General features: G+C 70.3%; 48 protein-coding genes, 1 pseudogene and 1 riboswitch (2 of these 50 running past the window's edge). Of the genes and pseudogenes, 26 read left to right on the top strand and 23 right to left on the bottom strand.

Features of this window, described 5'->3' with window-relative positions:
- The 3 genes from DEW08_RS28530 to DEW08_RS28520 all read left to right on the top strand — a co-directional run.
- Positions 1-462: the 3' portion of a sigma-70 family RNA polymerase sigma factor gene (locus tag DEW08_RS28530; RefSeq protein WP_109333783.1), read on the top strand. 147 nt of this gene lie to the left of the window's left edge; the window shows 462 of its 609 coding nt (coding positions 148-609); its start codon lies off the left edge, out of view; it ends in the stop codon at positions 460-462.
- Positions 459-1,145: a ChrR family anti-sigma-E factor gene (locus DEW08_RS28525; RefSeq protein ID WP_109333781.1), complete on the top strand. Its 687-nt coding sequence runs from the start codon at positions 459-461 to the stop codon at positions 1,143-1,145. Before DEW08_RS28530 ends, DEW08_RS28525 begins: the two co-directional genes overlap by 4 nt.
- A gap of 148 nt (positions 1,146-1,293) precedes the next feature.
- Positions 1,294-2,295 (top strand): bile acid:sodium symporter family protein, encoded by a 1,002-nt coding sequence (locus tag DEW08_RS28520; protein ID WP_109333779.1) that lies wholly within the window; start codon positions 1,294-1,296, stop codon positions 2,293-2,295.
- A 40-nt stretch (positions 2,296-2,335) separates the two neighbouring features.
- On the opposite strand, the gene DEW08_RS28515 is transcribed toward DEW08_RS28520, so the two are convergent.
- Positions 2,336-4,054 carry a uracil-xanthine permease family protein gene (locus DEW08_RS28515; protein ID WP_109333777.1) on the bottom strand — a complete coding sequence of 573 codons (1,719 nt, stop codon included), beginning with the start codon at positions 4,052-4,054 and terminating at the stop codon, positions 2,336-2,338.
- Between the two features lie 271 nt (positions 4,055-4,325).
- Here DEW08_RS28515 and treS point away from each other — a divergent pair, with 271 nt between their 5' ends.
- The 7 genes from treS to DEW08_RS28480 all read left to right on the top strand — a co-directional run bounded on the left by treS (position 4,326) and on the right by DEW08_RS28480 (position 16,978).
- Positions 4,326-7,625 (top strand): maltose alpha-D-glucosyltransferase, encoded by a 3,300-nt coding sequence (gene treS / locus DEW08_RS28510; protein WP_109333775.1) that lies wholly within the window; start codon positions 4,326-4,328, stop codon positions 7,623-7,625.
- A 63-nt stretch (positions 7,626-7,688) separates the two neighbouring features.
- Entirely contained in the window at positions 7,689-9,935 is a 2,247-nt protein-coding gene (glgB, locus tag DEW08_RS28505) for a 1,4-alpha-glucan branching protein GlgB (RefSeq protein WP_109333773.1), read from the top strand.
- Between the two features lie 161 nt (positions 9,936-10,096).
- A complete protein-coding gene (gene glgX, locus DEW08_RS28500; protein WP_109333771.1) occupies positions 10,097-12,244 on the top strand; it encodes a glycogen debranching protein GlgX in 2,148 nt (715 codons plus the stop codon).
- 114 nt (positions 12,245-12,358) lie between these two features.
- A complete protein-coding gene (locus tag DEW08_RS28495; RefSeq protein WP_109333769.1) occupies positions 12,359-13,444 on the top strand; it encodes a response regulator in 1,086 nt (361 codons plus the stop codon).
- Between the two features lie 161 nt (positions 13,445-13,605).
- A complete protein-coding gene (gene malQ, locus DEW08_RS28490) occupies positions 13,606-15,819 on the top strand; it encodes a 4-alpha-glucanotransferase (RefSeq protein ID WP_109333767.1) in 2,214 nt (737 codons plus the stop codon).
- 165 nt (positions 15,820-15,984) lie between these two features.
- Positions 15,985-16,344 (top strand): ArsR/SmtB family transcription factor, encoded by a 360-nt coding sequence (locus DEW08_RS28485; protein ID WP_109333765.1) that lies wholly within the window; start codon positions 15,985-15,987, stop codon positions 16,342-16,344.
- A gap of 82 nt (positions 16,345-16,426) precedes the next feature.
- The gene (locus tag DEW08_RS28480; protein ID WP_109333763.1) at positions 16,427-16,978 is read left to right on the top strand and encodes an SRPBCC family protein; all 552 of its coding nucleotides are present in this window, start codon (positions 16,427-16,429) and stop codon (positions 16,976-16,978) included.
- Positions 16,979-16,991: 13 nt separating this feature from the next.
- Here the strand turns inward: DEW08_RS28480 and DEW08_RS28475 are convergent, their stop codons facing one another.
- On the bottom strand, positions 16,992-20,123 hold the full coding sequence (locus DEW08_RS28475) for an efflux RND transporter permease subunit (protein WP_109333761.1): 3,132 nt from the start codon (positions 20,121-20,123) through the stop codon (positions 16,992-16,994).
- A 161-nt stretch (positions 20,124-20,284) separates the two neighbouring features.
- Between DEW08_RS28475 and DEW08_RS28470 the strand changes: the two genes are divergently transcribed.
- The 3 genes from DEW08_RS28470 (at position 20,285) to DEW08_RS28460 (ending at position 23,727) form a co-directional block, all read left to right on the top strand.
- Positions 20,285-21,490, top strand: coding sequence for a urate hydroxylase PuuD (locus tag DEW08_RS28470; protein WP_109333759.1), 1,206 nt, complete (start codon positions 20,285-20,287; stop codon positions 21,488-21,490).
- Positions 21,491-21,556: 66 nt separating this feature from the next.
- Positions 21,557-22,861 carry a guanine deaminase gene (guaD, locus tag DEW08_RS28465; protein ID WP_109333757.1) on the top strand — a complete coding sequence of 435 codons (1,305 nt, stop codon included), beginning with the start codon at positions 21,557-21,559 and terminating at the stop codon, positions 22,859-22,861.
- Between the two features lie 101 nt (positions 22,862-22,962).
- Positions 22,963-23,078, top strand: a riboswitch (yybP-ykoY riboswitch).
- 91 nt (positions 23,079-23,169) lie between these two features.
- Complete coding sequence (locus tag DEW08_RS28460) at positions 23,170-23,727, top strand: manganese efflux pump MntP (protein WP_109333755.1); 558 nt, start codon at positions 23,170-23,172, stop codon at positions 23,725-23,727.
- Between the two features lie 156 nt (positions 23,728-23,883).
- On the opposite strand, the gene DEW08_RS28455 is transcribed toward DEW08_RS28460, so the two are convergent.
- The 7 genes from DEW08_RS28455 to DEW08_RS28425 form a co-directional block, all read right to left on the bottom strand.
- Positions 23,884-25,608 carry a uracil-xanthine permease family protein gene (locus DEW08_RS28455; RefSeq protein WP_109333753.1) on the bottom strand — a complete coding sequence of 575 codons (1,725 nt, stop codon included), beginning with the start codon at positions 25,606-25,608 and terminating at the stop codon, positions 23,884-23,886.
- 97 nt (positions 25,609-25,705) lie between these two features.
- Entirely contained in the window at positions 25,706-26,491 is a 786-nt protein-coding gene (locus tag DEW08_RS28450; protein WP_109333751.1) for a 3-hydroxybutyrate dehydrogenase, read from the bottom strand.
- The gene (locus DEW08_RS28445) at positions 26,488-27,150 is read right to left on the bottom strand and encodes a 3-oxoacid CoA-transferase subunit B (protein ID WP_109333749.1); all 663 of its coding nucleotides are present in this window, start codon (positions 27,148-27,150) and stop codon (positions 26,488-26,490) included. The genes DEW08_RS28450 and DEW08_RS28445 overlap by 4 nt, the downstream gene beginning before the upstream one ends.
- 19 nt (positions 27,151-27,169) lie before the next feature.
- Positions 27,170-27,841 carry a 3-oxoacid CoA-transferase subunit A gene (locus DEW08_RS28440; protein WP_109333747.1) on the bottom strand — a complete coding sequence of 224 codons (672 nt, stop codon included), beginning with the start codon at positions 27,839-27,841 and terminating at the stop codon, positions 27,170-27,172.
- 217 nt (positions 27,842-28,058) lie between these two features.
- Positions 28,059-29,759: a methyl-accepting chemotaxis protein gene (locus DEW08_RS28435; protein ID WP_109333745.1), complete on the bottom strand. Its 1,701-nt coding sequence runs from the start codon at positions 29,757-29,759 to the stop codon at positions 28,059-28,061.
- Between the two features lie 278 nt (positions 29,760-30,037).
- Positions 30,038-31,234, bottom strand: a complete 1,197-nt coding sequence (locus DEW08_RS28430) for an acyl-CoA dehydrogenase family protein (protein ID WP_109333743.1) — start codon at positions 31,232-31,234, stop codon at positions 30,038-30,040.
- A gap of 41 nt (positions 31,235-31,275) precedes the next feature.
- Entirely contained in the window at positions 31,276-32,061 is a 786-nt protein-coding gene (locus DEW08_RS28425; RefSeq protein ID WP_109333741.1) for a glucose 1-dehydrogenase, read from the bottom strand.
- Positions 32,062-32,469: 408 nt separating this feature from the next.
- Between DEW08_RS28425 and DEW08_RS28420 the strand changes: the two genes are divergently transcribed.
- Positions 32,470-34,236 carry a diguanylate cyclase domain-containing protein gene (locus tag DEW08_RS28420; protein ID WP_168220548.1) on the top strand — a complete coding sequence of 589 codons (1,767 nt, stop codon included), beginning with the start codon at positions 32,470-32,472 and terminating at the stop codon, positions 34,234-34,236.
- A gap of 109 nt (positions 34,237-34,345) precedes the next feature.
- On the opposite strand, the gene DEW08_RS28415 is transcribed toward DEW08_RS28420, so the two are convergent.
- Positions 34,346-34,918 carry a hemerythrin domain-containing protein gene (locus tag DEW08_RS28415; RefSeq protein WP_109333737.1) on the bottom strand — a complete coding sequence of 191 codons (573 nt, stop codon included), beginning with the start codon at positions 34,916-34,918 and terminating at the stop codon, positions 34,346-34,348.
- On the opposite strand from DEW08_RS28415, the gene napE reads away from it, so the two are divergent.
- The 7 genes from napE (at position 34,917) to DEW08_RS28380 (ending at position 41,065) form a co-directional block, all read left to right on the top strand.
- Positions 34,917-35,297, top strand: a complete 381-nt coding sequence (napE, locus tag DEW08_RS33925; protein WP_425429145.1) for a periplasmic nitrate reductase, NapE protein — start codon at positions 34,917-34,919, stop codon at positions 35,295-35,297. The genes DEW08_RS28415 and napE overlap by 2 nt on opposite strands.
- Positions 35,298-35,315: 18 nt before the next feature.
- The gene (gene napF / locus DEW08_RS28405) at positions 35,316-35,846 is read left to right on the top strand and encodes a ferredoxin-type protein NapF (RefSeq protein WP_109333733.1); all 531 of its coding nucleotides are present in this window, start codon (positions 35,316-35,318) and stop codon (positions 35,844-35,846) included.
- Positions 35,843-36,130: a chaperone NapD gene (locus tag DEW08_RS28400; RefSeq protein ID WP_109333731.1), complete on the top strand. Its 288-nt coding sequence runs from the start codon at positions 35,843-35,845 to the stop codon at positions 36,128-36,130. Before napF ends, DEW08_RS28400 begins: the two co-directional genes overlap by 4 nt.
- A 51-nt stretch (positions 36,131-36,181) precedes the next feature.
- Positions 36,182-38,674, top strand: a complete 2,493-nt coding sequence (gene napA / locus DEW08_RS28395; RefSeq protein WP_109333728.1) for a periplasmic nitrate reductase subunit alpha — start codon at positions 36,182-36,184, stop codon at positions 38,672-38,674.
- Positions 38,675-38,690: 16 nt separating this feature from the next.
- Positions 38,691-39,170 carry a nitrate reductase cytochrome c-type subunit gene (locus DEW08_RS28390; protein ID WP_109333726.1) on the top strand — a complete coding sequence of 160 codons (480 nt, stop codon included), beginning with the start codon at positions 38,691-38,693 and terminating at the stop codon, positions 39,168-39,170.
- Complete coding sequence (locus DEW08_RS28385; protein WP_109333724.1) at positions 39,167-39,787, top strand: NapC/NirT family cytochrome c; 621 nt, start codon at positions 39,167-39,169, stop codon at positions 39,785-39,787. Before DEW08_RS28390 ends, DEW08_RS28385 begins: the two co-directional genes overlap by 4 nt.
- Before the next feature lie 132 nt (positions 39,788-39,919).
- Positions 39,920-41,065: an HD-GYP domain-containing protein gene (locus DEW08_RS28380; protein WP_109334154.1), complete on the top strand. Its 1,146-nt coding sequence runs from the start codon at positions 39,920-39,922 to the stop codon at positions 41,063-41,065.
- A 13-nt stretch (positions 41,066-41,078) separates the two neighbouring features.
- Here the strand turns inward: DEW08_RS28380 and DEW08_RS28375 are convergent, their stop codons facing one another.
- On the bottom strand, positions 41,079-41,552 hold the full coding sequence (locus tag DEW08_RS28375) for an Lrp/AsnC family transcriptional regulator (protein WP_245987059.1): 474 nt from the start codon (positions 41,550-41,552) through the stop codon (positions 41,079-41,081).
- A gap of 162 nt (positions 41,553-41,714) precedes the next feature.
- Between DEW08_RS28375 and DEW08_RS28370 the strand changes: the two genes are divergently transcribed.
- Positions 41,715-43,130, top strand: a complete 1,416-nt coding sequence (locus DEW08_RS28370; RefSeq protein WP_109333722.1) for a pyridoxal phosphate-dependent decarboxylase family protein — start codon at positions 41,715-41,717, stop codon at positions 43,128-43,130.
- Positions 43,131-43,242: 112 nt separating this feature from the next.
- Here the strand turns inward: DEW08_RS28370 and rbsK are convergent.
- The 8 genes and pseudogenes from rbsK to DEW08_RS28330 all read right to left on the bottom strand — a co-directional run bounded on the left by rbsK (position 43,243) and on the right by DEW08_RS28330 (position 51,178).
- A pseudogene (rbsK, locus tag DEW08_RS28365) lies at positions 43,243-44,189 on the bottom strand (ribokinase).
- Positions 44,186-45,202, bottom strand: coding sequence for a LacI family DNA-binding transcriptional regulator (locus DEW08_RS28360; RefSeq protein WP_109333720.1), 1,017 nt, complete (start codon positions 45,200-45,202; stop codon positions 44,186-44,188). Before DEW08_RS28360 ends, rbsK begins: the two are co-directional and overlap by 4 nt.
- 74 nt (positions 45,203-45,276) lie before the next feature.
- On the bottom strand, positions 45,277-46,158 hold the full coding sequence (gene rbsB / locus DEW08_RS28355) for a ribose ABC transporter substrate-binding protein RbsB (protein WP_109333718.1): 882 nt from the start codon (positions 46,156-46,158) through the stop codon (positions 45,277-45,279).
- A 117-nt stretch (positions 46,159-46,275) separates the two neighbouring features.
- Positions 46,276-47,217: a ribose ABC transporter permease gene (gene rbsC / locus DEW08_RS28350; RefSeq protein ID WP_109333716.1), complete on the bottom strand. Its 942-nt coding sequence runs from the start codon at positions 47,215-47,217 to the stop codon at positions 46,276-46,278.
- A 20-nt stretch (positions 47,218-47,237) separates the two neighbouring features.
- Entirely contained in the window at positions 47,238-48,749 is a 1,512-nt protein-coding gene (locus DEW08_RS28345) for a sugar ABC transporter ATP-binding protein (RefSeq protein ID WP_109333714.1), read from the bottom strand.
- A 14-nt stretch (positions 48,750-48,763) separates the two neighbouring features.
- A complete protein-coding gene (gene rbsD / locus DEW08_RS28340) occupies positions 48,764-49,183 on the bottom strand; it encodes a D-ribose pyranase (protein ID WP_109333712.1) in 420 nt (139 codons plus the stop codon).
- A gap of 137 nt (positions 49,184-49,320) precedes the next feature.
- Positions 49,321-50,154: a serine O-acetyltransferase gene (gene cysE / locus DEW08_RS28335; protein ID WP_109333710.1), complete on the bottom strand. Its 834-nt coding sequence runs from the start codon at positions 50,152-50,154 to the stop codon at positions 49,321-49,323.
- Positions 50,155-50,221: 67 nt separating this feature from the next.
- Entirely contained in the window at positions 50,222-51,178 is a 957-nt protein-coding gene (locus DEW08_RS28330; protein ID WP_109333707.1) for a helix-turn-helix domain-containing protein, read from the bottom strand.
- 194 nt (positions 51,179-51,372) lie between these two features.
- Here DEW08_RS28330 and pobA point away from each other — a divergent pair, with 194 nt between their 5' ends.
- From pobA to DEW08_RS28310, 4 genes are all read left to right on the top strand, one after another.
- Positions 51,373-52,566, top strand: a complete 1,194-nt coding sequence (gene pobA / locus DEW08_RS28325; protein ID WP_109333705.1) for a 4-hydroxybenzoate 3-monooxygenase — start codon at positions 51,373-51,375, stop codon at positions 52,564-52,566.
- Positions 52,567-52,695: 129 nt separating this feature from the next.
- A complete protein-coding gene (locus DEW08_RS28320; protein WP_109333703.1) occupies positions 52,696-53,118 on the top strand; it encodes a DUF6455 family protein in 423 nt (140 codons plus the stop codon).
- 290 nt (positions 53,119-53,408) lie between these two features.
- Positions 53,409-53,642, top strand: coding sequence for a hypothetical protein (locus DEW08_RS28315; RefSeq protein WP_109333701.1), 234 nt, complete (start codon positions 53,409-53,411; stop codon positions 53,640-53,642).
- A 127-nt stretch (positions 53,643-53,769) separates the two neighbouring features.
- Positions 53,770-54,312 (top strand): hypothetical protein, encoded by a 543-nt coding sequence (locus DEW08_RS28310; RefSeq protein WP_146214782.1) that lies wholly within the window; start codon positions 53,770-53,772, stop codon positions 54,310-54,312.
- A gap of 18 nt (positions 54,313-54,330) precedes the next feature.
- Here DEW08_RS28310 and DEW08_RS28305 read toward each other — a convergent pair whose 3' ends face one another.
- The 4 genes in view from DEW08_RS28305 to DEW08_RS28290 are tightly spaced (each overlapping or abutting the next) and all read right to left on the bottom strand, a layout consistent with a single transcriptional unit that may run on beyond the window.
- On the bottom strand, positions 54,331-55,044 hold the full coding sequence (locus DEW08_RS28305) for an ABC transporter ATP-binding protein (protein ID WP_109333697.1): 714 nt from the start codon (positions 55,042-55,044) through the stop codon (positions 54,331-54,333).
- Positions 55,028-55,789, bottom strand: coding sequence for an ABC transporter ATP-binding protein (locus DEW08_RS28300; RefSeq protein WP_109333695.1), 762 nt, complete (start codon positions 55,787-55,789; stop codon positions 55,028-55,030). The genes DEW08_RS28305 and DEW08_RS28300 overlap by 17 nt, the downstream gene beginning before the upstream one ends.
- Complete coding sequence (locus tag DEW08_RS28295; RefSeq protein WP_109333692.1) at positions 55,786-56,814, bottom strand: branched-chain amino acid ABC transporter permease; 1,029 nt, start codon at positions 56,812-56,814, stop codon at positions 55,786-55,788. Before DEW08_RS28295 ends, DEW08_RS28300 begins: the two co-directional genes overlap by 4 nt.
- Positions 56,811-57,222 carry the final stretch of a branched-chain amino acid ABC transporter permease gene (locus DEW08_RS28290; protein WP_109334149.1) on the bottom strand. It continues 458 nt past the right edge of the window, so the window shows 412 of its 870 coding nt (coding positions 459-870); its start codon lies beyond the right edge, outside the window — the gene reads right to left on this strand; the stop codon is at positions 56,811-56,813. The genes DEW08_RS28295 and DEW08_RS28290 overlap by 4 nt, the downstream gene beginning before the upstream one ends.

Raw genomic sequence — 57,222 nt, 5'->3', positions numbered from 1 at the left:
CCGCGGGTGAAGGCCTACATGCTGAAGCTCGGGATGCCGCAGGCGCGGGCGGAGGATCTGGCGCAGGAGACGATGCTGACGGTGTGGCGCAAGGCCGGGCTCTACGACCCCGCCCGGGCGGAGCCGGCCACCTGGGTCTTCACCATCGCCCGCAACCTGCGCATCGACGCCCTGCGCCGGGAGCGTCACCCGGAGGTGTCGGACGAGCTGCTGGAGCAGCAGGAGGACGACCGGCCGCCGGCCGACGCCCTGCTGGCCGCCGGACAGCGGGCGCGCCGGCTGCGGGCGGCGCTCGCCGGCCTGTCGCCGGAACAGGCGGAGGTGGTGCGGCTGTCCTTCTTCGCCGACCTCGCCCATCCGGCGATCGCCGAACGCCTGAACCTGCCCCTTGGAACCGTGAAGTCGCGCCTGCGCCTTGCCCTCGGCAAGATCCGCAAGGCTCTTGGAGATGAAGACCCATGATGCCGAAACACCATCCGAGCGACGCCCTGCTGGTCGCCTATGGGTCCGGCAGCCTGGGCGAGGCCCTGTCCCTGGCGGTGGCGACCCATCTCGCCCGCTGCCCGCTCTGCCGCGCCGCCGCCGCCGAGATCGACGCGCTGGGCGGCGCCCTGCTGGAGGAGCTTGCGCCGGAGCCGCTGGCGGCGGACGCGCTGTCCTCCCTCTTCGCCCGCATCGACGCGCCGGACGGCTGGATGCGGCGGGATGCCGCCCCGGTCCGCCTCCCCGCACCCAACCCCTGCCGCGCCCTGGACGGCGCGGCGCTGCTGCCGGAGCCGCTGCGCTCCTATGTCGGGCCGGGGATGGATCAGCGGTGGCAGCGCATCGCGCCCGGCGTCCGCCGCATCGAGGTGATGCCGCGCACCGCCCGCGGCGGCACGGCGCATCTGCTGCGCATCGCGCCCGGCACCGCGCTTCCCCACCACGGCCATGGCGGGACGGAACTGACGCTGGTCTTCGCCGGCTCCTATGCCGACGAGCTCGGCCGCTATACCGCGGGCGACATCGCGGAGGCCGACGGCGAGACGCGGCACCAGCCCATCGCCGACAGCCACGAGGACTGCATCTGCCTGATCGCCACCGATGCGCCGCTGCGCTTCACCGGGCTGGTGGGCCGGCTGATGCAGCCCTTCATCGGACTTTAGCCCGGCGAGACCTGCGCCGGCCGCCGGGCTGGGTCCGGATCGCATCGGGTATTTACACTTTGCACGTCAGGCGCCGTGTGCTTATCAACGGACAGGGGGACGCTCCGCTCGGGGCGTCCGCAGACCATCCCTTGCCGAAGATGCCGCGATGTTCCGGATTCCGCGCCTGCCGGTCGACCTCTTCACCCTGCTCCTGGTCGGCACCGTGCTGCTCGCCAGCCTTCTGCCGATCAGCGGACCGCCGGCCGAGGTGGGGCGGCAGATCGCCGACCTGCTGATCGCCTGGCTGTTCTTCCTGCACGGCGCCCGCCTGCCGCGCGAGGCGGTGGTCAGCGGCGTCACGCACTGGCGGCTGCACCTGCTGGTCTTCCTGGTGACCTACGCCATCTTCCCGCTGCTCGGGCTGGCGGTGACCGCGGTGATGCCGGAGCGGCTGCTGTCGCCGACGCTGGCGAGCGGGGTGCTGTTCCTCTGCCTGCTGCCGTCCACCGTGCAGTCGTCGATCGCCTTCACCTCCATCGCGCGGGGCAACGTCGCGGCGGCGGTGTGCAGCTCCACCATCTCCAACATCGTGGGCATCGCGGTGACGCCGCTGCTGGTGGCGGTGCTGATGAAGACCAGCGGCGCCGGCCTGTCGCTGGAATCGCTGGAGGCGATCGCCGCCCAGCTCCTGCTGCCCTTCGTTCTGGGGCAGGTGCTGCACCGCTGGCTGGGAGGCTGGGTGACGCGCAACAGGAGGATCCTGCAGGTGACCGACCGCGGGTCGATCCTGCTGGTGGTCTATCTCTCCTTCAGCGAGGCGGTGACCCGCGGGCTGTGGCACCAGATCCCGCCGGTGTCGCTGCTGACCGTGGCGGTGGTCTGCGCCGTGATCCTGGGCCTGCTGCTGGCGCTGACGACCGTCCTGTCGCGGCGTTTCGGCTTCTCCCGGGAGGACGAGGCGGCGATCGTCTTCTGCGGCTCCAAGAAGTCGCTGGTCAGCGGCGTGCCGATGGCCGGCGTCCTGTTCGCCCCGGCGACGGTGGGCATGGTGCTGCTGCCGGTGATGATCTTCCACCAGATCCAGCTGATGGTCGGCGCCGCCATGTCCCGCCGCTATGCCGCGCGGGCGGAGGCGACGGCGACGGAGGCCGCAGCCCCCGCCGACTGAGCCCCCGCCCACCGAATTCGCTGCGCTCCGCCCGGCCCGCTCAGTGGGCGAAATGCAGGTAGAGCATCGCCTCGCCGTTGCGGTTGGAGGCGGAGACGCGGTCGGCGATGCGGGTGAGCAGGGTGGCCGACACCTGCCGCAGCGCGGTGTCGAGCGCCCCATGGTCGTCGCTGTCGAGCAGCGCCTCCATGTCCAGCGCCGCCGGCTCCAGCACCATCGCCGCGCCCGGGTAGCGCAGGCGCAGGTCCAGCGCCAGCTCGTCGAAGGTCGCCTCCACCGTCACCCTGGCGCCGCGCGGGTTGCTCTGCTGCAGGGTCTCCAGCGCCTCGACCAGCCCCTGGGTGGCGCGCTGCACCACGTCGCGCCGGGCTCCCCAGAGCGAGCCCTGCCGCTCCATGAAGTCGTAGACGGCGCCGAGCGGGGTCGTCCCCGGCTGGAACTCCAGCGTGGCGCGCCTGGCGATGCCGATGCGGAACAGCAGGTTCAGCACCAGCGCCACCACGGCGCCCACCGTCAGCTCCGAATGGACCAGCGGCTCGAACCAGGCGGGCAGGCTCTTGTAGAGGCCGGGGACCGACTGGACCGACAGGCCGAGGATCATCGACAGGCCGATCACCAGCATGCGCCGGTCGTTCAGCATGCGCGACATGATCAGCTCCATCCCGGCGGTGATCAGGCAGGCGGCGGTGAACACCAGCACGGCGCCGATCACCGGCTCCGGCATATGGATCAGCAGGGTGGTCAGCTTCGGCACGAAGGCGGCGGCGATCAGCAGGATGCCGGCGGCCATCCCGACCACGCGCGCCGTGACGCCGCTGGCGAAGGACAGGCCGATGTTGGCCGAGGACAGCCCGACGCCGAAGGTGCCGGCGGCGCCGGCCAGCGTGTTGGCCAGCCCCTCGGCGAAGACGCCGCGGCTCAGCACCTTCATGTCGGTGCGCGCCCAGTGCGCCTTGTTCATCTTGTCCATGGTGATGAAGCAGCCGACGGAATCGGTGACCGTCAGCAGGATCGCGATGAACAGCGGGGTCAGCAGGTCGAAGCTGAAGGACAGCGCCGGGATGTGCGGCACCGGCAGCCCGAGGAGCGGCGCGTCGGCCACCGCCGTCCAGGCCTCCGGCCCCAGCTTGCCGAGCGCCGCCGCCGCCCCGTAGCCGAGCACGCAGCCGGCGAGCATGGCGTAGAGCCGGAGCTGCCCCTTCGACCACACCGACAGCGCGGCGATGGTGCCGAAGGTGGCGAAGCCGACCGCCAGCGAGCCGCCGCTGACCGTCATGGTCTGCGGGTCGAAGCCGCTGAAGCGCCGGACGCCGCCGCCGATCATCGACACGCCGAGCATGGTGACCGCCACGCCGCAGACCTCCGGCGGGAACAGCACGCGCAGCCGCGGCAGCATGCGCGCCAGCCCCATCTGCATCAGGCCGCACACCGCCAGCGTGCCGCAGGCCGCCCCCAGCCCGCCGGCGCGCGCCGCGCCGACGAAGACCGGCAGCACCAGCGGGTTCGGCAGGGCCACGGCGAGGAAGCCGCTGCCGATCGGCGAGGCCTGCAGGATGGTGGCGAAGCCGACGGCCAGCGTCGCCGTCGTCACCAGCGCCTGCCGCGCCGCCGCGTCCAGTCCGATCTCGCCCGCCGCGATGACCGGATACATCATGAACATCAGGCCCAGCACCATGTGCTGCATGGCCATCACGCCCAGGACGCGGGGCGGCGGCCGCTCGTCCACGGCGTAGAGCAGGTTCTGCGGGCGATCGTTCATCTTCCGGTCCCGGCGGAAAGGTCATGCGGAAGAAGGATTTGTGAACGAAGCACCCCGAGCCTGTCCAGCGACCATTGACCGGACGGATTAACTCCGACGTCCGCTTCGCCGCCGGACGGGTCCGGCCCCCTACCCGAGTTGGGGGGTGGCGGCGACGCCGCCGGAGATTGCAACCTTCAGCCCGGCAAGCCTGTTTAAGGCTCCGTGTCTGCGCGAGGACGGCGCGTCGCGACGCGTCGCGTAACAACTGGCCCGGGGAAGCGCTCCACCGATGATCGACAGGACCGACCGGCTTTGGTACAAGGACGCCGTCATCTATCAGCTTCACGTCAAGGCGTTCTACGACGCCGACAATGACGGGATCGGCGACTTCGCCGGTCTGACCCAGAAGCTGGATTACATCCAGGAACTGGGGGTGACGGCGATCTGGCTGCTGCCCTTCTACCCCTCGCCGCTGCGCGACGACGGGTACGACATCGCCGACTACACCTCGGTCAACCCGTCCTATGGCAACCTGAAGGACTTCAAGCGCTTCCTGAAGGAATGCCACGACCGCGGCCTGCGCGTGATCACCGAGCTGGTCATCAACCACACCTCCGACCAGCATCCGTGGTTCCAGCGCGCCCGGCAGGCCAGGCCCGGCTCGAACCACCGCAACTTCTACGTCTGGTCCGACACCGACCAGAAGTACCAGGGCACCCGCATCATCTTCTGCGACACCGAGAAGTCCAACTGGACCTGGGATCCGGTCGCCGGCGCCTATTACTGGCACCGCTTCTACTCGCACCAGCCCGACCTGAACTTCGACAATCCGGCGGTGCTGGCGGAGGTGCTGAAGGTCATGCGCTTCTGGCTGGACCTGGGGGTGGACGGGCTGCGCCTCGACGCCATCCCCTACCTGAAGGAGCGCGAGGGCACCAACAACGAGAATCTGCCGGAGACCCACGACGTCCTGAAGGCGATCCGCGCCGAGCTGGACAAGCATTACGAAGACCGCATGCTGCTGGCCGAGGCCAACCAGTGGCCGGAGGACGTGCTGCCCTATTTCGGCGATCCGGAGAAGGGCGGCGACGAATGCCACATGGCCTTCCACTTCCCGCTGATGCCGCGGATCTACATGGCCGTCGCCATGGAGGACCGCCACCCCATCGCCGACATCATGCGCCAGACGCCGGAGATCCCGTCCCTCAGCCAGTGGGCGATCTTCCTGCGCAACCATGACGAGCTGACGCTGGAAATGGTGACCGACAAGGAGCGGGACTATCTCTGGAACTTCTACGCCGCCGACCGGCGGATGCGCATCAACCTCGGCATCCGCCGCCGCCTCGCCGCCCTGCTGGAGAACGACCGGCGCAAGATCGAGCTGCTGAACAGCCTGCTGATGTCGATGCCCGGCACGCCGGTGCTCTATTACGGCGACGAGATCGGCATGGGCGACAACATCTATCTCGGCGACCGCGACGGCGTGCGCACCCCGATGCAATGGTCGATCGACCGCAACGGCGGCTTCTCGCGCGCCGACCCGGCCCGTCTCTACCTGCCGGCGGTCCTCGACCCGATCTACGGCTATCAGGCGGTCAACGTCGAGGCGCAGACCCGCAACCCGTCCTCGCTGCTGAACTGGATGAAGCGGCTGGTGGCGGTGCGCCAGCAGCGTCAGGTGTTCGGCCGCGGCAGCTTCCGCCTGCTCTATCCCGGCAACCGCAAGGTGCTGGCCTATGTCCGCTGCAGGGAGGGCGAACAGGGCGAGGAGATCGTCCTGTGCGTCGCCAACCTGTCGCGCTCGGCCCAGGCGGTCGAACTCGACCTCAAGCAGTTCAAGGGCCGCATCCCGGTGGAGATGCTGGGCCGGACGGTCTTCCCGCCGGTCGGCGACCTGCCCTACCTGCTGACCCTGCCGGCCTACGGCTTCTACTGGTTCGTGCTGGCGGTGGAGGCCGAGTTGCCCGCCTGGCACGAGACGATGCCGGAGCCGGTGCCCGACCTGCTGACCGTCGTGATGCGCGCCGGCTGGCACGGCATCACCACCGGCCGCGCCGCGCAGGAGCTGGCGCGCGACATCCTGCAGGCCTTCCTGCCCAAGCAGCGCTGGTTCGCCGCCAAGGACCGCCGGGTGGAGGCCGCCCAGGTGTCGCTGGCCGCCGAGCTTCCCGGCCCCGGCGACGGCTTCCTGATGACGCGGGTGGAGATCGCGCTCGACGACGGCGGCAGCCAGTCCTATCTGGTGCCGCTGGCGATGAGCTGGGAGGATGCCGCCGGCACCGCGAGCTGGCCGCTGATGCCCTACACGCTCGCCAAGGTCCGCCGCGGGCCGAGGACGGGCGCCATCTACGACGCGGTGCAGGCCGACAGCTTCGTGCTGTCGCTGGTGGCGGCGCTGCGCGAGGGGCGGACGCAGACCACCCCCTACGGCACCATCCGCTTCGCCCCGACCGAGCGCCTGGCCGAGGTCGAGCTGCCGCCGGAGGCCGGGGTGCGCCGGCTGGGGGTGGAGCAGTCCAACAGCTCCGTCCTGGTCGACGACAGCATGGTGGTGAAGATCTTCCGCCGCCTGACCGCCGGCGCCCATCCGGAGCTGGAGATGGGCCGCTTCCTGACGGAGGTCGTCGGCTTCGCCAACACCCCGGCGCTGCTGGGCGCGGTGGAGCATATCGACGACAACGGCACGCCGACCGCGCTCGCCGTCGTGCAGAGCTTCGTCCGCAACCAGGGCGACGGCTGGGCCAGCACCGTCGAGTCGCTGGAGCGCGAACTGGAGGACATCCGGCTCGGCGTCGCCCGCACCACCGAGGATGCGGCGGAAGGGGGCGAGCCCTATTCCATCCACCTGACCATGGTGGAGACGCTGGGCCGGCGCACGGCGGAGCTGCATGCCGCCCTCGCCACCGTCACGGGCGACCCTTCCTTCGATCCGGAGCCGGTCACCCGCGACGACCTCGCCGCCTGGGCCGCCGCGGTGCGGACGCAGGCCGACGCCGCCTTCACCGCGCTGTCCGGCGCGGCGGAGCGGCTGAGCGGACCGGTGCGCGAGGACGTCGACCGGCTGCTCGCCGACCGCAAGGCCGTCGAGCGGCGCCTGGCCGAGCTGACGGCGCTGGATCCCGCCTGCATGAAGACGCGCATCCACGGCGACTACCATCTGGGCCAGGTGCTGCGGGCGCAGAACGACTGGTACATCATCGACTTCGAAGGCGAGCCGGTGAAGACGTTGGAGGAACGGCGTGCCAAGCACAGCCCGCTGCGCGACGTGGCGGGGATGCTGCGCTCCTTCAACTATGCGGCCTGGGCGGCGCTGTTCCGGCTGGACGGCGGGGGCGAGCTGCCGCAGCCGGTGGTGGACGCCGCCCTCGACTGGGAGCGGCGGAGCGTCGCAGCCTTCCTCGACGGCTACCGGGCGGCCATCGCCGACAGCCCGAGCTGGCCGCGGGAGGAGGACGCGGCGACGGGGCTGCTGACCCTGTTCCTGCTGGAGAAGGCCTTCTACGAGATCGCCTACGAGGCGGCCAACCGGCCGAACTGGATCGGCATTCCGGTCAAAGGGGTGCTCGGCCTGTTGGACGAAGCGTCTTGAATGGTGTGACGATATCGCCGGCGGTATGTTCACGCCACGAGTGGTTCCAGGGGAGTCCAGCCGATGCCGAATGAAGTCCGCACGGGAATCCGCGCCGAGGAGCAGCGTCTCGCATCGCTGCGCGGCGGGGTGGAGGCGGTGGTCCGTGCCGATCACGGCGATCCCTTCGCCATCCTCGGCATGCACCAGGGCGGGGAAGGGGAGCCGGTCGAGGTCCGCAGCTTCCTCCCCGGCGCGCTGCGCGTCTGGGTGATCGACAGCACCACCGGCGAGGTGGCCGGCGAGGCGGAGCGCGTCCATGAGGACGGCTTCTTCATCGCCGTGCTGGCCGACCGCACGCAGCGCTTCCGCTATCGCCTGCGGGTGGAGTTCCCGCTGACGACGACGGAGTTCGAGGATGCCTACCGCTTCGGCCCGGTGCTGGGCGAGCTGGACATCCATCTGCTGGGCGAGGGCACCCATCTGCGCGCCTACGAGCGGCTGGGCGCCCACCCGCGCGAGGTGGACGGCGTGCCCGGCGTCGCCTTCGCCGTCTGGGCGCCGAGCGCCCGGCGGGTCAGCGTGGTCGGCGACTTCTGCGACTGGGACGGTCGCCGCCTGCCGATGCGCAAGCGCGTGGAGGTCGGCGTCTGGGAGATCTTCGTGCCGCACGCCGGCGTCGGCCAGCGCTACAAGTTCGAGATCAAGGGACCGGGCGGCAACCTGCTGCCGCTGAAGGCCGACCCCTACGCCTTCCAGGCGGAGATGCGGCCGCTGACCGCCTCCGTCGTCCACGGCCTGCCGCACTACCAGTGGCAGGACGAGGAGTGGATGCGCAGCCGCGCCTCCACCGCCGACCGCAAGGCGCCGGTCTCGATCTACGAGGTGCATCTCGGCTCCTGGATGCGGGCGCCCGACGAGGACAACCGCTTCCTGACCTATGCCGAGCTGGCGGAGCGGCTGATCCCCTACGTCACCGACATGGGCTTCACCCATATCGAGCTGCTGCCGATCACCGAGCACCCGTTCGACGGCTCCTGGGGCTACCAGCCGATCGGGCTCTACGCCCCGACCAGCCGCCACGGCACGCCGGAGGATTTCAAGGCCTTCGTCGACGCCTGCCACCGGGCGGGAATCGGCATCCTGCTGGACTGGGTGCCCGGCCATTTCCCGACCGACCAGCACGGGCTCGGCCTGTTCGACGGAACCCATCTCTATGAGCATGCCGACCCGCGCCAGGGCTACCACCAGGACTGGAACACGCTGATCTACAATTTCGGGCGGACGGAGGTGTCGAACTTCCTGCTCGACAACGCGCTGTTCTGGCTCGACCACTACCGGCTGGACGGGCTGCGCGTCGATGCCGTCGCCTCGATGCTCTACCTCGACTACAGCCGCAAGGAGGGGGAGTGGATCCCCAACCGCTTCGGCGGGCGGGAGAACCTGGAGGCCATCGCCTTCCTCAAGCGGATGAACGAACTGGCCTACGGCAACAATGCCGGTGCCATGACGGTGGCGGAGGAATCGACCTCCTGGCCGATGGTGTCGAAGCCGACGTATCTCGGCGGGCTCGGCTTCGGCTACAAGTGGAACATGGGGTGGATGCACGACACGCTGAACTACATGTCGAAGGATCCGATCCACCGCCGCTACCATCACCACGACATGACCTTCGGGCTGATCTATCAGTTCTCGGAGAATTTCGTCCTGCCGCTCAGCCATGACGAGGTGGTGCACGGCAAGGGCTCGCTGATCGCCAAGATGCCGGGCGACGACTGGCAGAAGTTCGCCAACCTGCGCGCCTATTACGGCTTCATGTTCGCCCATCCCGGCAAGAAGCTGCTGTTCATGGGCGGCGAGTTCGCGCAGTGGCGGGAGTGGAACTACAACCAGAGCCTGGACTGGCACCTGCTGGAGGAGGCGCCGCACAAGGGCATCCAGAGCCTGATCCGCGACCTGAACCGCATCTACCGGACGCAGCCGGCGCTCCACCGCACCGACTGCGACCCGTCGGGCTTCGAGTGGATCGAATCGAACGACAACGAGAACTCGGTCTACAGCTTCCTGCGCAAGGCCGACGATCCGGAGCATGTGCTGGTCGTGGTGTGCAACTTCACCCCGGTTCCGCGCCAGGGCTACCGCGTCGGCGTGCCGCTGCCCGGCCGCTATGCCGAGGTGATGAACACCGACGCGCCGGAGTATGGCGGCAGCGGAGTCGGCAACGCCGGCGGCCTCGACGCCGAGGAGACGAGCTGGCACGGCCGCCCCTACTCGCTGGATCTGACGATTCCGCCGCTGGGGACGCTGATTCTGGAGCGCAGGCCAACCTGATATATCACCCGGCGCTTGACGGGGGAGTGGGGAGGCTTTCTTATCGAAGATCTTGCCTCCTCAACGTCCCCCGAAGCGCCTCCTGCCATGATGACCACCCACCTCCGGCCTCCTGGCGTCGCCTCCTTTCTCCCTCAGGGGAGAGAGGGGATGGAGGCCTGATGCCCCCTGCTCCCCTGCGCACCGCCGTCTGGCCCGGCAAGCCCTATCCGCTGGGCGCCACCTGGGACGGGTTCGGGGTCAATTTCGCGCTGTTCTCCGCCCATGCCGAGAAGGTGGAGCTGTGCCTGTTCGACAAGACCGGCCAGCGGGAGATCGAGCGGATCGCCCTGCCGGAGCATACCGACGAGGTCTGGCACGGCTATCTGCCGGACGCCCGGCCGGGGCTGCTCTACGGCTACCGCGTCCACGGCCCCTACGAGCCGGGGGCGGGGCACCGCTTCAATCCCAACAAGCTGCTGATCGATCCCTATGCGAAGGCGCTGTTCGGCGGCTTCAAGTGGTCGGACGCCCATTACGGCTACCGGGTCGGCTCGACGCGGGAGGATCTGTCCTTCGACCGGCGGGACAACGCCCGCGGCATGCCGAAATGCCGGGTGGTCGACCGCGCCTTCACCTGGGGCAGCGACCGCCATCCCGCCACCCCCTGGCCCGACACCATCGTCTACGAGACGCATGTCCGCGGCTTCACCATGCGCCATCCGGAGGTGCCGGCCCCGCTGCGCGGCACCTTCGCCGGCCTCTCCACCCATGCCGTGGTCGATTACCTGAAGGCGCTGGGCATCACCTCGGTCGAGCTTCTGCCGGTCCATGCGGTGGCGGACGAGCAGCACCTCGTCTCCCGCGGGATGACCAACTACTGGGGCTACAACAGCATCGGCTTCTTCGCGCCGGAGCCGCGCTACATGACCACCGGCGTGCTGTCGGAGTTCAAGACCATGGTCGCCCGCCTGCACGAGGCGGGGATCGAGGTCATCCTGGACGTGGTCTACAACCACACCGCCGAGGGCAACCACCTGGGCCCGACGCTGAGCTTCAAGGGCATCGACAACCTCAGCTACTACCGGCTGCTGCCGGACAACCCGCGCTTCTACATCAACGACACCGGGACCGGGAACACGCTGAACTTCGCCCATCCGCGCGTCGTGCAGATGGCGATGGACAGCCTGCGCTACTGGGTCACCGACATGCATGTCGACGGCTTCCGCTTCGACCTCGGCACCGTGCTGGCGCGCGAGCCTTATGGCTACGACCCCGGGTCGGGCTTCCTCGACGCGGTGCGCCAGGACCCGGTGCTGGCCGAGGTGAAGCTGATCGCCGAGCCCTGGGACGTCGGCCCCGGCGGCTATCAGGTCGGCAACTTCCCGCCGGGCTGGGCGGAGTGGAACGACCGCTTCCGCGACACGGTGCGGCGCTACTGGCGCGGCGACCAGGGGATGCTGCCGGAGCTGGCCGGCCGCATCGCCGGCTCGGCCGACCTGTTCGAGAAGCGCGGGCGCCGCCCCTGGGCGAGCGTCAACTTCGTCACCGCCCATGACGGCTTCACCCTGCACGACCTCGTCTCCTACAGCGAGAAGCACAACTGGGCCAACGGGGAGGAGAACCGCGACGGCCATTCCGCCAACCACTCCGCCAACTATGGCGTGGAGGGGGAGACGGCGGACCCCGCCATCCTCGCGGTGCGGGCGCGGCAGAAACGCAACCTGCTGGCCACGCTGATGCTGTCGCAGGGCACCCCGATGATGCTGGCGGGCGACGAGCTGAACCACAGCCAGAAGGGCAACAACAACGCCTATTGCCAGGACAACGACCTGACCTGGCTGGACTGGGCGCGCGGGTTGAAGGACGGGGCGCCGCTGCTGGCCTTCGTCAGGCGCCTGATCGCGCTGCGCAAGGCCCATCCGGTGCTGCGCCGGCCGCTGTTCCTGCACGGGCGCGAGGTGGCGGCCAACGGGCTGAAGGACATCGTCTGGTACAATCCGCAGGGGCAGGAGAAGACGGCCGAGCACTGGCGCAACGTCGAGGCGCGCTGCATCAGCCTGCTGCTGAACGGCCGCGCCGGCCGCCACGCCGGGCCGGACGGCCAGCCGCTGGAGGACGGCGTCCTGCTGATCGTGCTGAACGCGCATGCGGAGCTGATGTCGGTCCTGCTGCCGGAGGTGCCGGGCGGGCGCGGCTGGCGCTGCGTGCTCGACACCCGCAGCGCGGACGGGGCGGGGGACGAGCGCATCTACCTGTCCGGCCGGCCGCTGATGGTGGACGCGCGCAGCACGCTCGTCTTCACCCTTGTCGAGCAGCCGGGCTACTGACCCGGCCGCGGACTTCGTGCCGCAGCAGCGCTTTGCCTGCGTTACGTGTACGCCCGGTCCGTGCTACTGTTGCGCCCGCGGCGGGAGCTCCGCCGCGGGCGTCCGGGTAGGGCCATGGCCGAGTATGATTTTTCCCAGGTCGATGCCGCGATCATCGACACGCAGCACAATCCCGCGCGCGTCCTGCGCGAGGTTCTGGCGCGGCTGGGGTTCCGCCGGGTCGAGATCTTCGATTCGGCGCGGACGGCGGCCGGCCTGCTCGGCAGCGGCACGCCCGACCTGATGCTGATCGACGCCGATTCGGAGGAGGCGGAGACCCTGCGCTTCATCCGCGCCGTCCGCCACGAGCTGACCACCGCCAACCCCTACGCCTGCGTCATCGTGACCACCTGGCAGCCGACCTCGACCCTGCTGATGCGGGTGAAGAATGCCGGCGCCGACGACCTGCTGATGAAGCCGGTGTCGCCCAAGCAGGTGCAGGACCGGATCGCCAGCCTGATCGAGGCGCGCAAGGGCTTCGTCGTCACCGCCGACTACACCGGCCCCGACCGCCGCAAGGCTCCGCGCGAAGGCACCCAGATCCCGGTGCTGGAGGCGCCGAACACCCTGCGGCTGAAGGCGACCGGCCGCTTCACCCAGGCCGCCGCGCGCTCGCTGCTGACCGAGGCCAACCGCTTCGTCACCGAACAGAAGCGGCTGCGCATCGGCATCCAGATCGCCTTCCTGATCGAATTCGCGCTGATCGGCTTGGCCCAGCCGGTGCCCGAGCGCATGGCGGTGGAGCATCTCGCCCGCGTCCCCGGCTTCATCGACGAGCTGCTGCGCCGCCTCGACCAGGAGGAGGGCGACCATGCGGCGGTGGAGGCGGTCGGCCGCTCGCTGCGCGCCATGGCCGAGGCGGTGCGCGGCCAGGCGGAAAGCGGTCCGGTGAACGCCCGTGACCTCACCGAGCTGCAGCTCACCACCAACACGCTGCTGCACGCCGTCGACCCGTCCCGCCCGCTGGAGGCGATGGCCGCCGAGGTCTCCACCGCCGTCATCGGCTACCGCACCCGGCTCGAACAGATGGCCCAGGCCAAGGCGGCCGCGGCGCAGCCTCCGGCGCCGCCCCCCGATCCGCCCCCCGATCCGGCGGCCGATCCGGTGGGGGAGACGGCGCCTGCTGACCCCGCCGGCGCGGCCACCGCTGCGACGGGTTGACGCGGCCGGGCGCAGCAACCGCGCCGCCGGCCTGTTGTCCCGATGGTCCGGGCTGGACGGCGCGGGCCGGCTCGGGCGATGTTCGGGGCACTGTTTCGACTGGCGCCTTTCCCCGTCCCGCGGCGGGGCGGCGCCGCGGGCACACTGTTCGGGGATACGGCATGAGCGTTCTGGACCGGCTGGCCGGCTTGGCGGGGATCGAACCCTTCTACCACGACATCTGGGGCAACCGGCGGGAGACCTCCGACGCGACGAAGCGGGCGCTGCTGCGCGCGATGGGGCTGGCGGCCGGGACGGATGACGAGGCCCAGGCCAGCCTGCGCCGCCTGGACGAGGCGGGGTGGCGCCGGCTGCTGCCCCCCGTCCTGGTGGTGGAGGAGGGGGAACTGCCGGACCTCGCCGTGGCGCTGCCCGCGGGGATGGACGATGCCGAGCTCGCCTGGTGGCTGACCGAGGAATCGGGCTTCGCCCACAGCGGCCATGCCCGCGTCGGCGAGCTGCCGCAATCCGGGACCGCCGTGCTGGAGGGATTGGCCTTCGAGCGGCGCACGCTGGCGGCCCGGCTGCCGGTGCGGCTGCCGCTGGGATACCACCGGCTGACGGTGACGGTGCGCCTGCCGGGCGTGGGCGGGACGCTGGAGGGCACCACCACCCTGATCCTGACCCCCGCCCGCTGCATGACGGTGGACGAGGCGGTGCCGGGCGGCCGGACCTGGGGCATCGGCGTCCAGCTCTACTCGCTGCGCAGCGACGAGGATTGGGGCGTCGGCGATTTCTCGGTGCTCGGCCGCTTCGCCGAGGTGGCGGCCCGGCAGGGGGCGGGGCTGGTCGGGCTGAACCCGCTGCATGCGCTGTTCCCCGCCGACCCCAACCACATCGGCCCCTATTCGCCGTCGAGCCGCAGCTTCCTCAACATCCTCTACATCGACCCCGCCGCGGTGCCGGAGCTGGACTCGACTCCCGGCGCGCAGGAGCAGATCGCCTCTCCCGCCTTCCGGCAACGGCTGGCCGCCGCCCGCACGGCGGCGCTGGTCGACTACCCGCTGGCCGCCGGCCTGAAGCTGCCGGTGCTGGAGGCGCTGCACGCCACCTTCCGGTCGCTGCCCGCCGACCATCCGCGCCGCCAGTCCTTCGAGGCCTTCCGGCAGGTGATGGGCGAGCCGCTGCGCCGGCAGGCGGTGTTCGAGGCGCTGCACGAGCATTTCTTCCGCCAGGACGCCACCAGGTGGATGTGGCGGAGCTGGCCGCCGGCCTACCACAACCCGGCGAGCCCGGAAGTCGAGGCCTTCGCCGCCGGGAAGGCCGACCGCGTCGCCTTCTACGAATATCTGCAGTGGGAGGCGGACCGGCAGCTCGGCACGGCGGCGGAGCGGGGCAGGGCGGCCGGGCTTTCGGTCGGCTTCTACCGCGACCTCGCGGTGGCGGTGCATCCCGGTGGCGGTGCCGCCTGGGCCGACCAGGGCATCCTGGTGCAGGGCGCCAATGTCGGGGCGCCGCCCGACCAGTTCAACCTGAAGGGCCAGAACTGGGGCCTCGCGCCCCTGTCGCCGATCGGCCTGCGCGAGGCGGCCTACGGCCCCTTCGTGGCGCTGCTGCGCTCCAACATGCGCCATGCCGGGGCGCTGCGCATCGACCATGTCATGGCGCTGCAGCACCTGTTCTGGATCCCGGAGGACGGCAGCGACGGCGCCTACGTCGAATATCCCTTCCGCGACCTGCTGCGCATCGTGGCGCTGGAGAGCCGGCGCAACCGCTGCATCGTCATCGGCGAGGATCTCGGCACGGTGCCGGAGGGATTCCGGCCGGCGCTGGAGCGGGCGGGCATCCTCAGCTACCGCGTGCTGTATTTCGAGCGGTCGGCCGATGGCGGCTTCAAGGCTCCGGCGGAGTATCCGCAGGGTGCGCTCGCCAGCGTCAGCACCCATGACCTCGCCGCCTTCAAGGGCTTCTGGACCGGCCACGACCTCGACTGGCGCCGCCGGCTCGACCTCTATCCGACCGAGGCCGCCCGCGACCGCGACGCCTGGGACCGCGGCGTCGACCGCTGGCGCCTGCTGCAGGCGCTCGGCCGGGAAGGGCTGCGCCCGGCCAGCTACCCGACCGACGAGGGCGACCAGCCCTACCGTCCGGAGCTGGCCGCCGCCGTCCACGCCTACATGGCCCGCACCCCCTCGCAGATCGTCATGGCGCAGATCGAGGACGCCCTGCAGGAGGTCGAACAGGCCAACCTGCCCGGCACGGTCGACGAGCACCCCAACTGGCGCCGCCGCCTGTCGGTGACGGTGGAGCAGCTTGCCGAGGATCCGGAGGTGCAGCGCATCCTGGCCCCGCTGAAGGACCCGGCCGCCGGCCGCGGCGGCACGCCGACGGGCTGAGACGGGCCGCGGGGGCGGGACACTGCCGGCGCCCCGCGCCCTCCCCGGGGTCGGCCGGCCACCCGACCCGCGCCAGCCCGGCCCCCGCCGCGCTCCGGCAAGAACCGGGCGAAATGCTCAACTATATGGTTGACTAAACGGCGCACCGCCCCTATTCTCAACCATATGGTTGATAATCAAGCGATGATCCTGGATGGCGTCTTCCATGCCCTGTCCGATCCGACGCGGCGCGCAATGCTGCGCTCGCTGGCGGAGGGGGAGCGGAACATCGGGGAGCTTGCGGCCCCCTTCGCCATGTCCCTCGCGGCGGCCTCCAAGCATGTGAAGGTGCTGGAGCAAGCGGGGCTGGTCCGGCGCCGGGTGGTGGGACGGACCCATCTCTGCCGAATCGACCCGTCACCGCTCGCCGCGGCGGAGGACTGGCTGCGCTTCTACGAGCGGTTCTGGACCGGTCGTCTCGACCGGCTGGAAGCGCTGCTCGACCAGGACGAAACGGACAAGAGCCGGTCCGGCGGCGGGAGGTAACCACCGCTCCGGCCCCCTCCACGACCCGTCCGGCACCGGACGGGCGGCCCTGCCTTTCACCATCAACAGCGGAGATTCGGAGATGAACGGGTTCGCGGAGCGTCTGTCTTCCGATGCGGTGCGGTTCGAGCGGCTGTTGCCCGGCCCGATCGGGCGCGTCTGGTCCTATCTGGTCGAGTCCGACAAGCGCAGCCAATGGCTCGCCGCCGGCGAGATGGAACCGCGCGCCGGTGTGTCGTTCGAGCTGCTTTTCAACAACGGCCGGCTGTCTCCGGGGGCACCGGCGCCGGAGCGGTTCCGCCATTTCGACAAGCCGATGGCCACCGGCCATAGGGTTCTGCGCTGCGATCCGCCGAGGCTGCTCGCCTTCAGTTGGGGCGGCCGGGCGGAGGCTCCCTCGGAGGTGACCATCGAACTGAGCGAGGAGGGCGACAAGGTCCGGCTGGTCCTGACCCACCGGCGGCTTCCCGCCGATGGCTCCCTTCTCACCGTGTCGGGCGGCTGGCACACCCACCTCGCCATCCTCGCCGACCGGCTGGCCGGGCGCGAACCACCGGCCCTCTGGCCGCTGTTCGACGAGATGCACCGGGCCTATTCGGAGCGCTTCGGCGCCGAACCGGCCGTCACGGGATAAGGTCGCCGCGTCCTCACTCCGCCGGCATCCCCGGCGCCTCGGCGTCGGGGTCCTTGTGGGCGAAGCGGCGCTTCAGGCGGGTGGAGAGGCCGTCGAGGTACGTCAGGATCACCGGCACCACCACCAGCGTCAGCAGGGTGGAGCTGATGAGGCCGCCGATCACCGCGTGCGCCATGGGGGCGCGCTGCTGCGCCCCCTCTCCCAGGCCGAGCGCCAGCGGGATCATGCCGAAGATCATCGCCATGGTCGTCATGATGATCGGGCGCAGGCGGATGATGCCGGCCTCCACCACCGCGTCGCGCAGGTCGGCACCGCGGGCGCGGGCCTGGTTGGCGAAATCGACCAGCAGGATGGCGTTCTTGGTCACCAGCCCCATCAGCATGATGAAGCCGATGGCGCTGAAGATGTTCAGCGTGCTGCCCGCCGCCAGCAGGCCGAGGAACACGCCGACCAGCGACAGCGGCAGCGACGCCATGATGGCGACCGGCTGGAGGAAGCTGCCGAACTGCGAGGCGAGGATCAGGTAGATCAGGATGACGGCCAGCGCCAGCGCCTGGGCGGCATAGCCGGTCGTCTCGGCGATGTCCTTGGTGGAGCCGCCATAGACGATGCGGTAGCCCGGCGGCAGCTCGATCGCCGCCAGCGCCGCCTGCAGTTCCCGGCCGGCGTCGCCGACGGCGCGGCCCTGCACGTTGGCCTGCACGTTCACCTCGCGCTGCAGGTCGCGGCGGTTGATCTGCGAGGCGCCCAGCGTCGTCTCCACATGGCTGACCTGGGACAGCGGCACCATGCGCGGCGTGCCGTTGGCATCGGCGCTGCCGGTCAGGTAGATGCGGTCGAGGTCGGCGCGGCCCGTCCGGCTGGTCTCCGGCAGACGGACCAGCACGTCGTAGCTCTCGCCGTCCGGCGCCTTCCAGCTCGACACCTTGTCGCCGGCGAACAGCGGGCGCAGCGTCTCGGCCACCTGGCCGGTGCCGATGCCGAGGTCGCTGGCGATCTCGCGGTCGAGCCGCACCGACAGGGTCGGCTTGGCCGCCTTCAGCGTCGTGTCGAGATCGACGAATCCGGCGATCCCGCGCATCGCCTCCACCACCCGGCGGGAGATGCGGTCGAGCTCGGCGATGTCGCGGCCCTGGACCGACACCTGGATCTGCTTCTGGGTGCCGCCGACGCCGGGAATGCCGACGCCGGCCGTGATGCCGGGAATGGCCGACAGCCGGTCGCGGAGCAGCGGGGCGAGGTCGTTGGGCGAGCGCCGGCGCTGCTCGATCGGCTTGTAGCGGATGTAGACGCTGCCGCGGTTCTTGCCGACCGACACGCCGGTGTTGACCGTGGTGTAGGTGTAGGCGATCTCCGGAAACTCGCGGATCGCCGCCTCCACCTGCCGCATCTTGGCCGCGGTGTAGTCGAGGGAGGAGCCCACCGGCGTCTCCACGTCGATCACCTGTTCGCCGAGGTCGGCGGCCGGCACGAACTCCACGCCGATGCGCGGGACGAGCGCGAAGCTGCCGAAGAAGATCAGCCCCGCCGCCAGCAGCACCAGCCAGCGCCGGCGCAGCGCCAGCCGCAGCATCCGGCCATAGCCGTGGGCGATGCGCTCGAACCCCCGCTCGAAGGCGGCGGCGAAGCGGCCGAAGGGGCCGCGGCCGTGGCGCCCGTGGGCCGCCGGGTCGTACCACAGGCTGGACAGCATGGGGTCGAGCGTGAAGGAGACGAACAGCGAGATCAGCACGGCAGCCGAGACGGTGACGCCGAACTGGAAGAAGAAGCGCCCGATGATGCCGCCCATGAAGGCGACCGGCAGGAAGACCGCGACGATGGTCAGCGTGGTGGCCAGCACGGCCAGCCCGATCTCCGCCGTGCCGTCCAGCGCCGCCTGCCGGTGGGTCTGGCCGCGGCCGAGATGGCGCATGATGTTCTCGCGCACCACGATGGCGTCGTCGATCAGGATGCCGATGGCGAGCGACAGCGCCATCAGCGTCATGACGTTCAGCGTGAAGCCGAAGGCGGCCAGCACCCCGAAGGTGCCGAGCACCGCCACCGGCAGGGTCAGCGAGGTGATGACGGTGCTGCGCCAGGAGCCCAGGAAGATCATCACGATCAGCACGGTCAGCGCGCCGCCTTCCACCAGGGTGCGCTGCACGTTGGTCAGCGAGTTGGTGATCCCGCGGGAGCTGTCGCGCACCACCTCCAGCGTCACGTCGGAGGGCAGCGAGCCGGCCGCCTTCAGCTCGTCGATGGCGCGGTAGAGGCCGCGGGCGACCTCCACCGTGTTGGAACCCTGGATCTTCACGATGTCGACGGCGAGCGCCGGCACCCCGTTGAAGAGGGCCGCCGAGTCCTGCTCCTCCTGCCCGTCCAGCACCTCCGCCACCTGGCCGAGCCGCACCGGGGCGCCGCCGCGGCGCGCCACGATCAGGTCGAGCATCTGGCGCGGCTCCGCCACCCGGCCGTCCACCTGCACCACCCGCTCCGCCCCGTTGCCGGAGACGGTGCCGGCCGGCACGTCCTGGTTCTCGCTGCGGATGGTGCGGATCACCTCGTCCACGCCGATGTGCAGCGCCTCCAGCCGTTCGGGCTTCAGGCGCACCAGGATCTGGCGCTTCACGCCGCCGGCGATGGTCGCCTTGCCGACGCCGCGGGCGTTCTGCAGCCGCTTCACGATGATCTGGTCGGTCAGGGTGGTGAGGTCGCGCAGGCCGCGGATGTCCGACTTCACCGCGATCGACAGGATGGGCTGGTCGTCGGGGTTGAAGCGGGTGATCTGCGGGTCCTTCACCTCGTCGCGGAAGGCGGCGCGGATGGCCGAGACCTTCTCGCGCACGTCCTGCAGCGCCTGGGCCGAGGCGGTCTTCAGGTCGAACTCGGCGATCACCACCGACTGCCCCTCGTAGGAGCGGGAGGTCAGCGTCTTGATGCCGGCGATGGTGTTGACCGCATCCTCCACCGGGCGGGTCACGTCGGTCTCGACCGATTCCGGGCTGGCGCCGGGATACTGGGTCGAGACCACCACCACCGGGAAATCGACGTCGGGGAACTGGTCGACCCCCAGCCGCTGGTAGGAGAACAGGCCCAGCACCATCAGGGCCACCATCATCATGGTGGCGAAGACGGGGTTATCGACACTGATGCGGGTAATCGGCATGACCGGCCCTCGTCACGAACGGCCCCGGTGATAGCACAGGCCGCCGGGACGACCCTTCACGATTCTTTGAAGCAGTTCGCGCGGCTGCCGCGCTTCCGCCCCGCGCCCGTCCGGCCTTACAGTTGTCCCGGTCATGGTGCGGCGCGAAGGAGGCGGGCGGGATGGATCCGATCATCTGGGAGTGGGTCAACCTGTTGGGCCGGTGGCTGCACGTCGTCACCGCGGTCGCCTGGATCGGATCGTCCTTCTATTTCATCCATCTCGACGCCTCGCTGAGGCGGCGCGACCACCTGCCGGCCGGCACGGCGGGGGAGGCCTGGCAGATCCACGGCGGCGGCTTCTACCACATGCAGAAGTATCTGGTCGCCCCGCCGCGGCTGCCCGACGAGCTGACCTGGTTCAAGTGGGAGGCCTACACCACCTGGATCAGCGGCTTCTTCCTGATGTGCGTCCTCTATTACCGCGGCGCCGACCTGTTCCTGATCGACGCGGAGGTGCTGGCGCTGCAGCCCTGGCAGGCGGTGGCGATCAGCGTCGCGGCGCTCGCCGCCGGCTGGCTCGCCTATGACGGGCTGTGCCGGTCGCCGCTGGGGCGCAACGACGCGGCCCTCGCCGCCGCGGGGTTCGTGCTGCTGGTGGCGACGGCCTGGGCGATGACCCGGCTGTTCAGCGGACGCGGCGCCATGCTGCAGATGGGCGCCCTGATGGGCACCATGATGGCGGCGAACGTCTTCCTGGTCATCATGCCGAACCAGCGCAGGACCATCGCCGCCATGCTGCGCGGCGAGACGCCGGATCCGGCCCTGGGGAAGAAGGCGAAGCAGCGGTCGCTGCACAACAACTACCTGACGCTGCCGGTCATCTTCCTGATGATCGGCAACCACTATCCGCTGGCGACCTCCACCCGCTTCAACTGGGTGATCGTCGCCATCGTGCTGGTGGCCGGCGCGGCGATCCGCCATTTCTTCAACTCGCGCCACGCCGGCAAGCCGACGCCCTGGTGGACCTGGGGCGTGGCCGCCGCCGGCATGCTGGCGGCGGTCTGGCTGAGCGGCTTCGGCCCCGCCCTTCCGGCCGGCGACAGCGCCGCCACCCGGCCGGCCGGCCCACGAGCCAGGGTCGGCCTCGCCGAGGTGGAGGAGATCGTCTCCACCCGCTGCACCATGTGCCATGCCGCCCAGCCGGTGTGGGAGGGCATCGTCACCGCGCCGCGCGGCGTCACGCTCGACAGCCCGGCGGCCATCCTGCGCCATGCCGGGGCGATCCGCGTGCAGGCCGGGCTCAGCCGTGCTATGCCGCCCGCCAACGTGACCGGCCTGACCGCCGGGGAGCGCGCCGTGCTGGCCGCCTGGACCGGGCGAGAGTGACGGCCGGGCGGCACCACGAAGAACGGCCGGCAAACGGCGGCCGAAAGGGACGAACGGGACAGGACAATGGTTGAGACCACCGCCATCCGCGGCCGCCTGCTGAGCTTCCGGCAGGCTCCCGCCGGCCCCGGCGACAGCGCGAGCTACCGCTATATCGAGGACGGCCTGCTGCTGGCCGAGGACGGCCGCATCGCCGCCGTCGGCCCCCATGCCGAACTGGCCGGCCGCCTGCCCGCCGGGGTGGCGGTGGCGCACCATCCCGACGCCCTGATCCTGCCGGGCTTCATCGACACCCACATCCACCTGCCGCAGACCCAGGTCATCGCCTCCTACGGCGCGCGGCTGCTCGACTGGCTGGAGACCTACACCTTCCCGGAGGAGCAGAGATACGCCGACCCGGAACACGCCGCCCGCAACGCCCGCTTCTTCCTGGAGGAGCTGTTCCGCAACGGCACCACCACCGCCGTCGCCTACGGCTCCGTCCATCCCGCATCGGTGGAGGCGCTGTTCGCGGAGGCCGAGCGCGCCGGCGCCGGCATGATCGCCGGCAAGGTGATGATGGACCGCAACGCACCGGCCGCCCTGACCGACAGCGCCGGGCGCGGCTATGAGGAGAGCAAGGCGCTGATCCGCCGCTGGCACGGACGCGGGCGGCAGCGCTATGCCGTCACCCCGCGCTTCGCCATCACCTCGACCGAGGCGCAGCTGGAGGCGGCGGGCGCGCTGCTGCGCGAGCATGGCGACGTCTTCCTGCAGACCCACCTGTCGGAGAACGCGGAGGAGATCGCCACCGTCCGCCGGCTGTTCCCCGCGGCCCGCGACTATACCGATGTCTACGACCGCTACGGGCTGCTGGGGCCGCGCTCGCTCTTCGGCCATTGCATCCACCTGAGCGAGGAGGAGCAGCGCCGCCTGTCGGAGAGCGGCTCGGTCGCGGTCTTCTGCCCGACCTCCAACCTGTTCATCGGCAGCGGCCTGTTCGACCTCGCCTCGCTGCGCCGGCCGGAGCGGCCGGTGCGGGTGGCGCTCGCCACCGACGTCGGCGGTGGGACCAGCTTTTCGATGCTGCGCACCGCGGCGGAGGCCTACAAGGTGCTGCAGCTCGGCCGGCAGAACCTGCCGGCGCTCGCCGCCTTCGACCTGATGACGCGCGGCAACGCGGCGGCGCTGGGAATGGAGGGGGAGATCGGCATGATGGAGCCCGGCCGCTGGGCCGACCTCGTCGTGCTCGACCCCCGCGCCACCGCCGCGATGGAACACCGCATGGAGACGGTGGCCGGCGACCTGGAGGAGGAGCTGTTCATCCTGATGACGCTGGGCGACGACCGGGCGGTGCGCCAGACCTATGTGCGGGGCCGCCCGGTCCTGTGACGGAGGCTCTGAAACGGGGCCTTGGAACAGGGGCGGCGGGCGGCCGATCGCCGCAGGCGGTGCCGCCGGCGTTGACGCAAGCCCCTACTTCCTGTAGGAACTCGCCCGTCATTGGGGAGTAGCCACCCGCCGGTTCCGGGCGGGGCGCGCGTCAACAGACTTGGATGGTCCCGCTTGCGGAGACCGCCATGGCGCGGGCAGTGGCCGTCAGGCGACCAGGCGAGACCAGTGGAGCGGAGACCTCCGGAGGCCAGCCGGAGTCGGTCCGCATCCACTGTCGTTCCGTCTGGCCGGAGACGCGTAGCAGAATGATCGGCACCTCCCTGGCGCTTGCCTTCAGCCTCTCCATGGATTCCTTCGCCGCCGCCCTCGGCCGTGGCGCCGTCCTGCGCCGTCCGGGCTTCCCGGAGGCGATGCGGGTCGGTGCCGCCTTCGGCATCTGCCAATGCGCCATGCCGCTGCTCGGCTGGGCGGTGGGCATCGCCTTCGCCAGCCTCGTGGAGGCGGTGGACCACTGGATCGCCTTCGGCCTGCTGCTGGCGGTCGGCGGCGCGATGATCCGCAACTTCCTGGCGGGCGAAGAGGATGAGGAGGCGGACAGCCGCAGCGGCTGGATGGCCCTGCTGACCACCGCCGTCGCCACCAGCATCGACGCCGCGGCGGTCGGGGCCGGGCTGGCCCTGGTCGACATCGACATGGTCACCACCGCCATGCTGATCGGTGCCGTCACCTTCGCGGTCGCCTTCGGCGGCGTGCTGATCGGCCGGGCGGCGGGCGACCGGCTCGGCCGCTGGGCGGAGCTGTTCGGCGGCATCATCCTGATCGGCATCGGCCTGAACATCCTGATCGAGCACACGCTGGGCTGACGGAGATCGACGACGAGACGGGGATTGAGCGAAGGCCGCCCCCTGCGGGGGTTCCCCGCGATGGCGGCCTTACCCCGTTCTCCCTGGCCCCCGGACCATCAGCGGACGACTGCGCCGGGCCTGATCCGGCCGGGTGCCGTGCCGTTGAGCGCCGCCTCAGGCGGTGAAGGCCAGGGTCAGCTCGCACCGGCCGTTGCGCAGGCCGGTGCGGACCTGGTTCGCGACCCGCCCGATCAGGAAGGAGGCGAGGCGGCGGGCACCGTCCTCGGACTCCAGAATCTCGTCCTCGGTCGGGCGGGCCGTCGTCACGGTCAGCGGAATCCCGGCATAGGCGACGGTCACGGTGAAGGTGAACTCGTCGAAGCGAGTCTGGAGGTCGACATAGCGGCTGCCGCCGGCCTCCTCCAGCACCATGTCGTGCTGGATCAGCAGTTCGAACACCTCCTGCAGGGCGAAGCGGACACGGTAGATGGTCTCCGGCTCCGCCGCCCAGATCTGGCCCTGCTCGGTCAGCACCTCGGACAGCCGCTCCGGCGCGAGCTGCGACAGGTCGAGGCGCACCCGGCTGCGCTTGGCGGTGCCGATGCGCAGGACGCCGTTCAGCGCCACCACCAGCACCACCGCCACGGTCAGCGGCGACCCGACCCAGGGCTGCATCCAGCGCGGCAGCAGGTTGAAGAACTGCGGATCGACCAGCCGGGCCAGCCCGAAGGCCAGCGCGATCCCCAGCACGAAGATCTTCCGCGAATCGAGCATGCGGGAGCTGATGACCTGCACGCCGTTCATCACCAGGAAGCAGCCGCTGGTCATCAGCGCCGCCCCGATCACCGGCGGCGGCATGATCAGCAGGGCCGTCGCCACCTTCGGCGAGAAGGACAGCGCGATCAGCAGGGCGCCGACCCCGAAGCCGATATAGCGGCTGGTCGCCCCCGTCGCCGCCGACAGCCCGACCGCGCCGGAGGTCGCCGCCTGCCCGACGCCGCCCAGCAGGGCCGCCAGCAGGTTGGACAGCCCGTCGGCGAAGATGCCGCGGCCGATGTTCGCCATGTCCGGCCGCTTCCACTCGGCGTCGTTGGCCTTCTGCGCCGCGGTCACCGCCCCGACCGAGTTCAGCGCCATGGCGAGCCCGGTGATGAGGAAGGGCAGCATCAGCTCGGCATCGAAGGCGAGGCCCCAGCCGCCCGGCACCGGCACCTCGAAGGGGTCGGCGGCGGCCAGCGTCCGCAGGTCGGCCTCCGAAATCCAGCCCTCCGCCAGGCCGAGCCCGTAGCCCAGCGCCACCCCGATCAGCGAGCAGTAGAGGCGCAGCGTCCGGCCGCCCCAGACGTTCAGCCCGACGATGATCGCCAGCACGGGCAGGCCCAGCGCCGCATAGTGGGCATATTCGCCCTGGGCCCCGCCCATCCCCAGGAGCTGGCGGACCGCCAGGATCATCACCGTCAGGCCGATCATGAAGACGACGAAGCCGGCAATCTCCGTCGGGAACAGCGGGCGCAGCCGGTGGATCACCCGCGACAGCGCCATCGCCACCAGCCCGGCGAAGGCGCTCATGCCGAACAGCAGCGGCAGCCCGCCCTGCTGCAGCGCCACCGCGGCGGGCGGCAGCAGGATGGTGGTGGTGGTCGCCGGCACCATGTAGCCGGAGCCGACGCCGCCCCGCCCCAGGCATTGCAGGATGGTGGCGATCCCGCCGGCGACCATGGTCAGGCTGACCAGCCGGCTGCCCGCCTCCGCATCGAGATGCGCCATCCGCGCGATCGTCACCGCCACCACCAGGAAGATGGTGACGAGGGCGAAATGCTGAAGCGACAGGAGGAGAAGGGGGAGGGGAGGGGGACGCTCGTCCACCCAATAGGCCAACTCGGTCGGTCGCTTCGCCATGGCGCTCGTGCTGCGGGTCCGGGGTACCCCGCACGATAGGCGGTCGCCCGCGGGCTGCCAAGGTGCCGCAGCCCGCGCAGGCGGTTAAATTTTAGCTTTATTGCGCCGTCCAGCCGCCATCCATGGCGAGCGCCGCGCCGCGCATGTTCGACGCCGCGTCGGAGCAGAGGAAGACGGCCAGCGCGCCGAGCTGGTCGGGCGTCACGAAGGACTTGGAGGGCTGCTTCTCGCCCACCAGTTCGCGCGCCGCCTCGTCGACGCCGACGCCGCGGGCGGCGGCCAGCGCGTCGATCTGCTTCTGCACCAGCGGGGTCAGCACCCAGCCGGGGCAGATGGCGTTGCAGGTGACACCGGTCTCCGCCGTCTCCAGCGCCGTGACCTTGGTCAGGCCGATGACGCCATGCTTGGCCGCGACATAGGCCGACTTGTTCACCGAGGCGACGAGGCCGTGGACCGACGCGATGTTGATGATCCGGCCCCAGCCGCGCTCCTTCATGCCGGGCAGGGCGGCGGAGATGCCGTGGAAGACCGCCGACAGGTTGATGGCGATCACGGCGTCCCAGCGCTCCGCCGGGAAGGCGTCGACCGGGGCGACATGCTGGATGCCGGCGTTGTTGACCAGGATGTCGACCTTGCCCAGCTCGCGGCCGGCGGTGGCGATCAGGTCGGCGATCTGGTCCGGCTTGCTCATGTCGGCGCCGTGATAGCCGACGCGCACGCCGAATTCGGCGGACAGGCCGTCCTGCAGGGCCTTGATCTCCGCCGGGTCGCCGAAGCCGTTCAGCATCAGGTCGGCGCCTTCCGCCGCCAGCGCCCGCGCGATGCCAAGCCCGATGCCGCTCGTGGACCCGGTGACGACGGCGGATTTTCCTTTCAGACTCATGTGCTCAAACCTTCCAGCGGCATGGTGGGAACGTCCCCGGCGACGATCAGCTCGGCGCCGGTGTTGGCGAGGACCTGCGCCACGGTCACCCCCGGCGCGGTTTCCTTCAGGACCAGCCCGCGCCCGGTCGGCTGGATCACCGCGAGATCGGTGACGACCAGATCGACCCGGCGGACCGAGGTGACGGGCAGGCTGCAGCGCTTCACGATCTTGGACTCGCCCCGGGCGCTGTGCTGCATGGCGACGATGACCTTGCGCGCGCCGCTGACCAGATCCATGGCACCGCCCATTCCGGGAACCATCTTGCCCGGGACCATCCAGTTGGCAAGCCGTCCCTCCTCGTCCACCTGCAGGCCGCCCAGCACGGTGACGTCCAGATGCCCGCCGCGGATCAGCCCGAAGGACAGGGCGCTGTCGAAGGCCGCCGCCCCCGGCATGGCGCCGATCGGCATGCCGCCGGCATCGGTCAGGTCGCGGTTCTCCGCCCCCGCCACCGGGCCGGCCATGCCGACGATGCCGTTCTCCGACTGCAGGAAGATGTTGCGGCCGGCCGGGATGTAGCGGGCGACCAGGGTGGGCAGGCCGATGCCCAGGTTGACGAGGTCGCCGTCCCGCAGCTCCAGCGCGACGCGGCGGGCGATCAGGGTCTTCTCATCCATGGCGCTGCCTCCTGTCGCGTCAGTGCTGCGGGTGGTGCGGATGGCGGGCGGTCACCAGATGGTCGACCAGCACCGAGGGCGTCATCACCGCGTCGGGCGGGATGCAGCCGACCGGCACGATGTCGTCGGCCTCGGCGATCACCGTCTCGGCGGCCAGCGCCATGATCGGGTTGAAGTTCCGCGCGGTCAGCGCATAGGTCAGGTTGCCGTAGAGGTCGGCCTGCTTGGCCGCGATCAGCGCGAAGTCGGCCCGGATCGGCAGATCCAGCAGGTAGGAGCGTCCGTCGATCTCCAGCGTGCGCTTGCCCTCCTCGACCACCGTGCCGACGCCGGTCGGGGTCAGCACGCCGCCCAGACCGACGCCGCCGGCCCGGATCCGCTCGGCCAGCGTCCCCTGCGGGACCAGCTCCACCTCGATCTCGCCGGCGATCATCTGGCGCTGGGTCTCGGCGTTGAGGCCGATGTGGCTGGTCACCACCCTGCGCACCAGCCGCTCGACCACCAGCTTGCCCAACCCCTGGGACGGGCGGGCGGTGTCGTTGGCGATGATCGTCAGCTCGCGCTTGCCCTGGCGGATCAGCTCGTCCACCAGCCGGTTGGGACCACCGACGGCCATGAAGCCGCCGATGAGGAGCGAGGCTCCGTCGGGGATGCGCTCGACGGCGTCTTCCAGGGCGATCAGCTTGTTCATCTCGGACGGTTCCAGGCGGGAGAGGCAGACCGGGCGCCCATGATGGCATAGGCAACAGTCCGCTTGGCAATCATTGTGCCAGCTCCCGCCCGCGACCGAAAAGCGCGGGTTTCCGGGCCCGGGCGCGAAACCCGGTACCGGCCGCCTGTCCGCCGCCGCAGACAGCAGGCCCCCGCCCTGTCTTCCTCGGCGGACAGGGCAGGGAGCGACGGCCCCGTCAGAAGGCGGCCTGGGTGCCGCCGGTGAAGACGCCGGGGGAACCGGCCGGCTTCTGCAGGGCGTCGAGCAGGCGCAGCACCTCCTTCGAGGCGTCCTCGACCCGGGCGATCTCCTCCATGGCCTGTTCCGTGCGGCCGGTGTTGAAGGCATCGACCGCCGCCTTGCCATGGGCATGGACGCGCCGGTGCGGTTCCTCGAGCGCAGCGAAGGCGGAGTGCTGGCGGTATTGCAGGGAGCCCGGCCCGTAATACCACTTGCCGAGGCGGCAGGCCTCGTGGCTGGCGAGGTCGGCGGAGTTCAGCGTCTCCAGCCCGGCCACCATGTCGGCCAGACGCTTCTTCCAGATGACGTGGTCGACCTTGGCGATCTTCAGGATCTTGTGCTGGATGTCCTGTTCCATCAGCTGCTTGAGCTGGCTGGCCAGCAGTCCCTCGACGCTCTTGGTCGCCTCGACGCTGCGCAGGATGGCGCGGCTGTTGACGGCGCTGCGGTCGGCGATGCGCACCACCCCGGCCGACACGTCGTTCGCCGCCGCGGTCTGCTGGGTCAGGATGCTGGAGATCTCGGCCATGCGCTGGGTGGTGGCGTCGATGGCGTGCGCCACCTCGGCCATATGATCGGTCACCTCGCGCATCGCCTCCTGCCCGGCGGACACCGCGCGGGTGCCGTCGTCCATGGCGCCGATGATCGTCACCATCTCGTGCTTCAGCGAATCGATACGGGTGCGGATGTCCTCTGTCGCCTTGGCGGTCTGGTTGGACAGGGTCTTGACCTCGCTGGCGACGACGGCGAAGCCCTTGCCGGCCTCTCCCGCCCGCGCCGCCTCGATCGTCGCGTTCAGCGCCAGCAGGTTGGTCTGCTTGGCGATCGTCTCGATGGTGTCGACGATCTCGGCGATCCGCTCCGAGGCGGAGGCGAGTTCGCCAACCCGCCGGGCCGCTTGGGCGACGGCCTCGGCGATCGCATCCATCCGGCCGAGCGCCGCCTGCACCGTCTCGCGGCCGCGGGCGGTGGCGCCGTTGGTCTCGCGCGACAGGGCGACGACGTCGCGGGTGCGCTCCGCGATCTCCGACACGCCGGTGACGGTCTCCTCGGTGGCGGCGGCGATGCTCTGGGCGTCGCAATCCACCTCGTGGAGCTGGCTCGCCATCTGGGCGTTGGCGACGGAAGCGTCGTTGATGGCGATCGCCACGTCCACCGTACGGTCCATCAGCTCCGCCGCGAAGACCGGCGGAGCGCCGGCCGCGCCGGAGGCCGCCCCGGCGGCGTCGGAAGCGGACGCGGTGGAGCGCAGTTCCGCCACCCGCGCCAGCAGGGCCCGGATGCCGGCCGCCGCCCGGGACGGCCGCAGGCGGACCCAGCCGGGAACCCGCGAGGCCAGCTCCGCCGCGATCAGCCAGTCGAGCGCCCGCAGCCGCTCCCCGCCGACCCCCTTGGCCGCGAGCCCGGCCGAGATGCCGTCGAACCGGACGGCCAGCGCGGCGGCCGGCGCGCCCTGGAGCAGGTCGCGCCAGCAGGCGACGATGTCGGTCCTGAAACCGGCAAGCGCGTCGCGCTCGGCGCCGCCCGCCCCCGTGCAAGCAATCGCCGCGTCCACGGCGTCGGGAACGGCGGCTCCGAAGGCCGCGGCGAACTGGGGCAGTCCCGTCTCCCAAAGGGAGGATAAGGGATCGGGTCGGGTGGGCAGGGTGGTTGGCATGATGGTCTCTCGCTCCCATGAGAGGGGTTGGCTGGCCTGGACTTCCGGTTCCCTTGGGGATCCCCGCCATTGCCCGGCCAGCGTCTGCCGTTCGGCTTATTCATTTCATTTTTGTTATATACGACGGCATAGCACCACGGCCGTTGTGCCAACTTGCCGCACCCCCCTGCGAAAGGCGGACGGGTGCGTCACCGGATTCGGAGGAGACTGGGAACCACAACCGTCAACAAGGCGGGAGCGGGTGGTGTGCCGTTGAAGGTTGGACGCCCTGCCGGCGCTCACCCCCAGCGCCAGAACCCGTCGCCCTCCGCGAGGTAGGAGCGGCTGAGCACCATCTTGTGGACCTCCGACGCGCCGTCCACCAGCTTGGCCTGGCGGGCATAGCGGTAGATCCACTCCAGCACCGTATCCTTGGAGTAGCCCCGCGCGCCGCAGAGCTGCACGGCGGTGTCCACCGCCTTGAACAGCGTGTCGGCAACCTGCACCTTGGCCATCGACACCTCCTTGCGGGCATAGCTGCCGTGGTCGAGCGCCCATGCCGCCTTCATGGTCAGCAGCCGGCCGATCTCGATCTGCATCGCCGCCTCGCCCAGCAGCCACTGCACCCCCTCATGCTCGGCCAGCGTGCTGCCGAAGCTCTCGCGCTCCTTGACGTAGGCACCGGCGATCTCCAGGCAGCGCTTGGCGAGCCCGGTCCAGCGCATGCAGTGGGTCAGCCGCGCCGGCCCCAGGCGGATCTGCGTCGCCTTCAGCCCGTCGCCGATGCTCATCAGCACATCCTCGTCCGCGATCTCCAGACCGTCGAAGATCAGCTCGCAATGGCCGCCATGCTCCTCCGGCCCCATGATCGGAATGCGCCGCTCGATGCGCCAGCCCGGCTGGTCGCGGTCGAACAGGAAGGCGCTCAGACCCTTGCGCGGGTCGTCGGAGGTGCGGGCGATCAGGATGAAGTGCTGCGCCTCGCCGGCGCCGGTGATGAACCACTTGTGCCCGGTGACCACCCAACGGTCGCCCCGGCGCTCCGCCCGCGTGCGCATCATCGACGGGTCGGAGCCGCCGCCGGGATGCGGCTCGGTCATCGCGAAGGCGCTGCGCACCCGCCCCTCGGCGATCGGGCGCAGCCAGCGTTCCTTCTGGGCCGGCGTGGCGACCTGGCTCAGCAACCGCATGTTCCCGTCGTCGGGAGCGGCGGCGTTGAAGCAGACCGGCCCGAAGATCGAGCGGTTCATCTCCTCGTAGCAGGCGGCGAGCCCGACCATCGGCAGCCCCTGGCCGCCCCACTCGCGGGGAAGCTGCAGCGCCCACAGCCCGGCGGCCTTCGCCTTGGCGCGCAGCCGCTCCAGCGGCTCCGCGGCGATGTTCTCATGCTCGTCCCAGTTCGCCCGGTCGCCCTCCACCGGGAGGATCTCCTCCTCGACGAAGGCGCGGACGCGGCGGCGGTGGTCGTCCAGCTCGGGCGGCAGCGTGAAGTCCATGGGGCTCTTGTCCTCGGTCGGGGAGAGGGGGCGGCGGGCGCTCAGAGGGAGGAGACGAGGTGGCCGCCGTCCACGGCGATCACGGAACCCGTCATGTAGGAGCCGGCGTCGGAGCACAGCAGCAGCAGCGGGCCGTCCAGCTCCTCCAGCCGGCCGAGCCGGCGCTGCGGAATCCGCCGGACCAGCGCCCGTCCTGCATCGGTGGCGAAGAAGTCGCGGTTCAGTTCGGTTTCGAGATAGCCGGGGCAGAGCGCGTTGACCCGGATGCCGTGGCGGGCCAGTTCCAGCGCCATCGCCCTGGTCAACTGCACCAGCCCGGCCTTGGACGCCGCGTAGGGCGCGACCTGTCCGGCGACCCGCAGTCCGAGGATGGAGGCGATGTTGACGATGGAGCCGCCGGTCCGGCCGGTTCCGTCCGCTGCACCGTCGCGCATGTGCCGGGCGACTTCGCGGGCCACGCGGGCGCAGCCGGTCAGGTTGGTGGCGATGACGCGGTCCCACTCCTCCTCCTCCAGGTCGAGGAAGGGGGTGGTGGCGGTGACGCCGGCATTGTTGACCAGGACGTCGATGCCGCCCAGCGCCTCGGCCGCCTCGGCCACCGCGCGGGCGACGGAGGCGGGATCGGTGACGTCCATCGCCAGGACGACGGCACTGCCGCCCGCGGCCTCGACCGCGGCGCGGGTTTCCTCCAGCGCCTCCCTGCGCCGGGCGGCGAGCGCCACCCGCGCCCCGGCCGCGGCCAGAACCTGCGCGAAATGACGGCCGAGCCCGCTGGAGGCGCCGGTCACGAGCGCGCTGCGCCCGGCCAGGGTCATGGTGACGCTCATGCTTCCTCCCACCGGTTCGCTGGCACGGTCAATTTCCGAGCGAACGCTCGTTTTATAGAGCGGACCGCCCGCCGCCGCAATGCTGACGACACAGATTATAGATCGAACCCGCATCATGCGAATATGGTGAAGAAAAAGTTGCCGTCCTTCGCCGAATCTCCCATTGCTGACAGCAACAGGAAGCAGTGCAACAAATAGCTGCGGGACAGGACGGGCTGGAACTTTGGTCGGAACGGCGGGGGAAGTTGCTCATCCGCGAATGGCCTTCATAAGGAGAAAATTAACGCCCGAGTGCGACCATTTCTCGAATCGTGGACATCGCAGAAGCATTCCATGATGACCCGCACCAGCAGTCATAGATACTTCGGCCAGGATTCGGACGACACACGTCGTCTTAATGTACTTGGCTTGCTTTCTATCGCCCTGGTGGTGATCAGCATCGCCTTCGGGCTGTTCATCGTCCTGGAATCGACGCGGCGGATCGACACCGCCTCGGCCGAGCGGACGCGGGCGGAGGTCGACGAGGCGCTGGGCGAGCTGACCCGGGCCATGGCGAAGAAGGCCGAGGAATACAGCCTGTGGAACGACGCGGTCGACAACATCGTCGTCCGTTTCGACAGCAACTGGGTCAATGCCAATGTCGGTCCCTATGCGGAGCGGCTGTGGGGCCTCGACCGCTCCTATGCGTGGGCGGGCAACGACACCCTCGTCTATGCCTCGCAGAACGGCGCCCTGCGCACCGACCTGGGAGAGGCCGCGCGCGAGAACGCGGAGCTGATGGCGCTCGTCGCCCTGGCACGCGCACGGCGGGACGCCTTCGGCGGGCTGATCCGGATCGGGCGGACCCTCTTCATCTTCGGCGCGCGCATCATCGAGTATGAGGAGGGCCGTGCGCCGCTCCCGCCCAACCCCGACCGGCCGGTGCAGGTGTTTCTCGTGTCGCTCGACAAGGAGCTGACCAAGGTCGCCGGTTCGCGCCGCATCGGCGACCTGCGCTTCGTTGCCGGCGGCGAGGACGAGCGGAAGAGGTTGGAGGCGGGCAGGGGGGCCGCGGGACTGTCGGCGCCGGACCATCTCGCGGCGCTGCCGCTGCGCGACATGGCTGGGCAGCCGCTCGGCCATCTCACCTGGACGCCCGAACAGCCCGGCCGGACGCTGGTCCGGGATACCGCCCCCTACGGCGCGGTCTTCGTCCTGGCGCTGGCCGCCCTGTTCCTGACGATGCTGCGCGTGCTGCTGGACCTCAAGCGGCAGGAGCCCCTGCGCCTCAGCGAGGCGCGGCTGGCCCAGGCGCAGCGCGTCGCCCGGCTGGCCTACACGGTCCACCTGCCGGAGGACGAGCTGGAGGTTTCGGAGAATCTCGGCGACATTCTCGGCCTTCCGGCCGGCGCCAGCCCGACGACCGCCGGCACGTTCCTCGACCGCGTCACCCCCCGGCACCGCGCCGAGGTGCAGGAGGCCTACCGCCAGTCCTGGGCCGAGAACAGGCGCTTCGAGATCGAGTTCGCCGTGACGGCCTGGGACGGCCGCACCCTCTACCTGAAGGAGGTCGGCCAGCCTTTCCACGATGCCGGCGGCCTCGTGCTCGGCCTCATCACGGCGATCCAGGACGTCACCGAGCGCAAGCAGGCGGAGGAGCTGATCCGCCATCAGGCGACCTACGACGCCCTGACCGACCTGCCCAACCGCACCCTGTTCTACGACCGCCTGCAGCAGGCGATCCGCCGGGCGGTGCGCTGTCACCAGCGCATGGCCCTGCTGTTCCTCGACCTCGACCGCTTCAAGTGGGTGAACGACAGCTTCGGCCACCGGATCGGCGACCTGCTGCTGCGCGAGGCGGCGCACCGCATGGCCTCCTGCATCCGGGATTCGGAAACGGTGGCGCGCATCGGCGGCGACGAGTTCACCGTCATCCTGTCGGAGATCAGGGACGATGCGGAGGTCGAGGCCGTCGCCCGCCGCCTGCTCGAGCATCTGGAGGAGCCGTTCCTCATCGCCGGCCAGACGCTGCACATCTCCGCCAGCATCGGCATCACCTTCGCGCCGGACCATGGGACCGACCTTCAGCAGCTCGTGAAGAACGCGGACATGGCGATGTACCAGGCCAAGCGCCAGGGCCGCGGCGGCTGGCGCTTCTATTCCCCGGAATTCGATGCCGGCTCCCTCGCCTCCTGACCCCGGGCTATTGTTTCCATAATTCAACTTATCCCGCGCGTGTCCGCCACCGGCGGGACCCGCCCCGCTGCGCCAGGCAGGCGGGTCCCGATGGCGGGCATGGCGCCGGCTAAAGGATCAGCGCCTTTTCCCGCTGCACGGTGCCGGACAGGCGCCCGGTGGCCTGCTGCCCGAGCGCGCCGCGCAGCTTCGGGAAATCCACCTCTTCTTCCTGGCGGACATGTCCGGCGATCAGCGTCTTCAACGCGCTCAGGCGGCTGCGCCAGGCGGGGTCGTCCTTCGGCATCTGTTCCAGCGCGAACAGGTGCATCTTCATGTCGGCATGCTCGCCGTAGAGGCGGCGCGTGTCGCCCTCCTCGTGGGCCCGGTCGTGGAGCAGCGGATAGACCACGTCCTCCTCCGCCAGGGCATGGGCGGCGAGCCGGCGCTTCAGCCGCAGCAGGAGCTGGGTGCGCCGGAAGGTCTCGTCCGGCCGGGTCCGCTCCATCTCGGTGAGCAGGGCCATGATATGCCGATGGTCGTCGGCCAGCGCCTCGAACGGATCGCGCCCGGTCGCGCTCCCGGCAGCCTGCGCCAGCAGCGGCGGCAGCACCCGGCTGGCGATCACCGCGACGACGGCACCCCCGGCGAACGCCGCCAGGCTGCCGGCGGAAAACAGACCGCGTCCTCTCCTCCTCTGCATGGTGCCCGTGCCTCCTGATGTCGTGGAATCCTCAATCCTCCCAACAGCGCGCGCGCCGCACCGTTGCGGACCCCGTCCCGGCACCGGAACTTCCTGTGCCGCCTGCGGTTGGGATTCTTGCACCGACACTTCGACCGTAACCGCCATGAGCCAATTCCACAGATCCGGACCGGAACGTCCGGCATCGCACCGGGCGACCGAAGCCGGGACGGCGGCGCAGGCCGCGTCCCCTGCGACGCGGCGGCAGGAAGTCGCCATGTTCCTGCTGCTGGCCGTGGTGATCTGGCCGATCCTGTCCATCGCGGTGGTCGGCGGCTATGGCTTCTGTGTCTGGATGTACCAGCTCATCGCCGGGCCGCCGGGCCCGCCGCCGGTCTGACCGGCGGCGGAGGCCACCATGACCGGCGACGGCATCGACCTCGCGAGACGGCGATTCCTGCGCGGCGGCGCACGGCGCGGCCGGGAAGCGCGCGACCCGGCCCCCATCCGGCCACCCTGGTCGTCGCCCGAGCGCTTCGCCGCCCTGTGCACCCGCTGCGGCGCCTGCGGCGGGGCCTGCCCCGAAGGCATCCTGCAGCCGGGCGACGGCGGCTTCCCGGAGATCCGGTTCGGACATGGCGAATGCAGCTTCTGCGGCGCCTGCGCCGACGCCTGCCCTGCCCCGCTGTTCGACCGCACCGGGCACCCCTGGACGCTGACCGCCACGATCGGGGCGGACTGCCTGGGCAACCGGCGGATCGTCTGCCGGAGCTGCCGCGACGCCTGCCCCGAATCCGCCATCCGCATCGCGCCGGCCCCGGGCGGACTTGCCGACACCGCGGTGGACGCCGCCCTGTGCACCGGCTGCGGCGCCTGCGTGGCGCCCTGCCCGACCGGCGCCGTCGCCGTCCGCCCGGCTGCCGGCGCCATGACAGGAGACCGCGCATGACCGCACCGCCCACGCGCCCTGATACCGCTGCCGGCGAGCTGCACATCGCCTCGCTGCTCGTCCAGGTCCGGCCGGACCGGGAGGCGGCGGTGCGCACCGCCCTCGCAGCCATGCCCGGCACGGAGATCGCCCTGCAGGAGCGGGCGAAGATGGTGGTGACCCTGGAAGGTCCGGATGAAGGCTGGATCGCCGGACGCATGAGCGACATCCAGCATCTCGACGGGGTGCTGGCCGCCCTTCTCGTCTTCCACCATGCCGGACCGGCGGAAGCCGGCGCGATCTGAGGCGCGCCCGATCTCGCGCACCACGACAATGAAGAATGGGAGGACCTTGCGATGATGGATCGGCGGGACTTCATCAAGGCGCAGGCGGTGGCCGCGGCGGCGGCGGCCGGCGGGCTTTCCCTGCCGGCGGCGGCCCAGACCTCGATGATCGCCGGGGAGGATGCGCAGCTCAAATGGTCCAAGGCGCCCTGCCGCTTCTGCGGCACCGGCTGCGGCGTCATGGTGGCGGTGAAGGAGAACCGCGTCGTCGCCACCCACGGCGACATGCAGGCGGAGGTCAACCGCGGCCTGAACTGCGTGAAGGGCTATTTCCTGTCGAAGATCATGTACGGCGAGGACCGGCTGACCCGGCCGCTGCTGCGCATGAAGGACGGCAGATACGACAAGGAGGGCGAGTTCCAGCCCGTCACCTGGGACCAGGCCTTCGACGAGATGGCCCGCCAATGGAAGCGCGTGCTGAAGGAGAAGGGGCCGGAGGCGGTCGGCATGTTCGGCTCCGGCCAATGGACGATCTGGGAAGGCTATGCGGCGTCCAAGCTGATGCGCGCCGGCTTCCGCACCAACAACCTGGACCCCAACGCACGCCACTGCATGGCGTCCGCCGCCGTCGCCTTCATCCGGACCTTCGGCATGGACGAGCCGATGGGCTGCTACGACGACATCGAGGCGGCCGACGCCTTCGTGCTGTGGGGCTCCAACATGGCGGAGATGCACCCCATCCTGTGGACGCGCATCGCCGACCGGCGGCTCAGCCACGCCGGCGCCAAGGTCGCCGTGCTCTCCACCTTCGAGCACCGCAGCTTCGAGCTGGCCGACATTCCCATGCTGTTCGAGCCGGGGACCGACCTGGCGATCCTGAACTTCATCGCCAACCACATCATCCAGACCGGCCGGGTCAACACGGAGTTCATCGGGAAGCACTGCAACTTCCGCCTGGGCCAGAAGGACATCGGCTATGGCCTCAGGCCGGAGCATGTGCTGGAGGTGCGGGCCGCCAACGCCAAGGACCCCGCCGATTCCAAGCCGATCAGCTTCGAGGAGTTCGCCCGCTTCGTCAGCGACTATACGGTCGACAAGGCGGCGGAGCTCAGCAAGGTGCCGAAGGAGCGGCTGCTCGCCCTGGCCGAGCTCTACGCCGACCCGAAGACCAGGGTCATGTCGCTGTGGACCATGGGCTTCAACCAGCATGTGCGCGGCGTCTGGGCCAACCACATGGTCTACAACATCCACCTGCTGACCGGGAAAATCTCCGAGCCGGGCAACAGCCCCTTCTCGCTGACCGGCCAGCCCTCGGCCTGCGGCACGGCGCGCGAGGTCGGCACCTTCTCGCACCGGCTGCCCGCCGACATGCAGGTGGCGAACCCGATCCACCGCAGCCATGCCGAGGAGATCTGGAAGGTGCCGAAGGGCCTGCTGCCCGGCAAGGTCGGCTATCACGCCGTGCAGATGGACCGGATGCTGAAGGACGGCAAGCTCAACGCCTTCTGGATCATGGTCAACAACAACCTTCAGGCGGCGCCCAACACCGGGAACGAGACGTTCCCCGGCTACCGCAACCCCGCCAACTTCATCGTGGTGTCGGACGCCTATCCCACGGTGACGGCCTCGGCCGCCGACCTGATCCTGCCCGCCGCCATGTGGGTGGAGAAGGAGGGCGCCTACGGCAACGCCGAACGCCGCACGCATTTCTGGCATCAGCTCGTCACCGCGCCGGGCGAGGCACGCTCCGACCTCTGGCAGATCATGGAGTTCTCCAAGCGCTTCACCACCGACGAGGTGTGGCCGAAGGAGGTCCTCGACGCCAACCCCGGCTTCCGCGGCAAGTCGCTGTTCGACGTGCTCTACCGCAACGGACAGGTCGACCGGTTCCCCGTCGCGGAGCTCGACGCCGCCTACGAGAACCAGGAGTCCAAGGCCTTCGGCTTCTACGTGCAGAAGGGCCTGTTCGAGGAGTACGCCACCTTCGGGCGCGGCCACGGGCATGATCTGGCACCCTTCGACCAGTACCACCAGGTGCGCGGCCTGCGCTGGCCGGTGGTGGAGGGCAAGGAGACGCGCTGGCGCTACCGCGAGGGGCTCGACCCCTTCGTCCCGGCCGGCGAGGGGCTGCGCTTCTACGGCAATCCCGACGGCAAGGCCAACGTCTTCGCCTTCCCCTACGAACCGCCGGCGGAATCGCCCGACAAGGATTTCGACCTGTGGCTGGTGACGGGCCGCATGCTGGAGCACTGGCACAGCGGGTCCATGACCATGCGGGTGCCGGAGCTCTACAAGGCGGTGCCGATGGCGCTGGTCTACATGCATCCGGACGACGCGAAGGACCGCGGCCTGCGCCGCGGGTCGGAGGTACGGGTGGTGTCGCGCCGGGGCGAGATGCGCACCCGCGTGGAGACGCGCGGCCGCAACAGGCCGCCGCGCGGCGTGGTCTTCGTGCCCTGGTTCGACTCCGCCCGGCTGATCAACAAGTGCACGCTCGACGCCACCGACCCGATCAGCAAGCAGACCGACTTCAAGAAGTGCGCCGTCAGGATCGTCGCCGTCTGAGGAAGGAGCCGGACCCATGCGACTGCGTCATCTGGCCGTTCTGGCGGCCCTGCCCTGCCTCGTCCCGGCCCTGCTCTCCGCCCAGGGCACGCCGCGGATCGACTCGCCCTTTCGGCCGCCGGTGACCTTCACCGACGAGACCCCCGCGCCGCCGGTGCCGGCCGACGTCACCGACGACCGTCGGGTGGCCCGGAACTATCCCGAACAGCCGCCGGTCATCCCGCACAATGTCCGCGACTACCAGATCAACCTGAACACCAACCGCTGCCTGACCTGCCACAGCCGGCAGTACACCGAGGCGGTCCAGGCGCCGATGATCAGCATCACCCATTACGTCGACCGCGACGGCCAGACGCTGGGGGCGGTGTCGCCGCGGCGCTACTTCTGCATGCAGTGCCATGTGCCGCAGACGGTGGCGCAGCCGGTCGTGCCCAACGGCTTCAAGGACGTCGACAGCCTCATCAGCCGTCCGTCCGACGGGGGTGACCGGCGATGAGGCTCAGGCTCCCCACCCTCCTGCAACGGTGCTGGCACACCATCGCCAGCCCCAGCCGCTATCTCCCCCTCGGTTTCCTGACGCTCGGCGGCTTCGTGGCGGGCGTCATGTTCTGGGGCGGCTTCAACACCGTGCTGGAGGCGACCAATACGGAGAAATTCTGCGTGGGCTGCCACGAGATGCGCTCCAACGTCTACGAGGAGCTGAAGCAGACCATCCACTTCACCAACCGGTCGGGCGTACGGGCGACCTGCCCGGACTGCCACGTCCCGCATCAGTGGACCGACAAGATCGCCCGCAAGATGCAGGCCTCCAAGGAGGTCTGGGGCAAGATCTTCGGCACCATCGACACGCGCGACAAGTTCCTCGACAAGCGGCGGGAGCTGGCCGAGCACGAGTGGTCGCGGCTGAAGGCCAACAACTCGCTGGAATGCCGCAACTGCCACAGTGCGGAGTCCATGGACATCACGAAGCAGGGTGCGCGCGCCGCCCGCATCCACCAGCAGTTCCTCTTCACCGGGCAGCGCACCTGCATCGACTGCCACAAGGGCATCGCTCACCAGCTTCCCGACATGAACGGCGTTCCGCCGGGCTGGAGCGAGACGGCGGCCCGGTAGGGAGGCCGGAAGATGCGGCACAATGCCGCACAAAGACGGGATATGGAAATTTGGCGGATTAATGACAAATGGATGCTATTCAGTGTCTTTACCGTTCCGTCCCAACAACGAAACCCGGGCGCGATGCAGCACATGGCCGCTCTCTCATCCGACACCCGTCCGCAGGACGACGCCTGGGTCGCCATGGGTGGCGGACTGGCGGAGCGGCTGGGCGCCCTGCACCAGGAGATCCGCGGCATTCCCGGCCTGGAGGCGGTGGACCGCATCTCCGTCGCCGTCCATGATGCCGGCACGGACCAGCTCCGCACCTTCCTGGAGGCCAATGCCGGACCGCGGCCGTTCGACCGCGTCAGCGACAGGCTGCAGCATCATGCCGCCCTGCTCCATGTCGCGCGGACGGGGGAGCCCTGGGTGGACAACGCCATCGCCGGTCCGGAGCGCAGCGACGGTCCCGGGGCGCAGCTCCTGCTGCACGGCTTCCGCTCGCGCTACGTGGTGCGCATCCACCGCGGCACCACGCTGTACGGGCTGCTGTTCTTCAACTCGCGCCGCGCCGGCTACTTCACGGATGCCGTGATCGCCGCGCTGACGCCCTTCCGGCGGCTGATCGACGTCCTGGTGACGAGCGAGCTGACCAGCCAGCGCGCCATGCTGGCGGCGGTGCGCACCGCGCTCCAGGTCAGCCAGTACCGCGACGAGGAGACCGGCGCCCATCTCGACCGCATGAGCCACTATGCCGAACTGATCGCCCAGCGCGTCGCCCTGCAGCGCGGCCTGTCGGACGAATATGTCGAATACGTCTTCCAGTATGCGCCGCTGCACGACGTGGGAAAGGTGGCGATCCCCGACAACATCCTGCTGAAGCCGGGACGGCTGGAGCCGGCGGAGCTGGAGATCATGCGGGGCCATGTCGCCAAGGGCGTGGAAATCATCGACGCCATGGTGCGCGACCACGGGCTGGAGGCCCTGCCGCTGCGCAGCGTGCTGCGCAACGTCGTCGGCTGCCACCACGAATGCTATGACGGCAGCGGCTATCCGCGGGGGCTCGCCGGCGAGGACATCCCGCTGGAGGGCCGCATCGTCATGGTCGCCGACGTGTTCGACGCCCTGACCTCCAGGCGCCCCTACAAGGAAGCCTGGAGCAACGAGGAGGCGACCGCCTTCCTGCGCGAGCATGCCGGCCGGAAGTTCGACCCGGCCTGCGTCGAGGCGCTGCTGGCCGATCCGCAGGCGATCCTGGACATCCAGCGCCAGTTCCACGACGCCCCGGCGGCATAGCCGGCGGGCGCCGTCACGGCTGTTCCAGCGGCAGCGGCGTGCGGTCCTTGACCGTACGGATGACGAAGTTGCTGCGGACGTCCTTGACCATCGGCAGCGTCAGCAGCGTGCCGAGCAGGAACCGCTCGTAGCTCGGCAGGTCGGCGACGACGACCTCCAGCAGGAAGTCGGCCTCGCCGGAGATCAGATGGCAGGACACGACCTCCGGCATCGCCCGGAAGGCCTGCTGGATGGCGGTCGCGCTGTCGTCGCGGTGGCCGTCCACCTTCACCCCGACCATCACCGTCAGGCCCAGCCCGATCCGCGTCCGGTCGAGGTCGGCGCGATAGCCGCGGATCACCCCGCCCTGCTCCAGCGCCCGCACCCGCCGCAGGCAGGGCGTGGCCGACAGGCCGATGCGATCCGCCAGTTCCGTGTTCGGCAGGCGGCCCTCCATCTGCAGCTCCCGCAGGATGCGGCGGTCGAACTCATCCATCGATTTGAGCATGGATCACTCCGGAGGGCGGGCTCTTTGGTGGAATCGTCCCATTCCCTGGCAGGTCCCGGCAATCTTCGCAAGGACACGCTCGCCCCTCCGGGTGCATCGTCGCGGATATCCGGACATGATCGGCACCGGGCTGCCACAGGCATCCGGAAAGGGAGGACAGCCATGACCCTGCGAATGGATTGCGACGCCGCAATTTCGGCACTGGAAGAGTACGCGGCCGACGCGCTGGAGCGGCGCGTCCCGGTCATCCGCCAGACGCCGATGGCCGATCTCGCCCGTACGCTCGACCTCGACCGGCTGATCGCGGAGGGCGGGCTGCGGGACGAGGCGCTGCGCCGGTTCCTCGCCGCCTATCTCGGTTCGTCGACGCGACTGCACCATCCCGGCTACATGGCGCATCAGGTCGCCGTGCCCCACCCGGCCGGCGCCGTCGCCGCACTGGTCGACGCCTTCACCAACAACGCCATGGCCATCTACGAGATGGGTCCCGCCGCCGCCACGGTCGAGCAGGCGGTCCTCAACTGGATGCTGCGCAAGGTTGGCTGGCGGCCGGCCCCGATGCCCGGTTCCGGGGAGCCGGCCGACCACCATGGCGGCGGCGTCCTGACCCATGGCGGCTCGCTCGCCAACCTGACCGCCCTGTCGGCCGCCCGTGCCCGCGTGGCGCCGGAGGCCTGGCGGGACGGCACGCCGGGCAATCTGGTGATCGTCGCCCCGGCCGGCTGCCACTATTCCATCGCCAGGGCCGCCGGCATCCTCGGACTCGGCCAGAGGGCGGTGCGGAGCGCCCCGACCGATGCGGACGGCCGCCTCGACCCGGCCCGCCTGCCGGACCTCATCGACGGCCTGCGGCGGAGCGGATCGGAGATCCTGGCCGTGGTCGCCAACGCCTGCGCCACCGCCGCCGGTCTCTACGACCCGATCCGTGCCGTCGCGGCCGTCTGCCGGGACCGCGGGGTCTGGCTGCATGTCGACGGCGCGCACGGCGCGTCGGCCCTGCTGTCCGAGCGGCAGCGCGGCCGGCTCGACGGGGTCGAACTGGCCGACTCCCTGGTGTGGGATGCCCACAAGATGCTGCGGACCCCGACGCTCTGCGCCGCCGTCCTGGTGCGCGACCACCGGACCCTCGACGGGGCGTTCCAGGAGGAGGCGAGCTACCTGTTCCACGAGAAGGAGCAGCCCGGCTTCGACTTCATCCACCGCACCGTCGAATGCACCAAGGCGGCTCTGGGGCTTCGGCTGTTCTTCTCGCTGGCCGCGGACGGGGAGCGCGCGGCGGCGGCCTTCATCGACCGCCAGACGGCGCTGGCGCGGGAGGCCGCGGCGATCCTCCGCTCCCGCCCGGGCTTCGAACTGGCGGTGGACCCGGAATCCAACATCGTCTGCTTCCGCGTCCAGGGCGACGACGCGCTGCAGCTCGACCTGCGCAGGCGCCTGACCGAGGCCGGGCGGCACTACATCTCCACGACGGAGTTCCGCGGCCGGCGCTGGCTGCGGCTGGCCCTGATGAACCCGGCGACCGGGCCGGCGGACATCCTGAGCCTCGCCGAGGCGGTAGAGGCGTGTCTGGCGGCCTAAGCAGGTTTCTCCAGATCGGACCACGCATGGCCCGGCCGGAGAAACCTGCAAACCCAAGGATCCGCAGGTTCTCCGAGCCCGCCCATGTGTGGGCGGAGGTCGGAAAACCTGCCTAGCCGAGCAGCGCCGTCACCTCCGCCAGGGTCGGGGCGGACTCCGCCGCGCCCGGACGGGTGGTGGCGAGCGCCCCGCAGGCGGCGGCGAAGCGCACGGCCTCGCCCAGCCCGTCGCCGCGGCGAGCGCGAAGGCGAGGCCGCCGTTGAAGCAGTCGCCGGCCGCCACCGTGTCGATCGCCGTCACCGGGAAGGGCGGCACGAACCCCTGCTCGCCGGGGCCGCGGAAACAGACGCCCTTCGCTCCCATCTTGACGATGGCGATGGACAGGCCGCGCTCCGTCAGCCGCCCGGCGGCGGCGGCGGCCTCCTCCGGTGTCGACGGGCGCAGGCCGACCAGCGCTTCGGTCTCCGTCTCGTTCGGCGTCATGGCGTCCACCGCGCGGAACACCTCGTCCGGCAGGCCGCCGCGCGGGGCCGGGGCGGGGTCGAGGATCACCCGCCCCCCGCCGGCCCGCACCGCCGCCGCCGCGGCCAGGGCGGCCGGCATCGGCACCTCCAGCTGCAGGAGCAGCACGGCGGCACTGCCCAGCAGGGCGGCGTTGCGCGCCGCGTCGTCCCCGCTCACCGCCATGTTGGCGCCGCCGATCACGGTGATGCAGTTCTCGCCCGAGGACTCGACGCCGATGACCGCGATGCCGGTCGCCGCCGCCGGGTCGCTCAGCAGGTGGCCGGTCCGCACGCCGAACCCGGCCAGGCGGCTGCGCGCCATCTCGCCGAAGGCGTCGCCGCCGGTCCGCCCGACCATCTCGACCAGCCCGCCGAGCCGCGAGGCGGCGGAGGCCTGGTTGGCCCCCTTGCCGCCCAGCCCCATGGCATAGCGCGAGCCGTGCACCGTCTCGCCGGGGCGGGGAAGCCGCTCGCTGTAGGCGCAGACGTCGATGTTGACGCTGCCGAAGACGACGATGGGCCGCGCCGCGGCCGGGATGGGGGAAGCGGTGGTCATGGGTGCCTCGCGGAAGGCCAGCCGACCGAATCGCGCAGGACGAGGTCGGGTGGCAGGGACAGCAGGTCCGGCAGGGGCCGGCCCTCCTCCAGGTGGTCGATCAGCAGCTCCGCCGCGCGGGCGCCCAGCAGGGCCGCCGACTGGCGCACGGTCGAAAGCGGCGGGGTGAGGTAGGCGGCCAGCTCGATGTCGTCATAGCCCAGCACCGACAGTGATCCCGGGACGGACAGGCCGCGCTCGGCCGCGGCACGCAGCACGCCGACCGCCATCAGGTCGTTGAAGGCGAAGACCGCATCGGGCGGCAGGTCGTCGTCGAGCAGCGACACCGCCGCGGCGTAGCCGCCGGCGATGGTCAGGTCGGATTCGCGCAGCAGGGCGGGATCGAGCGCCATGCGCGCTTCGCCCAGCCCTTCGGCGAAGCCGATCAGCCGCGCGCGGGACCGCGGGTGGCGTGCCGGCCCGGTGATGCAGGCGATGCGGCGGAAGCCGCGCCCGGCCAGCAGCCGGGCGGCGAGCAGCCCGCCCCTGGCGGAATCGTCGGCCACCGCGCAGGCGCCCGGCCGCGGGTCGGTGTCGAGCAGCAGCAGCGGCAGCGACGGCGCCCGCGCCTGCACCGTGTCGAGAAAGCCGAGGTCGGCGTCGGTGGTCATCACCACCAGCCCGTCGATGCGGCGGTTGTGCAGCGCGTCGAAGGCGCGGAGCTGCCGTTCGGGCTCGTCGTCGCTGTTGCACAGGATCAGGCTGTAGCCGCGCTCGGAGATCGCCGTCTCCAGCCCGTGGATGACCTGCGCGAAGAAGGGGTTGGAGCTGGCGGTGACGATCATGCCCAGCGTGCGGGTGCGGCTGCCCTTCAGCGCGCGGGCGATGCCGTTGGGGGCATAGCCCAGCCGCTCGATGGCGTCGCGCACCAGCCGCTCGGTCTCCGGCGCCACGAAGCGGGTGGCGTTGATGACGTGGGAGACGGTGCTCACCGACACGCCGGCCTCGCGGGCCACATCCCTGATCGTCACCATGGCGGCTGCTCCGGCAGGACAGAGGGGGACCGCCCGGCGCCACGGGACGCGGCGCCGGGCGGCGGACGCGAAGCTTACTTCGTCACCACCTTCAGTTCGACCGGGGTGAAGGCCGGGACCTTCTCGCCCTTCAGCACCTTGTCGGCGGTCTCGACGCCCTTCTCGCCGATCAGGCCGGCCTGCTGGGCGACCGAGGCGGCGAGCGCGCCGGCCTTCACGGCGGCGACGCCCTCGTCGGTGCCGTCGAAGCCGACCACCGGGATCTTGCGGCCGGAGGCCTGGATCGCCTTGGCGGCACCCAGCGCCATCTCGTCATTGTGGGCGAACACCGCGTCGATCTTCGGCTGGGCCTGGAGGATGTTCTCCATGACGTTCAGCGCCTTGGTGCGGTCGAAGTCGGCCGGCTGGCTCGCCACCACCTTCAGGCCCGACGCCTTGTCCACCACATCGTGGAAGCCCTTGCCGCGGTCGCGGGCGGCCGACGCCCCCGGCAGTCCCTGCAGCTCCACCACCGCACCCTGGCCCTTCAGCATGTCGACGACGAGCTGGCCGGCCATCCGGCCGCCGGCCACGTTGTCGGAGGCGATGTGCGACACCACCTCGCCGCCGCTGGCCGAGCGGTCGAGCGTCACCACCGGGATCTTGGCGCGGTTGGCGGCCCGCACGGCCGAGCGCACCGCGTCGGAATCCGTCGGGTTGACCAGCAGCAGCTTGACCTTCTTGTTCACCACGTCCTCGACGTTGGCCAGCTCCTTGGCCGGGTCGTTCTGGGAATCGAGGACCAGCAGGGTGTAGCCCAGCGCCTTCGCCTTGGTCTCCGCCCCGGTCTTCAGCGTGACGAAGAACGGGTTGTTGAGGGTGGAGACGACGAGCGCGATGGTGTCCGCGGCCTGGGCGTTGGCCGTCGCCATCAGGGCGGTGGCCGCGACGGCGGCCGCAGTCAGGAACTTACGCATGGTTGGGCACTCCTTCCTGGATGGTCCCGCCCTGGGCCGGTCCTGGCCCGGGTCGGTCTTGAGCTGGGTTGGTCTTGACCTTGCCGATGATGGGCCGGCCGTCACGCGGCGGCCGGCTCACTGCGACCTGCGGCTGTCGGCGAGCACCGCAAGCAGGATGACCGCGCCCTTTGCGATCATCTGGTAGTAGGAGGACACGTCCATCAGGTTCAGGGCGTTGTTCAGCACCCCGATGATGAGGGCGCCGACCAGAGTGCCGAACAGCGTTCCCTTGCCGCCCGACAGGCCGGTGCCGCCGACCACCACCGCGGCGATGGCGTCCAGCTCGTAGCCGGCGCCGGCGGTGGGCTGGGCGCTCTCCAGCCGGGCGGTCAGGATGATGCCGGCGAGGGACGCCAGCAGGCCCGAAACCGCATAGATGGCGGTCTTCTCGGCATTGACCCGGATGCCCGACAGCCGCGCCACCACCTCGTTGCCGCCCACCGCGTAGGTGTAGCGGCCGAAGCGCGTGCGGGTCAGGACGAGGCCGCCGGCCGCGAACACGACGGCGGCGACGACCACCGGCACCGGGATCCCCAGGACATAGCCGCCGCCGACGCTCCAGAAGGCGTCCGCCGCGGCGCCGGTCCCGGTGGTGATCGGGCGGCCATCGGTGAAGACCAGCGTGGCGCCGCGCAGCATCGTCATGGCGACCAGCGTCGCGACGAAGGGCTGCACGCCGCCCACCCCGACGACGATGCCGTTGACCGCGCCGAGCCCGGCGCCCAGCAGCAGGCTGAGCGGGATCGCCAGCCAGACCGAGACGTCGCCCGCCACCAGCCAGGCGCAGACGGCGCCGCAGAAGGCGAGCACCGAGCCGACCGACAGGTCGATGCCGGCGGACAGGATGACGAAGGTCATGCCCACCGCGATCACCGCGTTGATCGAGGTCTGCCGCAGGATGTTCAGCAGGTTGTCCACCGTCAGGAAGCTCGGGCTCATGACGGCCACCGCCGCCATCAGCACGATCAGCCCGACCAGCGGCTTGTTGTTGGACAGGAAGCGTTTCAGCGTGGTCATCGTCGTCCCTCTCCCTGCCGTCAGCCGACCGCGCAGGCCATGATCTTTTCCTGGGTCGCCTCGCCCCGCGCGAAGCCGCCGGTCAGCCGCCCGCCCGCCATCACCAGGATGCGGTCGGACAGGCCGAGAAGCTCCGGCATGTCGGAGGACATCAGCAGGATGCACAGCCCCTTGGCCTTCAGCTCGTTGATGAGGCTGTAGATCTCGCGCCGGGCGCCGACGTCGACGCCGCGCGTCGGTTCATCCAGGATCACCACCTTGGGCGACAGCATCAGTGCCTTGGCGAGCGAGACCTTCTGCTGGTTGCCGCCCGACAGGGTGCGGACCTCCGCCCCGATGCCGTGCGCCTTGACCGCGAAGGCCCCCATGAAGCGGTCGACCGCCGTCCGCTCGTCGCCGCGCCGGATCACCCCGCCGGGGTGGCAGAACTGCGCCAGGGCGGCCAGCGACATGTTGGTGCGGATGGAGTGGCCCTGGATCAGCCCCTCGGCCTTGCGGTCCTCCGGCACATAGGCGATGCCGGCGGCGACGCCGTCGCAGGGATGGCGCAGCCGCACCTCCGCACCGTCGACGCGCACGCGGCCGGCGCGGATCGGGTTGGCGCCGAAGATCGCCTTGCCCAGCTCCGTCCGCCCGGCGCCCATCAGCCCGGCGAAGCCCAGGATTTCGCCGCCCGCCGCGGTGAAGCTGACGTCGCTCACCCCCTCGGCGCTCAGCCCGTCCACGGCCAGCCGCTCAGGCCCGGCCGGGCAGGACAGGTAGGGATACTGGTCGGTGATGGCGCGGCCGACCATGTGGCGGATCAGCGTGCCCTCGTCGAGCTCGGCCACCGGTCCGCGATGGACCATGTGGCCGTCGCGCAGGACGGTGACGCTGTCGCACAGGGCGAAGATCTCGCCCAGCCGGTGCGAGATGTAGACGATGCCCTTGCCCTGCGCCTTCAGGCTGCGGATCACCTCGAACAGCACGGCGGTCTCGACGTCGGTCAGGGCGTCGGTCGGCTCGTCCATGATCAGCAGTTCGGCGTTCAGCGACAGGGCGCGCGCGATCTCCACCATCTGCTGCTGCCCGACGCTCAGGCTGCCGACCGGCCGGTCGGGATCGATGGGCTGGCGCAGCCGCTCCAGCAGCATCGCCGCCTCGCGCCGCATCAGCGTCCGGTCGATCAGGCCCAGGCGGGTCAGCGGCTCGCGCCCCAGCCAGATGTTCTCGGCCACCGACAGGTGCGGCAGCAGGTTCAGCTCCTGGTGGATCATCGCGATGCCGGCGTCGATCGCCTGCCGGGGCGCGGTGAAGCGCGCCGGCCCGCCGCGGAACAGCATCGCATCGGCCGAATCGGCCGGAATGATCCCGGTGACGATCCGCATCAGGGTGGATTTGCCGGCGCCGTTCTCGCCGATCAGGGCCATGACCTCGCCGGCGTGCAGGCTGAAGTCCACGCCTTGCAGGACGGGGACGCCGTTGAAGCCCTTGCCGACCCCGCGGAGGTCGAGCAGCAGGCCGGAACCGGCGGGTTCGGGAGCGGAGTCCATGCTGTCCCCGCCGGTCAGAAGGTCACGCCGGAATGGAGCAGGATGTTGGCGTAGGGGCTGCACTCGCCCGTCCGCACCACCGCGACGGAGGCCGCCGTCAGCCGCTTGAACGTCTCGTGCGGCACCTCCTCCAGCAGGATCGGGCGGCCCTGGGCGGCGGCCATGCGGTCCAGCCGTTCGGCCAGCTCGGCGCGCAGGGCCGGATTGACGGTCGCCATCTCCGCCGCGATCACCGCGCGCTCCACCATCATCTCCCCCGCCACGGCGTCGAGGATCTGCAGGAAGGAGGGCAGGCCGGCCGTCACCGCCAGATCGATGCGCGCAGGCCCGGCCGGAACCGGCAGCCCCGCATCGGCGATGGCAAGCGACTGGGTGTGGCCGAGCGACGCGATGGCGTGGCTGAGCGGGGCGTTGAGAAGGCCGGTCCGTTTCATGGCGCAACAGCTCCAACTGCAAACAAGCAGGAGCCTAGCGCCATCGAACCGTTTGCGCAAACGTTTGCGTCAATGCGCCGCATGGGCTCTGTTGCTGCGGCGCAGCAAAATCTTGTGTCACAGGGCCCTATGAGGGGTCAGATGCTGTAGTCGGCCTGCTGCAGGCTCATGTCCATGGTGAGTGCCGGCGCCGCATCGTCGCGGCACCAGCCGACCACCTTGGCGGGGACGCCGGCGACGGTGGCGCAGGGCGGCACATCCTTCAGCACGACGCTGCCCGCGCCGATCTTGGAGCGCGCGCCCAGCGTGATGTTGCCCAGCACCTTGGCGCCGGCCGCCAGCAGCACGCCGTCCTTCACCTTGGGGTGGCGGTCGCCATGCTCCTTGCCGGTGCCGCCCAGCGTGACGTTCTGCAGGATGGAGACGTCGTTGCCGATCACCGCCGTCTCGCCGATCACCACGCCGGTGCCGTGGTCGATGAAGACGCCGCGGCCGACCGGCACCGCCGGGTGGATGTCCACCGCGAAGGCCTCCGACACCCGGCTCTGCAGGAAATGGGCGAGGTCGTGGCGACCCTTGCCCCACAGCCAGTGGGCGATGCGGTGCCACTGCAGCGCGTGGAAGCCCTTGAAGTAGAGGAAGGGGGTCAGGGCGCTGTCGGCCGCCGGGTCGCGGGCCAGGATGGCGGCGAGGTCGGCGGCGGCGGACGCCACGATCGCCGGATCGTCCGCCATGGCATCGGCCACCGGACGTCCCAGCCGCTCCGCCGGCATGATGCGGCAGGCCAGCTTGCGCACCAGCAGGGCCCACAGCGCGTCGGCGAAGCGGTCATGCGCCAGCACCGTCTCGTGCAGGAAGGCCGTCAGCGTCTCTTCCTGCGCCGCGACGCGGACGGCGTCGGCGCGCACGGCCTGCCAGACGGCATGGCCGATCGGCAGGGCTTCGCGAGCCGGGTGGTCGAGCGTGTCCATCTGCCCCTGTCCCTCCAGTCCCGAAAACCGAATCCGGCACTCCCGGAGTCCGCATTTTCCAAAGGGCCTACTGTGGTGACCCCTCCCCTGCCCGGTCAAGGCCGTTCCCGGCAATACTGTCTTCCATTCTCGGATGGGCGAGCCGGAAGGCCAGCGGCGAACAGCCCTCCCGCTTGGTGAAGAAGCGCGAGAAATAGGCCGGATCCTCGAAGCCCAGGGCATAGCCGATCTCGCTCATGCCGAGGCCGGTATAGACCAGCGTGCGCCTGGCCTCCAGCATCAGCCGGGCATGGACGAGCTGCAGGGTGGAGCAGCCGGTCACCCGCCGGCAGGCGGCGTTCAGCCGCCCGGCGGTGACGCCCAGCGCCCGGGCATAGGCCTCCACCGGCCAGTGGTCGCGGTAGCGCTCCTCGATGAGCTGGCGCAGCCGGGCGAGCAGCGCGACGTCCGGCGACGGCGGCAGCGCCGCCTCCGCCCCCGCCGCGGCCAGCCGGGCGGCCGCCACCAGCACCAGCGTGACCTGGGCGGCGATGGCGCTCGCCCGCCCGACCCCGCCGGCGCGGAACTCCCGCAGGATCGCCGCGAAGGCCTGCTCCAGCAGCAGCCACTCCGGGCCGCTCCGCTCCGGGTTCAGCACGCGCGGCAGGGCGACCGCGGCCCGCAGCTCCGGCTCCGCCGCGGCCAGCAGGGTGGACAGGAATCCCTCGGACATCGTCAGGACCAGCCCCTCGACCTCCGGCTCGAACCGGAAACCGTGCACCACCTGGGCGGGGACGATGATCAAGGCCGGGCCGCGGAAGGCGCGGTCGACCCCGTCGGCGGTCAGGCCGCCGCCCTTCTCCCGCACCAGCAGGGCGTGGCACAGCCCGTCGTGGCGGTGGGGCCGCACCTCCCAATTGTGCAAGCGCATCCGGTCGCGGATCGTCTCGACATGGACGAAGTTCATCTCCCGCGCGGTGGGCGGTTCGCCGTAAAGCCAGTATCGCGGAATGGGTTCCGCCACCGTGGCGGCAAGGCTGGTCATGGCGGCGCGATCCGTCGGGGAGCGATGAAAAGTACAAGCATTTCGCTGGTTCGTCTATGTCCGGGCGGGCCGCTCGGGATTAGCCTCACCGTCAAAAGTTGGTATTGCGAACCATCAGCGCCAGGTCCTTTCCGCCCGGCCGGCTTCGCGACAGCCGACGACCCCGGACGACTATCCCGAGGAGGACGAGAGACATGGCCCCCACCCCGCGGCGTACGCAGGTCGGCATCATCGGCGCCGGCCCCGCCGGCCTGTTCCTGGCGCATCTCCTGCATCGCCAGGGCATCGAATCCGTCATCATCGAAAGCCGCGGCCGCGCGGAGATCGAAGGCACGATCCGGGCCGGCGTGCTGGAGCAATGGACCGTCGACCTGATGAACGGGATGGGGCTCGGCGCCCGGATGATGCGCGAGGCCCACTTCCACTCCGGCATCACGCTCCGCTTCAACGGCGAGAGCCATCACATCGACATGGAGGAGCTGACCGGCGGCAAGCGCGTCACCGTCTATGCCCAGCACGAGGTGATCCGCGACCTCGTCGCCGCCCGGCTGGAGGATGGCGGGAAGATCCGCTTCGGCGTGCGCGACGTGCGCCTGCTCGACCTCGACGGCGACACGCCGCTGATCGCCTACCGCACCGCCGAGGGGGAGGAGGTGCTGCTGCGCTGCGACTATGTCGCCGGCTGCGACGGCTTCCACGGGCCGAGCCGGCAGGCGATCCCGGCCTCCGCCCGCACGGAGTACCAGAAGATCTACCCCTTCGGCTGGCTCGGCATCCTGACCGAGGCGCCGCCCTCGCATCCCGAGCTGATCTATGCCCGCCACGATCGCGGCTTCGCCCTGCTCAGCACACGCTCGCCCGAGATCCAGCGGCTGTACATCCAGTGCGACCCGCAGGACGACATCGCCAACTGGTCCGACGACCGCATCTGGGCGGAGCTGCACACCCGGCTGGAAACCCGGGACGGCTGGCGGCTGACCGAGGGTCCGGTGTTCCAGAAAGGCATCATCGCCATGCGCAGCTTCGTCTGCGACCCGATGCAGCACGGCCGCCTGTTCCTCGCCGGCGACGCCGCCCATATCGTCCCGCCCACCGGGGCCAAGGGGCTGAACCTCGCCGTCGCCGACGTGCTGGTGCTGTCGCGGGCGCTGGCCGCCTTCTACCGCGAGGGGCGCCGCGACCTGCTGGCCGGCTACAGCGCCACCTGCCTGCGCCGCATCTGGAAGGCCGAACGCTTCTCCTGGTACATGACGACGATGCTGCACAGGAACGAGCAGGAGACGCCGTTCGAGCAGCGCATCCGTCTGGCCGACCTCGACTATGTCGTCCACTCGCGCGCTGCCGCCACGGCGCTGGCCGAGAACTATGTCGGACTTCCTATCGAATGAAACTGTTCGGACCCGGCACTGCTTGACCCACATCAAGGCCGCGGCGGTGCCGGCCGCCTATCCTGCAGACGATCCCGATCCTGCGGACGATGCCAATCCCGCAGATGATCATCGAGCGGAGGAAACGCCATGACCGCCGACCGCCTCGCCCCCAGCCTTTCCGGCGTCGCCGCCGACACCTGCCACTGGATCGCCCGCCTGATCCACGACTGGCGCGAGCGCCACGAGCTGGACCGCGAACTCGCCGCCCTGCCCCCGGGCGAGCGCCATCGCATGCTGGCCGAACTCGGCCTGAGCGAGGACGACCTGGACGCGCTGGTCACCCACGGCGATCAGGTGTCCACCCTGATGCCGCGGGCGCTGGCCCTGCGCGGCCTCAGCCTGGAGGCGCTGGCCCACGACCACCAGGGCCTTCTGCACGATCTGCAGCGCACCTGCGCCCACTGCGCCGACCCCCGCCGCTGCCGCCACCTGCTGGCCGAGGACGCCCCGGTCGCCGACCATGACGAGGTGTGCCCGAACGCCTCCACCATGGCGGCGCTGAAGGGCTGAGACGAACCGCGGGGGGTGCCTGATCGGCTGGACCCGTCTTGTCTGGCGGGCGTTCCGGCCTGCTCCTCCGGCGGCGGAAAGACCATCGATCAGTCACGGTCGAAACAACGACCTGTTTATACGAAGACGTTGTATTTCATTTTCAGAGGAAACGACTCCGCGGATGTTGCGGCTGTCCTTTCCGGCAACCGCAATGGCGTTGTGAACCATAGAGATCATGCCTTGACAGAGCAGGATGGCTGCTCTAACGATGCTCCAGGAACTCTCTTGGAAAGCGAGGGTAAAGCGGTATGTCCTTTCTGGACCTCGTCAATTCGGAAGACTCTCTGAATCGGATCGCCGCTGAAGTCGCACACCGCGCCCTCCACGAGACCTTTGCTCCCGTCACCAACAGCGGCGTCACCCCCGACCAGTTGCTGGCCCGCATCCGATCCTCGACCATCGCTCAGGTGGCGGGTCAGACGGACATATCCGGCGATCTCAGCCGCACCCTTGTTCAGGCCGTTGACGAACTCGGATTATAGACTCTCCAAACCAGCGAGATCGACGATTTCCATAGTGATCGGGTCAGACCCGTGACCCTGGTGGAGATGTTCCGTGCCTTCTGACGAAGACTTACCGAGCTTCCTGAGCGAAGATATGCTCACGGAGTTGACCAAGCAGTTCTACAAGGCCCTGCATCTCGTCGTCCGTCAGATCCAGGACTTCGCCAGGGAATCGGGCAAGTCGACGGATATCAGTCTTGACCGCTTGTCGGTATCGAACCCCGAGTTGGCATCCGCCTTCCGGGAAGCGGCGAGCGACCTGCGCTTTCTGATGCTGCGTCGCGGTTTCCGGACCGAGGATGTCCGGACCAAAGGCGTCGCCGAGGGGAAGGTGGCCGGCATGATCGCCTTCCGGCTGCTGCGCCACCGCATCATCCATATCGGGCACACCAACCCCACCGTTACGGATCGCTATTTCGGCCGGCTGCAGGAGCTGGTGGTCCTGCGCCTGGTCTCCGAGTCGATCCTGGGCATCGATCTCGACAAGTCTCCGTTCACCCACCCCGGCCCTGGCGGAGCGACCAAGCCGTGGCTGCTCCACGAGTTGCTGTACCTGATCGCCCGGCGCCACTTCAATCAGGAGACCCTGGCGCTGATCTTCGACACGGCCGTTCAACTGCACAAGGCAACGAGCTACAGCCGGGCATAAGCACCGCCACAGCCCCCCTCACCCCGCCAGCGCGACGCCCAGGTGGCGCTCCAGCAGCGCCTGGTCGTCGCGGGCGGCGGCGGCCGGTCCGTCATGGACCACGCGGCCGCGATCGAGGAAGACGATCCGTTCGGCGAAGTCCAGCGCCCGGTCGACCTGCTGCTCCACCAGGATGATCGTCATCGACAGGCGCGACAGCGCCGCCATCAGCTGATCGCAGATGACCGGCGCCAGCCCCTCCAGCGGCTCGTCGAGCAGCAGGACCGACGGCTGGCCCAACAGGGCGCGGGCGACCGACAGCATCTGCTGCTCGCCGCCCGACAGCTCGCCGCCGCCGTTGCGCCGCCGCTCGCCCAGCCGCGGGAACAGGCCGTAGGCCTCCTCCAGCGCCGAGCGCGGGCGGCCCTTCAGCCCGGTCACCAGATTCTCCTCCACCGTCAGCGAGCGGAAGACGTCGCGGGTCTGCGGCACATAGCCGAGTCCGGCCAGCGCGCGGGACGAGGCGGTCATTCCCGTCAGCTCCGTCCCGTCGAGCCTGATGCTGCCGGCCCGGCGGGTGGTCTGGCCGACCAGCGTCGCCAGCGTCGTCGTCTTGCCCACCCCGTTGCGGCCCAGCAGGGCGAGCCGGCCGCCGGGCGGGACGGTGAAGCCCACCCCTTCCAGGATCAGCGTCTCGCCATAGCCGGCGGTCAGGCCGGCGACCTCCAGCAGTCCCTTAGTGGCGGCGGGCATCGGCACGGCTCCCCAGATAGGCCTCGCGCACGCGCGGGTCGGCGGTGATCTCCCCGGCGGTGCCGCTGCACAGCAGGCGGCCCTGCGCCAGCACCACGATGGTCTTGGCGAAGCGGAAGACGAGGTCCATGTCGTGCTCGATCATCAGCACGGCGAGGTCCTTCGGCAGCCGCTCGATGGCGTCCAGGATGCGCCGGCTCTCGGAATGCGGCACGCCGGCCGCCGGCTCGTCCAGGATCAGCACCTTCGGCCGCATGGCGAGCGCCAGGGCGATCTCCAGCAGGCGCTGCTGGCCGTAGGCGAGCTGGCCGACCGCGGTCTCCGCCACCGCCCCCAGCGCCATCAGGTCGAGCAGATCCTCCACCTCGCGCTCCAGCCCCGGAGTCCGGCGGACGGAGGAGAACAGGCGGAAGGTGCGGCCCTCGCGCTCCAGGATCGCCAGTTCCAGATGCTCGCGCACCGTCATCGAGCGGAACAGCCGCGCCACCTGGAAGGAACGGATCAGCCCGCGCCGCACCCGGGCGGCGGCCGGCAGGCGGGTGACATCCTGCCCCTCCAGCCGGATGGTGCCGGCGGTGGGATCGAGAACCCCCGTCACCAGATTGACGAAGGTCGTCTTTCCCGCGCCGTTCGGGCCGATCAGGGCGCAGCGGTCACCGGGCCGCAGCGTCAGGGAGACGTCCGAGGTCACCTGCAGCCCGCCGAAATTCTTCGACAGGTTCTCGACTTCCAGAAGGGCGGTCATCGCGTCGCTCCGTCGCTGCGGCGGGGGGAGGAGGGGGTCAGGCGCGCGATCAGCCCGTCGAAGACCGACACGATGCCGCCGGGCAGGAACAGCACCACCGCCATCAGGAACAGGCCGATGAACAGCATCCAGTGGAACGGATCGGTCGCCGCCAGGATGTGGTGGATGCCCATGAAGGCGACGGTGCCGATGACCGCGCCGAACAGCCGCCCGGTGCCGCCCAGCACCAGCATGACCAGCGCCTCCGCCGACCAGGAGAAGCTGACGCTGTCGAGCCCGACGATGCCGCTCGACACGGCGGTCAGCGCCCCGGCCACCCCGGCGAAGATTCCGGCCACCGCGTACATGGTCACCAGGTAGCGCCGCGGCGAGCCGCCCAGCGCCGCGATGCGCAGCGGATCCTCCCTCACCCCGCGGCAGGCGAGGCCGAAGGGCGAGCGCACGATGCGGCGCGCCACCAGCAGCCCGGCCACCAGCACCGCCAGGGCGAACAGGTAGGAGGTCCGGCCATAGAGGTCGAAGCGGAACAGCCCCAGCACCGGCGCCGGGTCGATTCCCGACAGGCCGTCGCTGCCGCCGGTCCAGTCGCGTGCCTTGTTCACCACCTCCTGCACGATCTGCACGACGGCGACCGTCAGCATCAGCAGGGTCAGGCCGCGGGCATGCAGGATCAGCGCGCCGGTGGCGAGTGCCACCAGACCGCCGGCCAGACCGCCGACCGCCAGCAGCAGCATCGGCTCGTTGATCCAGTTGACCGCGACGATGCCGGCGACATAGGCGCCGGTGCCGAACATCGCGGCCTGCCCCAGCGTGGCGATCCCGCAATAGCCCAGCACGAGGTCGAGCGACAGGACGTAGAGCGCCGTCGCCGCGATGCGGGTCAGCAGCCCAAGGTCGTCGGGAAACAGCCAGAAGGCGGCCAGCCCGGCGAGCGCCACCAGCGGAACGCCCAGGCTGTCCAGCACCGTACGGATCATGGGATGGGCTCCGGTCGCGGATCGGGGGTCGCCGGCGATGGCGCTCATGCCGCCCTCCCATGGAAGAAGCCGTGCGGCCAGCGGAACAGGATCAGGATCAGCGCCGCATAGAAGAAGAACTCGCCGAAGTTCGGGATCAGGTATTTGCCCGCCGTGTCGACGATGCCGAGCGCCAGCGCCGCGGCGGCCGAGCCGAAGATGCTGCCGGCGCCGCCGACCGCCACCACCGCCAGGAACAGCACGATGTAGCGGATGGCGTAGTAGGGCTCCAGCGGCAGCAGCTCCGCCCCCAGGACGCCGCCCAGCGCCGCGAGCCCGGTGCCGATGGCGAAGGTCGCGGCATAGAGCCGTTCGGTGCGGATGCCCAGCGCCGCCGCCATCGCCGGATCGTCCACCGCCGCGCGCAGCCGGATGCCGAAGTCGGTCCGCTCCAGCAGCCACCACAGGCCGAGCAGG

Source organism: Azospirillum thermophilum, assembly GCF_003130795.1.
In the GTDB taxonomy this organism is placed as follows: Bacteria; Pseudomonadota; Alphaproteobacteria; order Azospirillales; family Azospirillaceae; genus Azospirillum; species Azospirillum thermophilum.
Note: the sequence above shows the minus strand (reverse complement) of the source record. Positions and strands in the feature narration are given on the sequence as shown.

Bases quoted from the DNA above. Each gene is read 5' to 3' on its own strand.
- napA (WP_109333728.1), top strand. From the start codon at position 36,182: ATGATGGATCGGCGGGACTTCATCAAGGCGCAGGCGGTGGCCGCGGCG.
- DEW08_RS28425 (WP_109333741.1), bottom strand. From the start codon at position 32,061: ATGAGCGTCACCATGACCCTGGCCGGGCGCAGCGCGCTCGTGACCGGC.
- DEW08_RS28495 (WP_109333769.1), top strand. From the start codon at position 12,359: ATGGCCGAGTATGATTTTTCCCAGGTCGATGCCGCGATCATCGACACG.
- DEW08_RS28360 (WP_109333720.1), bottom strand. From the start codon at position 45,202: ATGGTGACGATCAGGGATGTGGCCCGCGAGGCCGGCGTGTCGGTGAGC.
- pobA (WP_109333705.1), top strand. From the start codon at position 51,373: ATGGCCCCCACCCCGCGGCGTACGCAGGTCGGCATCATCGGCGCCGGC.
- DEW08_RS28345 (WP_109333714.1), bottom strand. From the start codon at position 48,749: ATGGACTCCGCTCCCGAACCCGCCGGTTCCGGCCTGCTGCTCGACCTC.
- DEW08_RS28320 (WP_109333703.1), top strand. From the start codon at position 52,696: ATGACCGCCGACCGCCTCGCCCCCAGCCTTTCCGGCGTCGCCGCCGAC.
- DEW08_RS28480 (WP_109333763.1), top strand. From the start codon at position 16,427: ATGAACGGGTTCGCGGAGCGTCTGTCTTCCGATGCGGTGCGGTTCGAG.
- DEW08_RS28485 (WP_109333765.1), top strand. From the start codon at position 15,985: ATGGTTGATAATCAAGCGATGATCCTGGATGGCGTCTTCCATGCCCTG.
- DEW08_RS28300 (WP_109333695.1), bottom strand. From the start codon at position 55,789: ATGACCGCCCTTCTGGAAGTCGAGAACCTGTCGAAGAATTTCGGCGGG.
- DEW08_RS28315 (WP_109333701.1), top strand. From the start codon at position 53,409: ATGTCCTTTCTGGACCTCGTCAATTCGGAAGACTCTCTGAATCGGATC.
- DEW08_RS28455 (WP_109333753.1), bottom strand. From the start codon at position 25,608: ATGGCGAAGCGACCGACCGAGTTGGCCTATTGGGTGGACGAGCGTCCC.
- DEW08_RS28415 (WP_109333737.1), bottom strand. From the start codon at position 34,918: ATGCAGAGGAGGAGAGGACGCGGTCTGTTTTCCGCCGGCAGCCTGGCG.
- DEW08_RS28305 (WP_109333697.1), bottom strand. From the start codon at position 55,044: ATGCCCGCCGCCACTAAGGGACTGCTGGAGGTCGCCGGCCTGACCGCC.
- DEW08_RS28525 (WP_109333781.1), top strand. From the start codon at position 459: ATGATGCCGAAACACCATCCGAGCGACGCCCTGCTGGTCGCCTATGGG.
- DEW08_RS28440 (WP_109333747.1), bottom strand. From the start codon at position 27,841: ATGAACAAGCTGATCGCCCTGGAAGACGCCGTCGAGCGCATCCCCGAC.
- napE (WP_425429145.1), top strand. From the start codon at position 34,917: ATGGTGCCCGTGCCTCCTGATGTCGTGGAATCCTCAATCCTCCCAACA.
- DEW08_RS28475 (WP_109333761.1), bottom strand. From the start codon at position 20,123: ATGCCGATTACCCGCATCAGTGTCGATAACCCCGTCTTCGCCACCATG.
- rbsC (WP_109333716.1), bottom strand. From the start codon at position 47,217: ATGACCACGCTGAAACGCTTCCTGTCCAACAACAAGCCGCTGGTCGGG.
- rbsB (WP_109333718.1), bottom strand. From the start codon at position 46,158: ATGCGTAAGTTCCTGACTGCGGCCGCCGTCGCGGCCACCGCCCTGATG.
- DEW08_RS28385 (WP_109333724.1), top strand. From the start codon at position 39,167: ATGAGGCTCAGGCTCCCCACCCTCCTGCAACGGTGCTGGCACACCATC.
- DEW08_RS28515 (WP_109333777.1), bottom strand. From the start codon at position 4,054: ATGAACGATCGCCCGCAGAACCTGCTCTACGCCGTGGACGAGCGGCCG.
- DEW08_RS28390 (WP_109333726.1), top strand. From the start codon at position 38,691: ATGCGACTGCGTCATCTGGCCGTTCTGGCGGCCCTGCCCTGCCTCGTC.
- DEW08_RS28450 (WP_109333751.1), bottom strand. From the start codon at position 26,491: ATGAGTCTGAAAGGAAAATCCGCCGTCGTCACCGGGTCCACGAGCGGC.
- DEW08_RS28375 (WP_245987059.1), bottom strand. From the start codon at position 41,552: ATGCTCAAATCGATGGATGAGTTCGACCGCCGCATCCTGCGGGAGCTG.
- DEW08_RS28330 (WP_109333707.1), bottom strand. From the start codon at position 51,178: ATGACCAGCCTTGCCGCCACGGTGGCGGAACCCATTCCGCGATACTGG.
- DEW08_RS28370 (WP_109333722.1), top strand. From the start codon at position 41,715: ATGACCCTGCGAATGGATTGCGACGCCGCAATTTCGGCACTGGAAGAG.
- rbsD (WP_109333712.1), bottom strand. From the start codon at position 49,183: ATGAAACGGACCGGCCTTCTCAACGCCCCGCTCAGCCACGCCATCGCG.
- DEW08_RS28400 (WP_109333731.1), top strand. From the start codon at position 35,843: ATGACCGCACCGCCCACGCGCCCTGATACCGCTGCCGGCGAGCTGCAC.
- DEW08_RS28445 (WP_109333749.1), bottom strand. From the start codon at position 27,150: ATGGATGAGAAGACCCTGATCGCCCGCCGCGTCGCGCTGGAGCTGCGG.
- malQ (WP_109333767.1), top strand. From the start codon at position 13,606: ATGAGCGTTCTGGACCGGCTGGCCGGCTTGGCGGGGATCGAACCCTTC.
- glgX (WP_109333771.1), top strand. From the start codon at position 10,097: ATGCCCCCTGCTCCCCTGCGCACCGCCGTCTGGCCCGGCAAGCCCTAT.
- napF (WP_109333733.1), top strand. From the start codon at position 35,316: ATGACCGGCGACGGCATCGACCTCGCGAGACGGCGATTCCTGCGCGGC.
- guaD (WP_109333757.1), top strand. From the start codon at position 21,557: ATGGTTGAGACCACCGCCATCCGCGGCCGCCTGCTGAGCTTCCGGCAG.
- DEW08_RS28460 (WP_109333755.1), top strand. From the start codon at position 23,170: ATGATCGGCACCTCCCTGGCGCTTGCCTTCAGCCTCTCCATGGATTCC.
- DEW08_RS28470 (WP_109333759.1), top strand. From the start codon at position 20,285: ATGGATCCGATCATCTGGGAGTGGGTCAACCTGTTGGGCCGGTGGCTG.
- treS (WP_109333775.1), top strand. From the start codon at position 4,326: ATGATCGACAGGACCGACCGGCTTTGGTACAAGGACGCCGTCATCTAT.
- DEW08_RS28430 (WP_109333743.1), bottom strand. From the start codon at position 31,234: ATGGACTTCACGCTGCCGCCCGAGCTGGACGACCACCGCCGCCGCGTC.
- DEW08_RS28520 (WP_109333779.1), top strand. From the start codon at position 1,294: ATGTTCCGGATTCCGCGCCTGCCGGTCGACCTCTTCACCCTGCTCCTG.
- glgB (WP_109333773.1), top strand. From the start codon at position 7,689: ATGCCGAATGAAGTCCGCACGGGAATCCGCGCCGAGGAGCAGCGTCTC.
- cysE (WP_109333710.1), bottom strand. From the start codon at position 50,154: ATGGACACGCTCGACCACCCGGCTCGCGAAGCCCTGCCGATCGGCCAT.
- DEW08_RS28380 (WP_109334154.1), top strand. From the start codon at position 39,920: ATGGCCGCTCTCTCATCCGACACCCGTCCGCAGGACGACGCCTGGGTC.
- DEW08_RS28435 (WP_109333745.1), bottom strand. From the start codon at position 29,759: ATGCCAACCACCCTGCCCACCCGACCCGATCCCTTATCCTCCCTTTGG.
- DEW08_RS28295 (WP_109333692.1), bottom strand. From the start codon at position 56,814: ATGAGCGCCATCGCCGGCGACCCCCGATCCGCGACCGGAGCCCATCCC.